Source organism: Salinisphaera dokdonensis CL-ES53 (genome assembly GCF_040361215.1).
GTDB lineage: Bacteria > Pseudomonadota > Gammaproteobacteria > Nevskiales > Salinisphaeraceae > Salinisphaera > Salinisphaera dokdonensis.
Map to the genome: position 1 here is coordinate 405,676 of NZ_APND01000002.1, position 57,671 is coordinate 463,346.

A 57,671-nucleotide genomic window follows, 5' to 3' on the forward strand; every position below is an offset into this window, starting at 1 on the left:
AGGTGAAATCGACGCCGTAGGTATAGCGTTCCTTCTCCTGGGCGATGCTGTAGTTCGCGGGGCCGTCATTGCGCACCGGCTCATCGTCGATGAAGGGCACGCTTTCGGTAGCGGAAAACTCGCTGCGCGTGGTGTAGCCGGCGCGCGCCGTCAGCGACGGGAGCATGTCGAAGTTGGCGGCATCCAGTTGATTGCTGCGCAACGCGGCCTGCATGCTGCGGACATGGCGCTCGCGGTTGTAGAGCAGTGCCCGCGCCACAGCGACTTCCGGCGTGAGTTCGCCTTCGAGCACGGACTGACCGGTGCCGAGCGTCTCGACATCCTTTTTGGCCTGCTCCTGCACATCGATGATCCCGATCGGTTCGGGGCTAACCGCGCAGCCGCTGATGGTGATCACCGCCGCGATCGATGCGATCCAGCGTGTGGTGGCTTGGGCCTTCGTAGTCATGTGTCTCCCCGACATCCCTTGTGCTGTTTGAGCAGCCTGCCCCGCGACAGGCTCCTGTTTGTACCAGTTATCCGACGGCCGCCGTGCGCATGCCGGCACCGTCATCAGTTGAACCGCAAGGCGGCCGCAATACGGGCACCGTGTGCCGCCTCGCCCACATCGCCCGAAGACGCCAGCGCCTCCTGAACCTGCGCATCCAGCGTCTGCCACGCCGTTGAATCACCCCCGGCACCGGAACGATCGATTTCGATCTCAAGCACACGAGTCACGTTATCGGCCGTTTGGGCCTCGATACGGAACGACAGCGTACCCAGACCGGCAGGCACTTCGCCGGTGATACGTCCGGTATCACGATCCACGGCCAGACCGTCCGGCAACGGATCGCCGTTGCTGAGCGTCGCCGTGTAGCCCGAAACGTCGCTGGACTCCGGATCGAAGATCTGGATGTCCAGATAATTGCCGTCGACACGGATCGACTCGGCTCGCATGGTGTTGCCGGCGTCATCAATGGATTCGACTATCACCTGGCCATCGATACCGACCCGCACTTCGACGCGGCGATATTCCAGCGGTGCGGCGTCGTCGCGGGCGTTCGCTCCTGCCTCGAGAATATTGCCGTTCGCATCGACCCAGACTTCCTGCGGTCGCGTGTTGCCGTTGTCGTCGATCGCGATGATCGTGATCCTGGCACGATCCATACCCGGCGGCAGACTACCTGTCAGTTCACCCGTGCTCGAGTTGACCGTCAGCGTACCCGGCAACGGTGAGCCATCGCTTTCGGTCGCCTGGTAGCGCAGATTCACCGGTTCCACGCTCGACGCGATGGGGCCGTCTGGCAGACCGAGACTCAGCGGATCGTTGTCGATGCCTTCCGGAATGGTCAGCTCGACACGCGAGATGCTGGTATCCATCGGGCTGGAATAGCCGATGAATCCGCCGGATACCAACGTACTGCCACCGTCAAAGGCCGCGCCACTCGAGGGTCCGGCCGGTGCACCTACATTGGCAATGTCGGCAGCCACTGCCGGCGGCAGCACTCGCAGCGTGAACGTTTCGCTGACCTGCGCACCGGTGCTGTCGGTGGCCGTAACCGTGATGTCGAACGCGCCGATACCGACCGGTTCGCCGCTGATCACCCCGGTATCGGGGTCGATCGACAGGCCTGCCGGCAGGCCTTCGGCCCCGTAGGTTAGCGTGTCGTTCAGATCGTTGTCTGCGAAGGCATCCGAAACATCATTGCTGTAATCGCTACCGAACGGCGTCTGGCCATCGGGTATATCGCTCGCGCTCGGTCCCTGATTGAGGCCGTTGACGGTAACCGTGATCGTGGCCGTATCGGTGCCGCCATTGCCGTCGGAAACCTGATAGCTGATCGTGGTCGTACGGCTCTCGCCCGCGCCGAGATCGCCGAACTCACCGTTCGGATCGAAGCTGTACGTGCCGTCAGCATTGATCGTGAACTGGCCACCATCAGAACCGGCCGTCGGCGTACCGACGTTACCCGCGTCGCCGTCCACCTGGGCGACGCTCAGGTCGTCATTGGTGTCCGCATCCGTGTCGTTGGCCAACGCGTTGCCGGTAACCGGCGTGTTCTCGTCGGCGCTCGCCACGTCATCATTGGCCACCGGCACGTCGTTACTGCCGTTGACCGTGACCGTGAGGGTCGCCGTATCGAAACCACCGTTGCCGTCGGCGACCTGGTAACTGATCGTGGTGGTGCGGCTCTCGCCCACCGCCAGGTCGTCGAAGTCGCCATTCGGATCGAAACTGTACGTACCGTCGGCGTTGATCGTGAACTGGCCACCGTTGGCTGCGTTCACGGGCGTGCCGACGCCTGCCGGATCACCATCGACCTGCGAAACCGTCAGCGGGTCACTATCGGAGCCACCGTCGGTGTCGTTGGCCAACACGTTGCCGGTTGCGGGCGTGTTTTCGTCAGCGCTGACCGCGTCCTCACCGGCGACGGGTGCAACGTTTGCCGGCGTCAGCAGGAAGCTGTCGCTGACCGTCGATCCGTTGGGATCGGTCGCGGTGATCGTGACGTTATACGGACCGTCCTGTGACGCATCAGGCGCCAGCGTGCCGGTGACCAGACCCGTCGCCGGATCGATGCTCAGACCGGCCGGCAGACCGTCAGCACCATAGGTCAGCGTCTCGCCGTCAGGATCGTTGAACGCGCCCGCCGTGGAGATCGAAACCGTATCGCCATCGTCGGCGACCTGATCATTGAGCGGCGTGTCCACCACCGGCGCGTCGTTCGTGCCGTTGACCGTAACCGTCAGCGTTGCCGTGTCCGTACCGCCGTTGCCGTCGGACACCTGGTAGCTGATCGTGGTCGTACGGCTCTCGCCGATCGCCAGATCGTCAAAGTCCGCCCCCGGCTCGAAGCTGTACGTGCCGTCCGGGCCGATCGTGAACTGGCCACCGTTGGCACCGGCCGTCGGCGTGCCGACGTTACCGGCGTCGCCACCCACCTGGGCGACCGTCAGAACGTCGTTGCCGTCCGTGTCGGTGTCGTTGCCCAGCACGTTGCCGTTGGCGGCAACGTTCTCGGCGGTCGTGACCGCGTCGTCGCCGGCTACCGGCACGTCGTTCGTGCCGTTGACCGTGACTGTCAGCGTCGCGGTGTCCGTGCCGCCGTTACCGTCGGACACCTGATACTCGACCGTCGCGGTGGCGCTCTCGCCCACCGCCAAGTCGTCGAAGTCGCCGTTCGGGTCGAAGCTGTACGTGCCGTCGCCGTTGACCGTGAACTGGCCGCCGCCAACACCCGCTACCGGGGTGCCGAGGTTGCCGGCATCGCCGTTGACTTGCGCCACCGTCAGCTCGTCGTTGACGTCGGCGTCCGTGTCGTTGGTCAGCACGTTGCCGTCGGTGACCGCGTTCTCGGTCACGCTGTCGTTGTCGGCGGCTGCCACCGGCGCGTCGTTCGTGCCGTTGACCGTAACCGTCAGCGTCGCGGTATCCGTGCCGCCGTTGCCGTCAGACACCTGGTAGCTGATCGTGGTCGTACGGCTCTCGCCGATCGCCAGATCGTCAAAGTCCGCACCCGGCTCGAAGCTGTACGTGCCGTCCGGGCCGATCGTGAACTGGCCACCGTTGGCACCCGCCGTCGGCGTGCCGACGTTACCGGCGTCGCCACCCACCTGGGCGACCGTCAGAACGTCGTTGCCGTCCGTGTCGGTATCGTTGCCCAGCACGTTGCCGTTGGCGGCAACGTTCTCGTCCGTCGTGACCGCGTCGTCGCCGGCTACCGGCACGTCGTTCGTGCCGTTGACCGTGACCGTCAGCGTCGCGGTGTCCGTGCCGCCGTTACCATCGGACACCTGATACTCGACCGTCGCGGTGGCGCTCTCGCCCACCGCCAGGTCGTCGAAGTCGCCGTTCGGGTCGAAGCTGTACGTGCCGTCGGCGTTGACCGTGAACTGGCCGCCACCCACACCCGCTACCGGGGTGCCGACGTTGCCGGCATCGCCGTTGACCTGCGCCACCGTCAGCTCGTCGTTGACGTCGGCATCGGTGTCGTTGGTCAGCACGTTGCCGTCGGTGACCGCGTTCTCGGTCACGCTGTCGTTGTCGGCGGCTGCCACCGGCGCGTCGTTCGTGCCGGTTACTGTAACGGTGAACGTCGCGGTCGCAACGCCGCCGTCGCCGTCATCGGCCTGGTAGGTAACCGAGCTGCTGCGACTCTCACCTACGGCGAGATCGTCGAAATCACCATTCGGGTCGAACTCGTAGCTGCCGTCTTCATTGATGGTGAACTGGCCGCCATTGGCGCCGGTAACCGATGCGCCGACCGCGCCGGTATCACCATTGACGCGCGATACCGTCAGATTATCGAAATCCGTTTGGGTATCGCCGTCATTGACGAGCACGCCGGCACCGGGTGCGCTACTGACGACCACGTTTTCGGTGGTGGTGTCCGTATCGTTGGTCGCCATCGGCGCCAGATTATTGACTGTCCAGACAAAGCTGCTCGTGATGGCTTCGTCGCTCGGGTCGGTCGCAGTAACGGTCACATCGTAGGAGCCGATCTGCGAGGCATCGTTGGAGATCCTGCCGCTGATGATGCCGGTGTCTGGATCGATCACCAGACCGTCAGGCAACCCAGTAACGCTGTAGCGGAGGGTATCGCCGTCTACATCGGTAAACGCTGCCGAAGCGTCGACGGAGATGTCCTTACCGTCGTTGCTGGATCGGTCCGGCAACGGTGCGTCTACAACCGGGCCATCGTTGGTACCCGTGACCACAACCGTCAGCGTGGCGGTGTCGGTCCCACCGTTGCCATCGTCGGCGGTATAGGTGAGCGTCGTTTCGCGTGTCTCGCCGACCGCCAGATCCTCGAAGTCGGCGCCGGTGGCGAACTCATAGGAACCGTCGGCCCGGACCGTGAACTGGCCGCCATTGGTACCCCTTATCGGCGCACCGACGTTGCCGGACTCACCGTTGACTTCGGATACGTTCAGCAGATCCGTGTCGGTACCGACATCGCCATCATTGGCCAACACACCAGCATCGGCGTCACGATTGATCGTCGCGCCTTCCGTGGCCTCGTCGTTGTCGTTGTTCGCAACCGGATCGACGTTATTGACCGTCCAGGTAAAGGTGCTGGAAACGCTCGTGTCGCTCTGATCCGTGGCTGTGATGGTGACCTCGTACGGGCCATCCACCGAAGCGTCACCATCGATCGTGCCCGTGATCTCACCGGTTGCCGGATTGATAGACAGGCCCGGCGGCAAAGTGTCGCCCGCGCTGTAGGTGAGCACGTCGTTGGCGTCGGCGTCGGTGAACGCACCGGCGGTCGGTACGGAAACCGTCTCGCCGTCGTTAGCGGTCTGGGGCGAAAGCGGCGCGTCTACTACTGGCGCGTCGTTGGCGCCGGCAACGGTGACCGTGAGCGTAGCGGTCTGCGTGCCTCCGTTGCCATCGTCAGCCTGATAAGTCACCGAAGAGGTCCGGCTCTCGCCGACGCCCAGATCCTCGAAGTCGCCATTCGATGCAAAGGTGTAGGAGCCATCCGCGTTGACCGTGAACTGGCCGCCGTTATCACCGCGAACCGGTGCCCCAACGCTCGCTGCATCGCCATTTATCTGGCCCACGATCAACGGGTCGGTATCGGTTCCGGTATCGCTATCGTTGGCGAGCACGCCAGCACCCGCATCACGGGTTATGGACGCATCTTCCGCTACGTTGTCGACATCATCTGCCGTGGTTGGCGCCAGGTTGCTGACCGTCCACACAAAGTCGCTACTGTCACTCTGGCCACTCGGGTCGGTCGCGGTGACCGTGACGTTGTAGTCCTGTGCGACGTTTACCGAGGCATCGTTGTCGATCGTGCCGCTGATCACGCCGGTATCCGCATCAATCGACAGGCCTGGCGGGAGATTGGTGGCGCTGTAGGTCAGTGGATCGCCGTCGACATCGGTAAACGAATCTGCGGTAGCCACAGACACCGTGTCACCGTCGTTCGACGCTTGCGCAGCAAGCGGGGTGTCTACGATCGGCGCGTCGTTGGCGCCATTGACGGTGACGGTGATGGTCGCCGTATCGGTGCCGCCGTTACCGTCGGACACCTGATAGCTGATCGTGGTCGTGCGGCTCTCGCCCGCGGCCAGGTCGTCGAAATCGCCATTCGGGTCGAAGCTGTAGCTGCCGTCCGCGTTGATGGTGAACTGACCACCCGTGGCTGAAGCCACCGGCGTACCGACGCCGGCCGGATCGCCGTTGACCTGCGACACGGTCAGCGTGTCGTTGAGGTCGGCATCCGTGTCGTTGGCCAGGACGTTGCCCGTTGCCGGCGTGTTCTCGTTCGCCGTGGCCACGTCGTCGCCGGCGGTCGGCACGTCATTTGTACCGTTGACCGTAACCGTCAGCACGGCCGTATCAGTGCCGCCGTTGCCGTCGGACACCTGATAATTGACCCGCGTCGTGCGGCTTTCACCCACGGCCAGATCGTCGAAGTCGCCGTTCGGATCGAAGCTGTACGTGCCGTCGCCGTTGACCGTGAACTGGCCGCCGTTGGCGCCAGCCACCGGCGTACCGACACTTGCCGGATCGCCGTTGATCTGGGAGACCGTCAGTATGTCGTTGCCATCGGCATCGGTGTCGTTAGTCAGAACGTTGCCATCGGTGACCGCATTCTCGGTCACTGTGTCGCTATCGGCTGCCGCCACCGGCACGTCGTTAGCGCCGCTTACCGTGACCGTGATCGAGGCGGTATCGGTGCCGCCATTGCCATCAGACACCTGGTAGCTGATTGTGGTTGTAGCGCTTTCGCCCACAGCCAGGTCATCGAAGTCGCCGTTCGGATCGAAGCTGTACGTACCGTCGCCGTTGACTGTGAACTGGCCGCCGCCAACACCCGCTACCGGGGTGCCGACGTTGCCGGCATCGCCGCCCACTTGCGCGACTGTAAGGACGTCGCTGGCATCCGGATCGGCATCATTGGCCAAGACGTTACCCGTAACCGGCGTATTCTCGACGGTAGTGACCGCGTCGTCGCCGGCCGTCGGCACGTCATTTGTACCGTTAACCGTGACCGTCAGCGTGGCGGTGTCCGTGCCGCCGTTACCGTCAGACACCTGATAATTGACCCTCGTCGTAGCGGTTTCGCCCACGGCCAGATCATCGAAGTCGCCGTTCGGATCAAAGCTGTACGTGCCGTCGCCGTTGACCGTGAACTGGCCACCGCCAACACCCGCCACCGGGGTGCCGACGTTGCCGCCATCGCCGTTGACTTGCGCCACTGTCAGCTCATCGTTGACGTCGGCGTCCGTGTCGTTGGTCAGCACGTTGCCGTCGGTAACCGCATTCTCGGTCACGCTGTCGCTGTCGGCAGCGGCCACCGGGGCATTGTTCACGCCGTTGACGGTAATCGTCAGCGTCGTCGTGCTTGTTCCCCCGTTGCCATCGTCTGCCTGGTAGCTGACGGACGTGGTGCGGCTTTCGCCGGCCGCGAGATCGTCGAACGCGCCATTCGGCTGGAAGTCGTAGCTGCCATCCGCATTGATCGTGAACTGACCGCCATCGCTACCTGCGACCGGCACACCCACGCTGGCAGATACGCCGTTGACCTGGGCCACCATGAGAATATCGCTGGTGTCAGGATCGGCGTCGTTGCCCAGCACGTTACCGTTGGCCGCCGTTCGCTCGTCCGTCGTCGCCGTATCCGCAACCGCGGTCGGGCCGTCATTGCGACCATTGACGGTAACCGTAAGCACGGCAGTGTCGACGCCACCGTTGCCATCGGATACCTGATAATTGACGGTGGTGGTGCGGCTTTCGCCCACGGCCAGATCGTCGAAATCGGCACCGGGGTCGAAATCGTAGCTACCGTCGGCGTTGACTGTGAATTGACCACCGTTGGCACCGGCGATCGGGGAACCGACACCGGCTTCGTCCCCATTGATCCGAGTGACAGTCAGCGGATCGTTGTCACCATCCGTGTCGTTGCCCAGTACGTTGCCGCTGGTGAGCGCGTTTTCGGGCGTGCTCGCGACGTCGTCAGCCGCGGCAGGTGGCACGTTGTTGACCTGCAGAACGAAACTGCTGTCTACCGTGCCACCGTTGCCGTCGTCCGCGGTCACGGTAATCGTGTAGGGCCCGTTCTGTGACGCGTCCGCGCCCAACATGCCGGTAATCAGACCCGTGGCCGGATCAATGACCAACCCGTCCGGCAGCCCGGCGGCGCTATAGGTCAACGTGTCGTTCGTATCCACGTCGGTGAACGCATCGGCGGTCGGCACGGATACGGTATCGCCGTCATTGGCCGTCTGATTCTCGAGCGGCGTGGTCACGACAGGCGCATCATTCGTACCGGTCACGGTGACCGTCAGGGTCGTGGTGTCCGTACCCCCGTTGCTATCGGTGACCTGATAATCGACCGTCGTGGTGCGGCTCTCGCCGACCGCCAGATCGTCGAAATCCGCACCCGGATCGAAGCTGTAGCTGCCGTCAGCGTTGACCGTGAACTGGCCACCATCGGCGGCGTCCACCGGTACGCCGACACTGGCGGAATCGCCATTGACCTGGGCGACGGTCAGAATATCGCTGCCATCTGTATCGGTGTCGTTGGCCAACACGTCGCCGTTCGCGACCACGTTCTCACTCGTGGTGTTGGTATCCACCACCGCGACCGGGCCGTCGTTGCTACCGTTGACCGTAACGGTCAGTGTCGCAGTCTCGGTCCCGCCATTGCCGTCGGAAACCTGGTAGGTGATCGTGGTGGGGCGACTCTCGCCCACGGCCAGATCATCGAAGTCCCCGTCCGTGTCGAAGCTGTAGGAACCATCCGCGTTGATGGTGAAGCGGCCACCGGTCGCCACATCCACCGGCGTACCGACACTAGCCGGATCGCCATTGATCTGCGAGACCGTGAGCGGATCGGTGTCGTTGCCGCCATCGACGTCGTTGACCAGCACATTGCCTGTCGCAGCGCCATTTTCACCCACGCTGGCCGTGTCTTCACCAGCGGTCGGCGCGACGTTAGCTGCTGTCAGGTCAAAACTGTCGCTGACCGTGCCGCCGTTACCGTCGTCGGCGGTTACCGTGATCGTGTACGGGCCAGCCTGCGAGGCATCCGCCGCCAGGGTGCCGGTAATCAGGCCCGTGGCCGGATCGATTTCCAGACCGTCGGGCAGCCCCTCGGCGCTATAGGTCAGCGTGTCGTTCGTGTCCGTGTCGGTGAACGCCCCGGCTGTGGAAATCGCCACCGTATCGCCGTCGTTGGCATCCTGGTCTGCGAGCGGCGCGGTGACGATCGGCGCGTCGTTGGCACCCGTCACCGTGACGGTCAGGGTAGTCGTGTCGGTGCCGCCGTTGCCGTCGGAAACCTGATAAGTGACCGTGCTCGTGCGGCTTTCGCCTACTGCGAGGTCGTCGAAGTCGCCGTTCGGGTCGAAGTCGTAACTGCCATCGGCATTCACCGTGAACTGGCCGCCGTTGACGGCATTGACCGGCGAGCCAACGCCTGCGGGGTCGCCGTTGACCTGGGACACCACCAGAACGTCGCTGGCATCGACGTCGGTGTCGTTGGCTAGTACATCGCCACTCGCCACGGCATCTTCGCTGGCCGCGTTGGTATCCGCGACCGCTACCGGCGCGTCGTTCGTACCGTTGACCGTGACAGTCAGAACGGCCGTATCGAAGCCGCCGTTGCCATCAGAAACCTGATAGCTGATCGTCGTCGTACGGCTCTCGCCGACCGCCAGGTCGTCGCAGTCGCCATTCGGGTCGAAATCGTAACTGCCGTCGGCGTTGATGGTGAACTGGCCACCGTCGACCGCATCGACCGCCGAGCCGACACCATTCGAATCGCCGTTGACCTGCGACACGACCAGCGTGTCGTTGACGTCGGCATCGGCGTCATTGGCCAGCACATCGCCACTTACCGCAATATTTTCACTGGTGGCGTTGCTGTCCGCGTCCGCAACCGGCGCGTCGTTCGTACCGTTGACCGTGACCGTCAGAACGGCCGTATCGAAGCCGCCGTTGCCATCAGAAACCTGATAGCTGATCGTCGTCGTACGGCTTTCGCCAACAGCGAGGTCGTCGAAGTCGCCGTCCGGATCGAAATCGTAGCTGCCGTCGGCGTTAATGGTGAACTGACCACCGTCAACCGCATCGACCGGCGAGCCGACACCATTCGGATCGCCGTTGATCTGCGATACGGCCAGCGTGTCGTTGGCATCGGCATCGGTGTCATTCGCGAGCACATTGCCGCTCGCCGAAACGTTCTCGCTTGTCGCGTTGGCATCTGCAGCCGCAACCGGCACATCATTAGTACCATTGACCGTAACGGTAAGTGTGGCGGTGTCAGTGCCGCCGTTGCCGTCGTCGACCTGGTAGTTGACCTGCGTCGTACGACTTTCACCGACGGCCAGATCATCAAAGTCGCCGTCCGGGTCGAAATCGTAGCTGCCGTCAGCGTTGATCGTGAACCGGCCGCCGCTGGCAACGTCCACTGCGGCGCCTACGCCCGCCGTGGTGCCATTGACCTGGGTGACGGTGAGCACATCGCTGGCGTCGACATCCGTATCGTTGGCCAGCACATCGCCGCTCGCAGCAACATTTTCAGTCGTAGCGTTGATGTCTGCGACAGCAGACGGCACATCGTTGCTACCGTTGACGGTGACCGTCAACGTCGTCGTTGCCAAGCCCCCGTTACCGTCGTCAACCTGGTAATTGACCTGCGTCGTGCGGCTTTCGCCCACGGCCAGATCATCAAAGTCCCCGTTCGGATCGAAACTGTAGGTGCCGTCGGCGTCGATGGTGAACTGGCCGCCGCCGATCGCTTGCACTGGCGTACCGACACCATTGGGATCGCCGTTGACCTGAGAGACCACCAGAACGTCGCTGGCGTCGACATCGGTATCGTTCGCAAGCACATCACCGCTGACGGCGACATTTTCGGTCGTGGTATTTGTATCCGCGACAGCTACGGGGCCATCGTTGGTACCGTTGACCGTGACAGTCAGAACGGCCGTATCGAAGCCGCCGTTGCCATCAGAAACCTGATAGCTGATCGTCGTCGTACGGCTCTCGCCGACCGCCAGGTCGTCGAAGTCGCCCTTCGGGTCGAAATCGTAACTGCCGTCGGCGTTGATGGTGAACTGGCCGCCGTCGACCGCACCGACCGGCGAGCCGACACCATTCGAATCGCCGTTGACCTGCGACACGACCAGCGTGTCAGTGACGTCGGCATCGGCGTCATTGGCCAGCACATCGCCACTTAACACAATATTTTCACTGGTGGCGTTGCTGTCCGCGTTCGCAGCCGGCGCGTCGTTCGTGCCGTTGACCGTAACCGTCAGCGTCGCGGTATCTGTTCCGCCATTGCCGTCCGAAACCTCGTAGCTGATCGTGGTCGTGCGGCTCTCGCCCACAGCCAGATCGTCGAAGTCCGCACCCGGCTCGAAGCTGTACGTGCCGTCCGGACCGATCGTGAACTGGCCTCCGTTGGCGCCGGCCGTCGGCGTACCGACATTGCCGGCCTCGCCGTTGACCTGCGAAACGGTCAGGGGATCGGTGTCCTGGCCGCCGTCGGCATCGTTATCCAGCACGTTGCCGGTGGCCAGCGTGTTTTCGTCGGTCGAGACGGTGTCGGCCGCCGCGATCGGCTCGACATTATTCACCGCGAGTGCGAATTCGTCGCTGTTCGAACCGCCGTTGCCGTCGAGCGCGGTGACGGTGACCGCGTAGGGCCCGGCAGCCGACGCATCGGCGACGAGCGCGCCGGTGATTTCCCCGGTGTCGGGGTCGATCGCCAGACCGAGATCGCCCAGCTCGACCGGATTACCGTTCGCGTCCGCCGCGGTCGCAAAGAACGACAGATCGTCGCCTTCGGCATCGATGAACGCATCGCCGGCCGCGATCGACACGGCCTCACCATCGTCATAGGACTGATCCGGCGTGGGCGCGTCCACCACCGGCGCATCGTTGCCGCCGGTCACCGTCACGGTGAGCGTGGCGACGGCGGTGCCGCCCTGGCCATCGTCGATCTGGTAGCTGACGCTGGTGTCGCGTTGCTGACCATCGCCCAGGTCGGCGAAGTCGGTGCCCGGATTGAAGACGTACTGCCCCTGCTCGCCGATCGTGAACGTGCCACCGTCGCTGCCTGCGACCGGCGTACCGATGTTGTCGGTCTCGCCATTGACCTGCGAAACGGTAAGAGCATCGGTGTCCTGGCCACCGTCGTTGTCGTTGGCCAGCACGTCGCCGGACAGCGGGTCGCGCTCGGGGGTGTTGCCGCTGTCGTCGCGCGCGACGGGATCGACGTTGGCGGCGGCGAGCGTGAACGTGCTTGATGCCGTGCCTTCGTTGCCGTCGTCGGCCGTCACGGTGATCGTGAACGGGCCGTTGTCCGAGGCATCCGGCCCCAGCGTGCCCGTAATCAATCCGGTGTCGGGATCGATGTCCAGGCCAGCGGGCAGACCGGTTGCGGAGTAGGTCAGGATGTCGCTGATATCCGCGTCAGCGAATGCGTCGGCGGTCTCAATGGAAACCGTATCGCCGTCGTTAGCGTTCTGGTTCGGCAGGCCATCGCCGACGACCGTCGGCGCGTCGTTGGTGCCGCGCACGGTGACGCTGATCGTCGACGTCGCGGTACCGCCTTGGCCGTCGCTCACTTCGTAGGCGACGCTGGCGGTCCGGGTCTCGTCCACAGCGAGGTCGTCGAAATCGGCGCCCGGGTCGAAGCTGTAATCGCCGTTGGCCGACAGCGTGAAACTGCCACCACCGGTGCCGTCCACGGTGACCGAGCCGGCCGGCGGCACGGGCTGCCCGCCGAGGGTTGTGGCCGTGAGCGTATCCGTATCGTTGCCACCGTCGGTATCGGCGCCGACGCCGTTGGCATCGCCGGCGATCACGTTGCCGCTCGTGACGATGTTTTCGTCCGTCTCGGCGAGATCGGCGGCGGCCACCGGCACGACATTGGTCGAGGTCAGCGTGAAGGAGGTCGACGTCGTGGCATTGCCGTCGTTCGCGGTGACGGTAATTTCGACCGGGTCGTTCTGCGAAGCGTCCGGGCTTAGCGTGCCGGTGATTTCGCCCGTCGCACTGTCGATCGCCAGACCCGGCGGCAGACCGGCCGCCGTATAGGTGAGCGTATCGCCGTCGATATCGGCAAAGGCATCGGCGGTGGTGACGGAAATCGCATCGCCATCATCAGCCTGCACGTCGTCAACTGGTGCCACGACCGTGGGCCCGTCGTTGGTGCCGGTCACCGTTACGGTCAGTGTTTCGGTCGCGGTCGCGCCCTGGGCATCGCTGACCTGGTAAGTGATCTGCGTGCTACGCAGGTCGTCCACGGCCAGATCATCGAAATCCGTGCCCGGATCGAACGTGTAGCTGCCGTCACCGTTGAGCGTGAACGTGCCGCCCTCGGAGCCGGCAACCGGATCCGCGATGGGGGCCAGGTTGTCCGCATCCGCGCCGGCAAGCGTGACTTCGAGCGCGTCGGTGTCGTTGCCGCCGTCCACATCGTTGGCGAGTACGCCGTTCGCAGCATCGACAGAGAACGCATCGTTCTCCTGCGTGTCGGCCGTATCCGGTGCCGCAATTGGGCCCGGGTTGGTGACGGTCCAGGTGAATGAAGTCTGCACGCTCGCGTTCTGCAAGTCGGTGGCAGTGATCACCACGGTATAGGGCGCGCCGTCGGAGGCATCGGCATCCAGCGTGCCGGTAATCCGCCCCGTGCCCGGGTCGAGCGACAGGCCGGGCGGCAGCGTACTCTCGCCGTCCACGTTCGCGCTGTAGGTGAGCTCGTCGCTGGCATCGAGATCGGCAAATGTGCCGGCGACCGAGGCCGTGACGCTGTCGCCGTCGCGGCTGTCGCGATCCGGCAGTTCGTTGGCGACAGTCGGCGCATCGTTGGCGCCGTTGACCGTGATCACGATACGCGCCGTGGCGGTTTCGCCCTGTCCGTCGGAGACCTGATAGGTCACGGCCGTATCGCGTGACTCGCCGGCGGCGAGATCGTCGAAATCGGTGCCCGGCGCGAAGTCGTAACTGCCGTCGCGATTGACGGTAAACAGGCCGCCATTGCTGCCGGCCACAGCTTGCCCAACGCCGTTCCCGTCACCGCCGACCTCGGCAACGAACAGTTCGTCGGTATCGCTGTTGCCATCGGCGTCGTTGGCGAGCACGCCGGTCGCCGCATCGCGCGCGATGTCGACGTTCTCGCCGGTCGCTGCGATGTCGTTGTCCGCCATCGGCGCCGGATTGTCGATCGTCCAAGTGAAGGTATCGGAAACGGTTCCGCCGGCCGAGCCGTCGCTGGCGGTGACGACCACAGTATATACACCGTCGTCGTTCGGCCCGCCCTGTGAAGCGTCGGCCGCAAGCACGCCGGTGATTTCGCCGGTCGCTGCGCTGATGGAAATTCCGTCCGGCAGACCGGTGGCGCTGTAGGTCAGCGCGTCGTTGGCATCGACATCGGCGAACGCATCGGCGGTCGCGATGTTCGCGGTGTCGCCATCGTTGGCCGCCAGGTCCGGCAGCGCATTGGCGACCGTGGGCGCATCGTTCGTACCGGTGATCGTGACCGTGAGGCGCGCGGTATCGGTACCGCCCTGACCGTCGGACACCGTGTAAGTGACACCCGTGATCGCGGTTTCGCCGGCCGCGAGATAATCGAAGTTATCGCCGGGGTCAAAGCTGTAGTTGCCGTCGGAATCGAGCGTGAAGGCACCGCCGAGATCACCCGTCACGGTCGCGTCACCGCCCGCAGCGATCGCCGCGCCGTCCACGTCGACGACGGTCAGCGTATCGGTATCGTCGCCGCCATCGCGGTCGCCGCCGGCGGCGGCATCGGGTGCGCCGGCGATCACGTTGCCGGATACGGTCTGATTCTCGTCGGCGCTGTCGCTGTCGTTGACCGCCACAGGCGCCGTGTTGGCCACTGTCCAAATGAAGTCGGTGCTGACCGCGGCCCCGGTGCTGTCGGTGGCCGTGATCGTTACCGTATAGCTGCCGTCATCGCCCAGCTGCGATGCGTTCGGCGACAACGTGCCCGTGATGCGCCCCGTGACCGAATCGATTTCCAGGCCTGGTGGCAGCGTGCTGTCGTTGTCTACATTCGCGCTGTAGGTGAGCGTGTCGTTGGCGTCGGCATCGTCGAACGCCTGAGCGGTGGGCAGCGAGACATCTTCGCCATCGTTGTTCGACTGCGCGTCGATTCCGCCATTGACGACGGTGGGCGCGTCGTTGACGCCGGTAACCGTAATGGTCAGGCGGGCTTCGTCGGTACCGCCTTGGTCGTCGGTGACCTCGTAAAGCACGGTGGTCGTGGCGGTTTCGCCGGGGCCAAGATCGTCGAAGTCGGCGCCCGGATCGAAGGTATAGCTGCCGTCGGCAGCGATCACGAACGTGCCGCCGTTGTCGCCGGCGACCGACACGGTATCCCCACCGTCACTGACGTTGGCCACGTCGCCCGCGACACTGAATACGCTGAGCGGGTCGTCATCGAGGCCACCGTCGCGATCGGCGCCGCCGTCCGCCGCGCCGTCAATTACATTGCCAGTAGCGGTGCCGCCGACCGTAGCCGCTCCGGCGTCATTGACGGCGATCGGCGGCCGGTTGGCGACCGTCCAGGCGAAGGTCGTGCTCACAGCCTCGCCTTCACCCCCGCCGTCCGTGGCCGTGACTGTCACGGAATACACGCCGTTGCTGTCGGGCCCACCCTGCGACGCGTCAGCCTCAATGCTGCCAGTGATCTCACCTGTGGCTTCGTTGATCGTCAGGCCAGCCGGCAGACCGCTTACCGTGTAGGCCAGCGTATCGCCTTCGTCGATATCATCGAAGCTGCCGGCGGTCGGCACGGAAATGGGCTCGCCGTCGTTGCTGGAGACCGGCGCCGGGGTACGCACGACCTCGGGCGCATCGTTTGTACCGGTTATACGAATCGTGAGGCGGGCCTGATCGGTATCACCGTCGGCATCCTGGATCTGGTAGGTGACCGAGGTGGTGGCTTGCTCACCCTCGGCGAGATAGTCGAAATCCGTACCCGGGTCGAAGCTGTAATTGCCGTCCGCGTCGATGGAGAACGTGCCGCCATTCGAGCCGATCACGTCCTGGTCGACCGCGCCGGCATCGCCGCCGACGGCAACGACCTCGAACGGATCGTCGTCCGGATCGTTGTCGTTCGCGACCACGTTGCCGCTCGTGACCGCATTCTCGGTCGTGGCACCCGTATCGTCGACGGCCTGAACCGGCTCGTTGTCGATGCTCCAGTCGAACGTACTGGTGGTAGATTCCCCCTGTGAATCGGTGACGGTAATCGTGACCGTGTACGGCGTATTTTCAGAGGCGTTGTTGTCGAGCGTACCTGTAATCACGCCGGTATTCGGGTCGATCTGCAGCCCCGGCGGCAAGGTGTTTTCCCCAGCGAGCTCCGCGCTGTAGGTCAATGTGTCGTTGGTATCGACATCGTCGAAGGCGCCGGCGGTCGGTACGGATACCGTCTCGCCGTCGTTGCTGGCCAGATTTTGGAGTCCCTCGTTCGCCACGACGGGCGCATCGTTTTCGCCGGTCACGGTGACGGTCAGGCGGGCGATATCCGTACCGCCCTGGCCGTCGGTGATCTGATAGGTGACCGAGGTGTCGCGCGTTTCGCCCACGGCCAGATCGTCGAAGTCGGTGCCGGGGTCAAAGCTGTAGTTGCCGTTGATGTCGATCGTGAACGTACCGCCGTTGCCGCCAACCACGGCGTTGCCGACACCGCCCGCATCGCCGCCGACCTGCGCGACGGTAAGCGTATCGGTATCGCCCGCACCGTCGACGTCGGCATCGCCGTCGGGCGTGCCGTCGATCACGTTGCCGCTGACTGCCGCGTTTTCGGTGGTGGTAGTCACGTCATCCGCGGCCACGGGCCGGCGGTTGGTGATGTTCCAGGTGAAGGTGTCGGTGACCGTGCCGCCATTGTTGTCATCAGCAGTGACGATGATGCTGTAGATTCCGCCGTTCGTCTGCGACGCCGCGGCATCGATGGCACCGCTGATTACACCCGTTTCACTGTTGATGGTCAGGCCGGCGGGCAAACCTTCGGCGCTGTAGCTCAGTTCATCATTGGTGTCTGCATCCTGGAAGGCGCCGGCGGCCGGCACGCTGACCGTATCGCCGTCATTCGATGCAAGATCCGCCAGCGGCGTACGTACCACCGGGGCGTCGTTGGTGCCCGTGACGGTAACCGTGAGCGTCGCCGTATCGGTGCCGCCCTGGCCGTCGCTGACCTGGTAGACGACCGACGTGGTTGCGGTTTCGCCCTCGGCCAGACGTTCAAACTCGCCGTTGCCGTCGAAGCTGTAGGTGCCGTCGGCATTGACGGTGAACGTACCGCCGTTGCTGCCGCGGATGCCGGCGCCGACGTTGCCGTCGGCGGCATTGACCTGGCTGACCGTCAGGGCGTCGGTATCCGGCGCGCCGTCGGTGTCGTTGTCGAGCACGTTGCCCGATATGGCAGCTGCGCCCTCAGTGGTTGGCGCCGCGTCGTTATCGGCGACCGGCGCCCGGTTGGCGATCGCCCAGACAAAGCTGTCTGTCGCGGTGCCGCCATTGCCATCGTTCACGGTGACGGTGACGGTGTAGGCGCCGTTGTCGCCGCCCTGGGAGGCGTCGGCGTCCAGCATCCCGCTGATTTCGCCGGTGTTCGGGTCGAAAGTGAGGCCATCGGGCAGGCCCGTTACAGCGAATGACAGATCGTCGTTGGCATCGATGTCCGAGAACGCACCGGCCGTGGGTACGGACACGGTCTCGCCGTCGGTGTTGGATAGGTCCTCGAGCGGAAAATCGAGCGTGGGCGCGTCGTTCACGCCGGCCACGGTGACGGTCAGCCGCGCCATGTCGGTGCCGCCCTCGCTGTCGCTGACTTGATAGACCACGGACGTCGTGGCGTTTTCGCCTTCGGCCAGATACTGGAACGCGGTGCCGGGTTCGAAACTGTAGGAGCCGTCGGCGTTGATCGTGAAGGTGCCGCCGTTGCTGCCGATCACGCCCGCGCCGACGTTGCCGGCCGCGTTCTCGACGCCGATCACGCTCAGATTGTCACCGTCCGGATCATTATCGTTGGCGAGCACGCCATCCGCGGCCGCGCGGCTGACGCCGGCGTCCTCGGTGGCGTTGTCTGTATCGTCCACACCCGTGACCGGCGCGTTGCCGACTGTCCAGGTGAAGGTGGTCTGGGCGGTGCCGCCGTTGTCATCGTCGATGAACACGGTGACGTTGTAGATGCCGTCGTCGTTCGGCCCGCCCTGCGAGGCACCGTTGGCGAACTGTCCGGAGATCACGCCCGTGGCGCTATCGATCGTCAGCCCTGGTGGCAAGCCATCGGCCGTGTAGATCGGCGTATCGTTGGCATCGGCATCGTCGAAGAAGCCGGCGGTCGGGAAGTTGGCGGATTCGCCGTCGGTGCCGGTCTGATCCGGCACGGGCTGGGCAGCGGGCGCATCGTTCGCGCCTGTGACGACAACCGTGAGCACACTGGTGTCGGTACCGCCCTGGCCGTCCGACACCGTATAAGTAACGCGCGTGGTTGCGGTTTCGCCGGAAGAGAGATATTCGAAATCGCCGCCTGCCGTAAAGGTGTAGTCGCCGTTTTCGTCGATGGTGAACGTGCCGCCGTTGTCGCCAGGCACGTCGATACCCACCGCATCCGCATCGCCGCCGACGCGCGTGATATCGAGATCGTCGCTGTCGTTGACGCCGTCGACGTCCGCGCCGTTGCCATCGGCATCGCCCGCAATGACGTTGCCGCTGACCGTGCCGTTCTCGGCGGCCATCGCCATGTCGGCACTGGCGACCGGGGCGGGATTGGTCACGCGCCAGGTGAAGGCGCTGACCGCCTGCTCCCCGGCGCCGTCGGTGGCCGTGACCGTGACGGTGTAGGGGCCGTCCTGCGAGGCGTTCGCGGCAAGCGCGCCGCTGATTTCGCCGGTGTTCGCGTCGATCGACAGGCCCAGTGGGAGATTGTCGACCGTATAGGTCAGCGTGTCGGTGGCGTCGATGTCGGTGAACGCGCCGTCGACGAAGACCGAAACGACATCGCCGTCGCGACCGGCCTGATCTTCCAGCGGCGTGGCGACGACCGGCGCATCGTTGGTGCCGGTGACTGTCACGGTCAACGTCGTGATGTCGGTGCCGCCCTGGCCGTCGCTGATTTCGTAGCTGACCTGCGTGGTCGCAGGCTCGCCGGCAGCCAGATAGTCGAAATCCGTGCCGGGGTCGAAGCTGTAGTCGCCGTTGGCATCGACAATGAACGTACCGCCGCCGCTGCCGGTCACCGGCTCGCCGACGTTGGCCGCATCACCGCCCACTTGGCTCACGACCAGCGTATCGGCATCGTCGCCGCCGTCGACATCGGCGCCGTTGGCCGCACCGTCACCTGCGATGACGTTGCCGGCTACGGCGGCGTTCTCGCCGGTCTCGGCTTCATCGGCATTGGCGGTCGGCGCGACGTTGCGGCTGGTGATGACGAACGTATCGGTTACGCTGCCGCCCTGGCCGTCGCTGGCCGTGACCTGCACGGTATAGGGGCCGACGAGCGACGCATCGCTCGGCAGACGACCGGTGATCTCGCCGGTGTCGGCGTCGATCGTGAGACCGTCCGGCAAACCGGTCGCGCTGTAACTGAGCGTGTCGGCGTCGACGTCGGAGAACGCGCCGGCGGTCGCCACGCTGAGCGGGCCGCCATCCTGACCGCTGCGGTCGGGCAGCGGATCGCTGACCACCGGGGCGTCGTTGGCTGGATCCACCGTGACGGTAACCGTCGCGGTTTCGCTGTTGTTGGCGGTGCCGACCGTGTAATTGAAGCTGGTGTCGCCGTTGAAATCGGCATCCGGGGTGAAACGCAGCTGACCGTTGGCGAGCAGCTGAACGCTCCCATTGGAGACACCCACGGCCGCGCCACCGGCCACCAGCGCCTGGCCATCGACTGCCGTGATGACTGCTTCCGGATTCTCGAAGCTGTCGTTGGCCAGCACATCGACGTTGACCGCCGTGTCTTCGCCGGTACTCGCGGCGTCGTCGACGATATCGGCGACAGGCGTATAGCTGATCTGAAGCGTATCGGTATCGGTCAGGGCGGGCGTGCCGCTGCCTGTCTCGACCGTGAGCGTGGCATTGCCGACGTAGTCCGGGGTCGGCGAAAGCTGCGCGCCCTCGAGCGCCGCGTTGATGTCGGCCAGCGAGCCGGAAAAAGTCATGGCGGCATCGTTGGTGCCGTCACCGTCCGTGAACGTGAGTCCGGTGGTGCCCGAAAGCGTCAGCGACCCGTCGGAGGCCGTCAGGGTGACCGTTGCCGTATCGCTGTCGACATCCTGTATCGAAATTGCGTTGTCGTTCGCGCGCGCGAATGTGATCACGCTGTCCTCAGGTACCGTTTGGGTGCCCGGGATATTGTTCTGCGGCGCATCGTCAACCGGCGTGACCGTGATGTCGAGGGTGCCGGTGGTGCGGCCTGCGGCGCCGGTTACCACCGTGTAGGTGACCTGCGGCACGGCACCGTTGTAGTTCGCAGCCGGTACGAAGTCGTATGCCCCGTCGGCACGGATGGTCAGGGTACCCACGCCGTTGATCGTGGTGGTGCCGCCGGCGACAGGATCGACAGCGACGGTACGGCCATCGACCGAGTACTCGGAAATCACCAGTACTTGACCGGCGGCGCCCTGGTCGTTGGAAAGCAGGCCCGAAGACGCATCGACATTGAGCGTGACGTCTTCGTCGGTGGTTCCGGTATCGGCCTCCGCGACTATCGCCGCGACGTTGTCACGATAGTCGAGGTCGGCCACGGGCGGCGCCGCATCGTTGCTGGTGCGATTGGGCACTGCCTCGTTGGCATTGGTATCGCCATCGCCATCCCGCAACGTGAAGCGGGTGTAATCACCGTCGGCGCCGCCGTTGTCGCCGGCCACGTTGTCGTCATTCACGTCGAAGCCGGACACCGTGTCGAACGCGTCGTCCAGACCGTCGCCATCGGCGTCCGCGTTGGTCAGCGTCGCAGCGGCATGGCCGGCTTCATCGATGTCGAGCTGGCCGTCGTTGTCGCTGTCGGCATCCAGCGTATCGACTATCTCGTCGCCGTCGGTATCGACCTCGGTCAGGCCGCCTGCGTAGTTGTCGTCGAGACCATCGCCGTTGGCGTCACGAAACGCTGCCGTGCCGCCCACGCCCGAAGGCGCGATATAATCCGCCGTGGTCTGCGCCTCGACGTTATCGGTGATGCCGTCGTTGTCCTTGTCGATATCGAGGTGATCGGCCAGGCCATCGCCATCGCTGTCCTGTCGGACCGGCGACGCGGCCTCGATGATGAACTCGATACCGTCGTCACCTACAGGCCCAACTAGCGACGCATCTAGCGTAAACGAGCTCACGACACCATTGAGCTGAAGAGACCCGGCCGCCGTACCGCTGGCATCGTCGCCTGACGACTCAGCGCTGTAACCCAAGCCGGTAGGCGTACCTGCGCCTCCGTCCTGAACCGTATTCGCGGTCGATGCGAAATCATCGGTTCCCGCCAGCTCCACCCAGCTGCCGTTCCGGAGCGTAAGAACCGATGAGTTTTGATTGCCGTTGGCGCCGCCAATACGGTCCAGGTGAATGACCGGGTTGACGACCTCGACCGGATTACCGTCGGCATCTTCAAAAGAGAACGTGATGCTGTCAGAAGCGCCAAAAACAGTCGCGAGACTGTCATCACCCGCGAGATCCTTGCTCCAGAAGTCGGTGCCGAGCGGGTTGAAAGTATTGGCCGTAAAGTTCGTGGTGCCGTCGCCGGTCGCACGCACGATGACGCCGTTGCCCAGGTCCATCGTCGCCGACCTGCCGTTAAGGCTCCATGCGCCGGTCTGAACATTCTCGGGCAAGCCCTCATCGGTATCGAGGATGCCGTCGTTGTCGTCGTCGATATCGTCGACGTTGGCGACGCCATCGCGATCGTTGTCGATGACGGCCTCCACGCTGGCGGTCGACGTACGGCCGTTGGCGTCCTGGATGGTGTAGGTGAACGTATCGGTGCCGCCGAAGTTGGTGTTCGGGGTATAGATCAGCTCGCCACCGGCGTTGAGCGCGACGGTGCCGTTGCCCACAGTGACAGGCGGCCCGCCTGCCGAGATGGCCTGGCCGTTGATTTGGGAAATCGTAGTCGGTGCAGCACCAGTCCCGTCGTTAGCCTGAGGCTGGAACGTCAGCGGTGTGTTTTCGCTCGTCACGACCTGGTCATCCGACGCGGCGGGCAGGAACGTGGTCTGCGGATCGTTGTAGTTGATGTTGCCCGGGTTACCGGTATCCACATTCTCGAACAACAGCGCAGTCTGGCGCGACGCGTTGCCGTCCACGCCGGCACGGTAGGTGAAACCCGTGACGTCCGTGTAATTGGCCGAGACGATATACCGTGTGTCGTTGCGAGATGTGGGGAACGCCCCAGGCCCGCCACCACGAATATTGACGTTGTTGTTCGCGGAGTCGACGTTGACCGTCAGGTAGGTATTGCCTTCGACCGTATAGCTGCTCGTGCCACGAAACTGGATCGTCTCGACCGTGTTATCGACGTCGAGTGAGCTCGAGGTAAAGCTAACGACCCGCGCGTTAGTTGTGCCGCTCTCTACAAACTGAAATGAGAACTGCGCAAAACCATTCGCGCCCTGGCCCTGAATGGTCGGTGAGAATCCCTCCGCCACGCCATTCGCGTTGGCATCAAACTCGGATACCTGAGCATTGGACACAGCGTCGATGGTGACGAGAGCATCAACCCCGTCGGCCACATCGGCATAGCGATAGACCGCCCCGGGTTGGCCGGCATTACCGCTAACCAGTGTGGGCGTGCCGGAAAAATCGAGGTCGATCGACGGCGCGAGGCGTCCGTGCCAGCCGGTTGCTGCAATCGCCTCGGCATCGATATCGCCGACGTGCGTTTCCAGATCCCAGTCGCTGTTCAGGCTGGCGTGGCCGGTATCGTCGTTGGATGCGGCGATATCGGCGCCGGTACGTTCTGCCAGCAACGCGGCTGCGGCGGCGCCTTCTTCGCCGCCGGTGAAATCACAGCCGTAGATGAGAATATCGCCGCTTTCGCTTAGCGACGCACCAATCGCCTGCAAGTCGTCGGCATAGGCGCCATTGATGGAGGCCGAGTCGAGCGTCGCCGTGCCAAGGGACAGCGCGCCTTCACGCCCGTGCGAGACGATATGGATGGCCTCGATGCCCTCGCGCCCGGCGAGATATTCGCTGATCTGCGAGACACCGTCTCGCTGGCTGTCGATCAAGGCGATTTCGGCTTCCGGATCCACCTGATCGATCAGGCTTTCGTAGTTCTCGATCGAGGTGTCGACGAATACGACGCTCTTCGAGCCAGCGTTCGCGAGGCCGCTTTCGGCGGCCACGTCGTCGTTTGCGGACGTCGTGTCGTCGCCGTCCTGCGTCTGCAGGACGAACGTCGGCTCGACCGCGTTATTTTCCATCCAGCCACTGTCGACGAACTCGCCGTCGCTGGCCTGAGCCAGATCGGCCTGGTCATAAACCGTGAGCGTGCCTTCGCCCCACCAGGCGTCACCCGTGTCCGGGCCATCGGCAGACAACGACGCCGTGCCCAGCGCGACGGTGTCGCCATCGCCTGTGCCCCGGCCGATTACCGTGATCCGATCGTATCCACCCTGCTCTTCGACGGCGTCACTGATCGCAGCAATGCCGTCCTCAGCCGGATCGACGACATAGACGTCTACATCCGACTGCTGACGTGCGGCGTCGACACCGGCCGCGTCGCTCGCAGCCGTGTCAGCATCGACGAACATGGCGGTACGCCCTTGATCGCCGCCTTGCTCGGCACGGGCGGCTCGACTGGCCTCGAGCGCGCGCGCGACAGGCGATTGCGCAGCGGGCGGCGTGGTCGCGTCATGGTTCGCGCTGGCTGCGTCTCCATGATCGGCAGCAAAAACCTGGTCCGTCGCAGTGTCTGCAGCGGTCCCGACGGCCGCACCGTCAAACAGCAGCCTCGGCTCCAGCGCGCGGATGAAAGGGGAACGGGGCGGGGTGTTTTTCTTCATCATTTTCGCAACCTGTTGCTTCTGCCGCCGAACGGCTGCAACTCGCGCTTTCCGGACTACCAGTAGTTATCGGCTAGCTACGCCTGTACTTGAGTGCTTTTTTAACCCAACCTGCCGCCACTATTGAATACTACTGCAAAGGGTTTCCAAGCAAGCGGCGACATGTCGGCTCCAGCCTTACCGGACAAGACATAGAAGGCACACAACAAATATCCCAATGTCCTCTTGGAACCCGGCAGCGCTTTTGTTCATCACCACCCTGCGCCGTTAATTACTGGGTATCAACACAACGAATCGCGGCTATACGGCAACGCCTGCTCGGCTGGCTGTCACTGTCCAACATGATGTTTTTCAGGGAGTAGCACGTGCTTTTGCATTTCCCCGGACGCGTGAAGGCGAGCTATCGCCGGCTCCTTTCGTGTCCCCGGCATCGTCTCGAGAACGCATCGGCACGTTGACCTCAAGCACTACGCGAGTCTTTCTCATGCGTCATTGATTAATTGGTCATTATTTACCAATTACTTTTTTAGCACTATTTGGATAATATCTCTACTGTTCTATTTACACCGATAAATCTGGACGCCCGCAGCAAGGCAGAACAATAGACTTTCAATACTTACTCATGTTTGAAACGCACGGCCATGACAGCTCGTGCGCGCCAGCCTGTATAAATCTTGGCGCCATAGGTTGCCAAAAAACGGATGTGGGCTTTTGCCACAACAGTATTCCGACGCTCGAGGCGAATCCTGGCAGTTCAGCGGCAATCGGCGGGCGTACGACTTGACCAACGTGCGCGTCTCTCGAAACTAGTGGATCGCCTTGCGTGCTTCCAGACCGGCGAGCTTCTGCATCGCGATCGTTCCAACCACCGGTCCCAGCGCAAGCAGGCCAAAGGCGAAGGCCCAGCCGCAGGCTTCGTGCACGACGGGAATCAACCATAGAGTCGGCACGGTGAGCACATAGCCGATGGCGAGCTGCAGAGTGAGCGCGGTGCCGACATAGGACTGATCACCAAGCTCGGTGATCACGGTGGAAAACTGGGCCGAGTCGGCAACCACCCAGAAACCCCAGACAAGGCCTACAACCAACACTACGGGCCAGGCTGCAGCGGGTATCAGGCCTATGATCACGGCACAGCTGCCGGAGATGATCATCGCCAGCGACGTCGCACGGCCGCGCCCCCAACGATCCCCTAGCATGCCACCCACCCAGCACCCGATCGCGCCAACGCCAATCACGACGAACGTCGCGATTGCACTCCAGGCCAACGGGGCGTTTATCGCCTGCTGCGCGAGCACATCTGCAAAGAAGACGCTGAACCAGGCCCACATGGCATAGAGCTCCCACATGTGGCCGAAATAACCAATCGAGGCGAGATACACCGGCCGATCGGAAAACGCCTGCCAGGCCTTGCGCGGATCGAACACGGCACGCGGAAAGTCGAACGGGCCGTCACGCCCGAGGTACTCGGCAATCAGACCGCCGGCCAAGGACATGACGGACGTCGCGAAAATCACGACACGCCAGTCCAGTCCGCCGAGGCCGTTGACCAGATGCGGCGCGGCCGAGCCGACGGTTAGCGCGCCAACCATGATGCCGAGTGCCGTGCCACGCTTGATCTTGAACCACGTCGCCATCGCTTTCATCGCGGGCGGGTAGACGCTGGCGAGGCAGAAGCCGGTAACCGCACGCAGCAGGATGGCAAGCACGACCGGCGGACCGGCGAGCAGCAATAGATTGGCCAGCGCCGCGCCCGCGCCGCCATAGAGCATCAGCCGGCGCGGCGGCACCCGGTCGGCGAGATTGAGTACCGCCGACGTCAGCGCACCCACAACGAAACCGAGTTGTACAGCGATCGTCATCCACGCGGACTCGGCCGACGTCAGCGTCCAGAGATCACGCAGCTGCGGGACCACCGCCGTGGCCGAAAACCAGGTCGTCATACCCAGCAACATCGCGCTCGCTAGGATGATCAGGGCGCGCCAGCGACCCGGCGGGTCTTGCATGGGCACGGTTTCGCGGGTATCGCGCGCCCTAGGCGATATAGTGGCACTCACCGCGGCAGCGGGGTCGTATAGGTCACCGCATCGCCGGAGACACAAACCTCACCGTCATGGTTCTCGACCGTCGTGCGGATCGTGCAGAACGGCTTGTCCTCACGGACGGTGAGAATCTCCACGCGCCCCGTGATCGTGTCGCCGACATACACCGGCTTGGAGAACTTCCAGTCCACGCTCAAAAAGACGCTGCCCGGGCCGGGCAGATCCTCGGCAACCACCGCGTTGAGAATGCCCGTGGTCACCCCACCCTGCACGATCAATCCGCCAAAGCGCGAGTTTTCCGCAGCGTTGCGATCGGTATGCAGTGGATTGCGATCACCGCTCATTTCGGTGAACAGCTCGATATGCCGAGTACCGACCTCCAGGCGGCGTTCCGCCACATCGCCTGCCTGTGGCATACCGTGGCGCGTATCAACCCAACCGTTGTTCTGTTCATGTTCGCTCATGGGCTCCTCCTGGCGACAAACATCGCACAGGCGAAGCCGCGCTCGCCACGCGTCAAAGGTTGTAGTCGCGTTCGTCGAGCGAGCGGCGCGTCTAGACTCGCAACTGCTCGATCGAGACCGCCATATCGTCGGCAAGCTGACGGAGCGCCGTGGCATCCACATCACGTTGCGCATACGCGCGTAGGCCCATGATCTCGGCCTGCAGTCGACGCCCCAACCGAACCGGCGACTGTGTTGTCGCAATCTCGCCCGCCTCCTGGGCCGCCTCGAAACAGGCAACGAAACGCGCTTCCATCAAAGCCAGCAGGCGATCCGCCTGATTCTGTGCCGCGGCGTCACGCTCGCCGAGCTCGAGCAGGCTCTTGACCAGCATGCAGGCACGACAGGGCACGACCCGGTCACGCAGGCCACCCAGCGAGCGCAAGTAGTCAGCCAGCCCGGACAGAGGCGAAGCATGCGACTGCAATTGGGCTTCCAACTCGGCAAGGCCTTGTTGCGCATAGCGATCGAGCGCGTCTTGAAACAGCCGCGACTTACTCCCGAATGCCGCGTAAATGCTGCCCGGGCGCATATCCAGTGCTCGCTCGACATCCTTGATGGACGTCGCATGAAAACCCTGCTGCCAGAACAGCTGCACGGCTTGATCGAGTGCCCGTTGGCGGTCGTAGAGAGGTTGGCGCGGCATGGCTGTTCTGGAGCTCGCTTGGCTGACACCGGTGTCTTTCTAGTAACGAAGAGTTTAACTTGAATGAACACTCAAATACGATTAGGCTGCGACGTATTCATGAGTCATCGCTCACGCGATGCAGCACCCGAACCAGGATTCTCCTATGGCCGACTTCAAACTCCACGATCAAAGCAGTGCACCGGACGACAGCAAGCCGTTGCTCGAAAACTCGGTAAAAGGCTTCGGCATGATTCCGAATCTGCATGCCGTAATGGCCGAAGCACCGGGCCTGCTGGATGGCTACCAGCATCTCCACGCCCTGTTCCTCGACACCAGTTTCACCGCCGAAGAACAGACGGTGGTCTGGCAGAGCATCAACGTCGAGCATGGCTGCCATTACTGCGTACCCGCGCACACCGCCATCGCCAAGCAGATGAAAGTCGACGACACGATCACCGACGCCCTGCGTAACGAAACGGCACTGCCCAGCGACCGCCTCGAAGCGCTGCGCGATTTCACCCTCAGCGTCGTGCGCCAGCGCGGCGAAGTCAGCGATGACGCCGTTCAGGCGTTCTTCGATGCCGACTTTACTCGTCAGCAGCTACTCGAAGTCGTGCTGGGCGTTTCGCAGAAGGTGATGAGCAACTACGTGAATCATCTGGCCGTCACACCGGTCGACGAGCCGTTCAAGAAGTTCGAATGGCACAAGAACAGCTGATGGGCTGGTTAGGCGCCATGCCACCCCTGACGGAGAACGCCCCGCATGACTTCTGAAACACGACTGCGCATCAGCCTGTTACTGCTTCGTCTCGGGGTGTTCCTCGTCATGGCGATCTGGACCATCGACAAGTTCGTCAATCCATCGCACGCGGCCGGCATATTCGAAAAGTTCTATGCCATCCCGGGCGTAGGATCGGCGCTGGTGTGGGGGCTGGCAGTGCTGGAACTGGCACTGATTCTGGCGTTTGTAGCCGGACTGAAGAAACGCCTGACCTATGGCGTGATCATGGTCTTGCACGGCGTGTCGACATTTTCCGCGTTCCGCCAGTACTTCGCGCCGTTCGAAGGCTCGCATCTGCTGTTTTTCGCGGCTTGGCCCATGCTGGCCGCCTGTATCGCGCTCTATCTACTGCGCGATCAGGACCGCCTGCTTACCGTCAGCGCACGAAGCTGATAACAACCGCGACTGCCCTTTCGGGCGGTCGCGACGCAGGCGCCTGGCGAATGTGCTGGCCGGCCTGCCGCCGGCAAGCGTCGCTTGGCGGCACGCAATCCCAGGCAATCTCTAAACGAGGGCAACTACTCGACTTGCCCGCCTGAACATGCCGCTCCAAAGGCCTATTCGCGGCGTGATGGGCCGCCAACGCGCTCGAAGCACCCGTACTAGCAAGAGAAAGCGCTACTCGACAGTGACGGACTTCGCGAGGTTACGCGGCTGGTCCACGTCGGTGCCCTTCGCGACGGCGACATGGTATGCGAGCAACTGCAGCGGCACCGTGTAGGCGATCGGTGCCAGCGTCTCCTCGACATGGGGCATGTCGAGCACGGTAATGCCCGGCCCGGTATCAAGGCCGGCTTCCGCGTCCGCGAACACATAGAGCTTGCCGCCGCGGGCCCGAACTTCCTGCAGGTTCGACTTCACCTTCTCGAGCCAGTCGTTCTTCGGCGCCACCGCAATCACGGGCATCTTCTCGTCGACCAGCGCGAGCGGCCCATGCTTGAGCTCGCCGGCGGCATAGGCCTCGGCGTGCAGGTAGGAAATCTCCTTGAGCTTGAGCGCGCCTTCCATGGCGATCGGGTACATCGGACCGCGACCGAGGAAGAGCGCGTGGTCCTTGTCGACGAACTCTTCGGCCAATTTGCGAATGGCGTCGTCGAGCTCGAGTACGCGTTCGACGGCATCCGCCACACGATGAATATCGCCGGCCAGCGCCCGCCGATCGGCTGCATCGCGTTCCAGCATGCCGGTGAGCAGCAGCAGACAGAGCAGCTGGGTGGTGAAGGCCTTGGTCGACGCCACGCCGATTTCCGGGCCGGCATGGGTCATCAGCACCAGGTCCGACTCGCGGGTGAGCGAGGTTTCCGGCTTGTTGCAGATCGCAAGCGTCGCGAGATAACCGCCGTCGCCGGTACCCAGCGACTTGGCATAGCGCAGGGCGGCGAGCGTGTCGGCCGTTTCGCCCGACTGCGAAAGTGTGACGAACAGGCAGTTCTTGGGCACCACCGGGTCGCGGTAGCGGTATTCGCTCGCCAGTTCCACATTACAGGGAATACGCGCCATCGATTCCAGCCAGTACCGCGCGACCAGGCCGGCATGGTGGCTGGTGCCGCAGGCGACGATATGGATCGCATCGACGCCTTCGAGCAGCGTCTTGGCTTCGGCGCTGATGCTGGAGGCGAAGATATCGTCGGTCGAGACCCGGCCCTGCCAGGTTTCCGCCAGTGCCCGCGGCTGCTCGTAGATCTCCTTGAGCATGAAGTGGCGATAGTTGCCTTTCTCGGTCGCCGAGATCGATAGCCCGGTTTCCTTCACCTCGCGCTCGACCGCCTGGCCTTCGCCGTCGAGGATGTCGAAGCGCGCCGGCGTCATGATCACCAGATCGCCTTCCTCGAGGTAGACGAAATTGCGGGTGACCGGCAGCAGTGCGGCCACGTCGGAGGCGACGAAATGCTCGCCGATGCCCACACCGAGAACCAGCGGCGAGCCGCTACGGGTGGCGACCAGCGTTTGCGGAGCATCCCGGCAGACGACCGCCAGCGCATAGGCGCCGTGCAGTTCGTTGACGGTCGCTCGCACTGCGCCGGCCAGATCGTCGCTGTCGCCGAGATGGCTTTCCACCAGATGCGCGATCACTTCGGTATCGGTCTGCGAGGTGAACTCGTAGCCTTCATCCACCAGACGCGCACGCAGCGGCTCGAAGTTCTCGATGATGCCGTTGTGTACCACCGCAATGCGATCCGTCGAGACATGCGGATGGGCATTGGCTTCGGACACGCCGCCGTGGGTCGCCCAGCGGGTATGCGCAATACCGAGCGTGCCCGGGCGCGGCGCTTCGGCCAAGCGATCGGCCAGCGCCTGCACCTTGCCAACGGCGCGCGTGCGATCCAGCCCACCATCGTGCACGAGCGCGAGCCCGGCCGAGTCGTAGCCGCGATACTCCAAGCGCCGCAGCCCCTCGAGCAGGATCGGTTCGACATCACGCTGGGCGCTAGCTCCAACAATTCCGCACATTCGAGCGTTCCTTGAGTCCTGTACCGCGGTTGCGAATGGCAGCGCGGCAGTCCGGCCTGTTCAGTCGTGGCCGGGTGTGTGCTTCTTCGGCCGTTTCCAGCCGTCGATACTGATCTGTTTGGCGCGCGACAACGTCAGCGCCTGCGGCGGTGCCGTCTTGGTGACGGTCGAGCCCGCGCCGATCGTCGCGCCCTTGCCGATATCGACCGGCGCGACCAGCTGGCAGTCCGAGCCGATGAAGGCATCGTCGCCGATAGTGGTGACATTCTTGTTGGCGCCGTCGTAATTGCAGGTGATCACGCCGGCGCCAATGTTGACGTTGTTGCCTACCTTGGCATCGCCGACATAGCTCAGGTGGTTGATCTTGCTGCCCACGCCGAGGGTGATCTTCTTGGTTTCGACGAAGTTGCCGATCTTGGCGCGATCGGCCAGCCGCGTATCGGGGCGCAGGCGGGCGAACGGCCCGACCTGACAGCGCGCGCCTACCTGGGCGTGCTCGATCACGGTATGCGACAGGATCTGGCTGTGGTCACCGATCTGGCAATTACGCAGCACGCAGTTCGGCCCGATGGTGACGTTATCGCCCAGCACCACCTCGCCTTCAATGACCGCGTTGATGTCGACCATGCAATCACGGCCGATACGCAGCGAACCACGCAGGTCGAAACGATCCGGATCACGCAGGGTCAGGCCCTGATCCATCAGCGCATCGGCCTGGCGGCGCTGCAGCAGCCGCTCGGCAAGCGCCAGATCACGCTTGTTATTGATGCCCTGGGTCTCCTCGACGTTGCCCGACTGGCCGGCCACGATCTGCACGTTATCGCCTGCCGCCATGGCGATGCAGTCGGTCAGGTAATACTCACCCTGGGTGTTTTCGTTGGTCAACCGCGACAGCCAGTCACGCAGATGGCGCGACTGGGCACAGAGCAACCCCGTATTCACTTCGCGGATATAGCGCTCGTCGCCGGTGGTGTCCTTGTCTTCGACAATGCCGACGACACGATTCTCGTCGTTGCGCTTGATGCGACCGTAGCCGCTCGGATCCTCCAGCACGACGGTGAGCAATGCCAGCGCATCGCTGCCCGACGCTTCCACCAGATGTGAAAGCGTGCCCGCACGCATTAGCGGCACATCGCCGTACAGCACGAGTACGCGGGCGTCGTCCGGCACGTCGTCGATCGCCTGGGCGACCGCATGGCCGGTGCCCAGCTGCTGCTCCTGGTAGACCCAGTTGACCTCGAGATAACCGAGGGCGGACTGCACCTGCTCCGCGCCGTGGCCGTAGACCACATGGATCTGCTCCGGATCGAGCGTCTGTGCAGCCTCGACCACATGCTTGAGCAGCGGCCGATCACCCAGCGGCTGCAATACCTTCGGCAGGGCAGAGTGCATGCGTTTGCCCTTGCCCGCCGCAAGGACGACGATATGTAGACCCATAATTGGCACGTTTCGACGGTTTGACGTGGACTATACAGCCCCTGCCGGGGCTTGCGTAGACGCGTCCGCGGGACGCTCGGCCAGCGCTTCCGTCCAGGCCGAGGCCGCCTGCGCCCAGACTTCGACATGCAGCCAGTGCATACGAGCCGGGTCCGCGAGCAAACGGCGCTGTTCGTCGACCGAAAGGGCGTCCGCCCCCTGGTTGAGTGCGCGCTCTGCAAGTTCGCGGCGATAGTCCGCAATCGCGACAGTCAGCCGACGCTCGCGCCCCTGCATGCCGACATGCAAGGCGTTGATCGCGGGGTCGACAACGGCTTCGACAAAACCCGCTTCCGGCGGCGCAGCCGCTTCGATCTCGACCACGCGAGCCAGCTCGGGCGGCGCCTTGAGCTCTTCCGGGATGAGCTGTAATTCTCGACGACGCATCCAGAGGCCCAAGTCCGCACGCGAGGTGAGCACGGTAATCACGGGGGCGAGAATCAGGGGCACCAGAATCGGCGCCAGCCAAGGCGCGAAGCCGGGTGTGTACCAGAGCAGCAATCCGCCCCAGACCGTGGCCAGCAACATGCCCCATATGTGGAACCGCACGGCGCGTAGCCAAGGCACCTGCGCGTCTGCGCGCTGCTGGGCGTTCCATTTCACCTGCTGACCCGTGAGCGTGGTGAACACGAAGCGCGTATGCGTGAGCATGCGGATCGGCGCGAGCAGCGAGGTGAGCAAGATTTCGATCAAAGTCGACGCGATCAGATTGCCGACGCCACCGAACTCGCGCTGCTTGCCGCGCGCGACGATCATGACGACGCCAAGAATCTTGGGCAGAAACAGCACCACCAGCGTCGCGACGAACAGACTCACGGCCCAGATGGGCTGCCACACGGGCCACTGTGGAAACAATGCGCCCGCGACCGGAAAATAGTCCGGCGTCCGCAGCGCTTCGAGCACGGCTTCTGCGCTCGACAGCAACAGGAAGATGAACCAGATAGCGGCCGAGGTGTAGGCCATCACGCCGTTTGCGAACAACGCGCGATGGGCTGGCGCGAGATTGTCGGAAAACAGCAGCCGAATGTGCTGGATGTTGCCCTGACACCAGCGTCGATCGCGGCCGAGCTCTTCGATGAGGTTTGGCGGGACTTCCTCGTAACTGCCGGGTAGATCATAGGCAATGAATACGCCCCAGCCGGCCCGCCGCATGAGCGCGGCTTCGACAAAGTCGTGGCTGAGAATATCGCCCGAGAGCGCGCCTCGGCCCGGCAATCGCGGCAGCGCGCAGTGGGCCATGAACGGTTCGATCCGGATGATCGCGTTATGGCCCCAATAGTGGGCATTATCCAGATGCCAGAAGTGCAGACCCGCAGCAAACATACGCCCGTATACGCGGGTGGCGAACTGGGCAACGCGTGCAAGCACGCTGACCCGGTTCACGGCCGTGGGCGGTGTCTGGATCAGGCCCGCACCGGGATTGGCCTGCATGCGGTCGACCAGCGCTGTGAGCGTATCGCCAGCCATGATGCTGTCGGCATCAAGCACGATCATGTAGCGATAGTGTCCGCCCCAGCGCCGACAGAAGTCGGCGAGATTGCCGCTCTTGCGCTTCACGCGCGCACGCCGACGACGATAGAACACACGCCCGAACGCATCCATCTCGCGGCAGAGCTGTGCCCAGGCGTTCTGCTCGGCGATCACCGTGTCTGGCTTGACCGAATCGCTGAGCACGAAGAAATCGAACTCCTCGAGCCGGCCTGTGGCCTCCAGCGATTCATAGATCGCCTGCAGCCCGGCAAAGGTGCGCGATACGTCTTCTTCGTAGATCGGCATGACGATGGCCGTGCGCGCATCATCGTCAACAGGTGGCATGTTGGAGGGCGGCTTCGCCGGCGGGTCGGAACGCACCAGATACCGATCGCCGCGCCAGAGCACGAAGAACCCCGACAGCGCGGTCCAGAAACCAACCAGAATCCAGGCAAACAGCATGAACGCTGCGCCAAGGATGAAGGCCTCCAGGATCGTGGCGCCGCGGTGTGGCAGCACCGTCGCCATATAGGCCGCGGCGCCTGCAGCCGGCAGAGCGACCATCAGCGCCAGCAGGGTCTGGCGCCAACGCACCACGCCTTTCAAGCGACTGGGAACGGACTTCGGCAGGCTGTTGCTCTTGCGGCTTAGCCACGGCAGCACGCGCCATGGCCTGCGGTCGATATCCGCGGGCGACATGGGCCAGCGATTGAGCTGCGGCATGGCAGCACTGCGCAATGCCCCGGCAGTTGGCGGACGCGCCTCATCGTCGTGGCGCAGGCTCGGGTAGGCCGATTGGACCCGCGCTATGAGTTCATGATCACTGCCCTCCGCCTCGGCACCGCCATCGTTGTCCTGTAGCTGGGCACGCAGCCGCTGCAGTGCTTCGCGCCGATCGGCGGGCTCCGAGTCGAGCACGCGCGCGCGCAGCGCTCGGCGCCTGTCGTCGGCCAGGGGCAGGCGCGACAGATAGGCGTCGAGCGCTTCGATCACGTCGGCCATACCGGCCTTGTTATTGCTCACGGTGATAGCGCGTAACTCCAGGTCTGGGTCAGCGCCCCGCCTTCGGGGCCGGCCAGAAATGCACGCAGCTCGAGTGGCGAGTCGAGCGAGTCGGTCGGCACGAGGAAAGTCAGACGCCAGCCGCCAGTGTGCGGATTGCGGACCGCCTCGATGTTGTTGATCGTGGCGTCACGCATGGCGTTGACCCGCGGCTGAACGCTACCCGGCTCGGTCAGACCTTCGAGTTCGCCACCGACGAACTCGATCGCCACGCGCAGTGTGTCCCGCGGCTGCCCCGGCACGACGGCTGCCCGACCAATACGGGATGCCGACGCGTGGGCCAGTGAATCGGGGCCGGCAAGCTTCGAACTCCACTGGATATTGTAGGCATAGTGCAGCCGCTGGCCGGCCTCGACCGGATCCTTGGGCACCCAGTAGAGCGCCATGTTGTCGTTGACTTCGCTATCCGAGGGAATCTGCACGAGTTCGAGATGGCCATCGCCCCAGTCACCTTCGGGCGTAATCCAAGCACTGGGGCGTTTCTCGTACTGGTAGTCGAGATCCTGGTAGTGGTCGAAGTTGCGATCGCGCTGCATGAGCCCGAAGCCACGTACGTTATTCGCCGAGAACTGGTTCATCGACAATTTCTGCGGGTTATACAGCGGCCGCCATAGCCATTCGCCATTGGTGGCCGAGATCAGCAGGCCATCGGAGTCGTGTGCTTCCGGACGATAGTCGTCCAGACGCGTCAGGCTGTTCTCGCCCCACATGAACATGCTGGTTAGCGGCGCCACGCCGAGCTTGCCGATTGGCTTGCGGGTGAACAGCGTTGCCTCGACACGCGTCTGGGTTGCGTCGCCTGGCGTGACTTCGAAACGATAGGCACCGGCCACGCTCGGCGAGTCGAGCAGCGCGTAGGCAGTAATCGTTTCGCTGTTCTTTTCGGGCTCGACCAGCCAGAAACTCACGAAAGCCGGGAATTCCTCGCCGGACTCGCCGCCGGTGTTGATCGCGAGTCCACGTGCGGATAGCCCGTAATGCTCGCCCGCGCCAAGAGCACGGAAATACGAGGCACCCAGAAAGGAGAGCACTTCGTCGAGCTTGCCCTCGGTTTCCAGCTCGTGCAGCAGCTTGAAGCCCGCATACCCGAGATCTTCCGGGATGCGATCACGCAGCTCAGGATTCGGGTACTGGAAACGATTCTTGTCGAACCGGAACTCGCCGACGCCGTGTTCGTTGACCAGATGCATCTTCACCGGGTGCGTGTAGTACGAACCGGGGTGGTAGAACATGCTCTCGAAGCCCAACCCGGCGTCGTGCCAGAGGGCTCGGTCGGCCTTGTAGCTGATCTGATCGAGCTGCGCGAAATCGAATTCCTGCAGGAACTTCGGAATCTGTGACGGCGCGCTATAAGGTTTCGCCGCACGGGCCTTGGCCTGTTCGACCACGTTGTCGTAGCCGAACCCCTGGCGCGTCTGCGAGGTGTCCGCGGGAGCATTACCCTGGGCCGACTTGGTGTCCGACGAGTCGGCAGCCGCATCAGCGGCTGTTGCAGAGGACGCAAGCAAGACGCCGAACACGACGAAACCCGCGAGCAGGCCAGAGGGCCAATGCCTAATCATGTAATGCTCCAATATGGATCGCTATGCCGCCAACTCTGCTACCGACAGCAGCCGTAATTGACGAGTTCCCCTCGCTTCGCTCGCTTTAATCTACCAAAACGCGTGCCAACGTGGGCAGCGCGCTTGGTTCAGTAGCGCGGCTGCCAGGGCATGCGCAATTTCTGCGCCATCGAACGCAGGCCCGGCAGGATGGCGCCGGTGCTTTGCGAGAAGTTGACGGTCATCCGCAGGTCATCTTCGGCGTCGGCCGTCGTCGCCCAGCCCGCTGAGAGATAATTGACGCTCAGGTCGACGCGCTCGCTTAACTGCGACAGGCCGAGATTCAGCCCCGTGCGGGTCGCGCCACTCTGGCGGTCGTATCGGCTGCCCCCAAGTGCGAATGTCGGCGACAGTTCGGCCTGCAGCCCTGCGATCGTCACGTCGCGGCTTGCGGAGAACTGCCAGAGCGTGCCGTCGACAGGCAACGCCAGCGGCGCCTCCATGCTTGCGTCGTACCAGCCCAGACTGCTGTTCACCCGCCAATCGCGCCAGCGAAGCGTGCGAGCCGCCACCTCGAGCGCTAGCGGTGTACTGCCGTTGGCCCGTGTATCCACCGGAGCACCCAGATGGGCACTGACCTGCCAGGGCCGACCCAGATCCGTTAGCGTCTTGCGACGCGAGAGCACCAAAGTCTGGGCTACCGCCGACTGTTCCCGTAACTCGGAGGGCTGATGCAACCGAAGGTCGTGCGAGACCTGCCAGCTCTGGCCCAACGACTGATTGTTCTGCAATTCAACGCCGCGATCACCCGCGACGATGGCACTGCCAAGCGCATCGAACTGTGGGTCGGCCTGAAAATAGCTGAGCGTCGCGTGCCCGGCGGCAATATCCTGCGTAAGCCCGAGACGCGCGGCGCGGCCGGGCGCCGCCTCGCCGTTGTCCGACCGGTTGGTGACCTGCGCCACTTCTGTCGACAGATCCGGCAGGTACCAGCGTTCGCCGAGATCCATCCGATTCTCGACACGAACCAGCGTCTGGCCGCCACCAAGCGTGGCGCCTTCGCCTTCCGTGCGCAGCGCAGAGGCCCGCAGTAACGGCGTATCCGCTGCGCTCGAGCGCCACTGCAGACCGCTGGTGAGATACTGCTGGGTTGCGCTGCTCAACGAGTCCACGCCAACAAAGGCTTCTGCGCTACCAAGCGCGCGACCCATTCCGGACAGATCAATCCGACGCTCGTCACCATGAATCGTACGCTCGAACGCAGGCGACATGAACGGCGATATGGATTTCGTCGAGCTCGCAGACGCGGCGAGCGGCCACAAGAGCGCGAGGCCCGTAGCCAGAACGAGAAAACGGGTTGCTGATCCGTCACGCGGCATGGCGTGTACCGGTGGGGTCGGTGGATGATGCATCGCAGCAACCTAGATGATTGCTGCTGGCACCGCAAGTTACCCGCAAAAGGTGAACTTGTCTATAAAGTTCTGCGATTTCGCGTGTGCGTCGTCGCTACTGGGTCGAGCGCAGCTTCTTCACGAGGTGCAAGCGAGCGGCTGCCTCGGCCAGTTCGGACTGTGCCTTGGCGATATCGACCTTGTCCTCGGCCTTGGAGACTTTCTCTTCGGCACGTTGCTTGGCCTTCTCGGCAGCGGCTTCGTCGATATCTGCAGCGCGTTCGGCGGTGTCCGCCATCACGGTCACCAGGTGCGGCTGCACTTCGAGCACGCCGCCGGAGACGAAGAACTGCTGCTCTTCCTGGCCTTCCTCCTGGATACGAACCTGACCGGGACGCATGCGCGTAAGCAACGGCGCATGGCGCGGCGCGATGCCGACCTCACCCATCTCGGCGGCGACGAACACCATGGTCGCCGAACCGGAATAGATCTGGCCCTCGGCACTGACGAGGTCAACGTGTAGTTTCATATCGCTGCTCTATGGAGGGAGAAGACCGGCGCCATAGCGACGCCGGCCGTTCGTTTCATTCGGGCGGTGCTCAGGCCGCCTTCTTGCCCATGTCTTCGCCCTTCTTCACGGCCTCGTCGATGGTACCGACCATGTAGAAGGCCTGCTCGGGCAGGTGATCGTAGTCGCCGTCGACGATACCGCGGAAACCACGGATGGTCTCGGTCAGCGGCACATACTTGCCGGGCGAACCGGTGAACACCTCGGCCACGAAGAACGGCTGCGACAGGAAGCGCTCGATCTTACGAGCCCGCGACACGGCCAGCTTGTCCTCTTCGGACAGCTCGTCCATGCCCAGAATCGCAATGATGTCCTTCAGCTCACGATAGCGCTGCAGCGTCTGCTGCACGTCACGCGCGGTCTGGTAGTGATCATTGCCGATCACGTTCGGATCCAGCTGACGCGATGTGGAGTCCAGCGGATCCACGGCCGGGTAAATACCGCGCTCGGCAATGCCACGCGCCAACACGACCGTGGCGTCCAGATGCGCAAAGGTCGTGGCCGGCGACGGATCGGTCAGATCGTCCGCCGGCACGTACACGGCCTGCACGGAGGTGATCGAACCCGTTTTCGTGGAGGTAATGCGCTCCTGCAGGAGACCCATTTCCTCGGCCAGCGTCGGCTGATAGCCCACCGCGGACGGCATACGGCCCAGCAGCGCGGACACTTCGGTACCGGCCAGCGTGTAGCGGTAGATGTTGTCGATGAACAGCAGCACGTCACGGCCTTCGTCACGAAAGAACTCGGCCATGGTCAGACCGGTCAGCGCGACACGCAGACGGTTGCCCGGCGGCTCGTTCATCTGGCCGTACACCAGCGCCACCTTATCGATGACGTTGGACTCCTTCATCTCGTAGTAGAAGTCGTTACCTTCACGGGTACGCTCACCGACACCGGCGAACACGGAATAACCGGAATGCTCGGCCGCAATGTTACGGATGAGCTCCATCATGTTGACGGTCTTGCCCACGCCGGCGCCGCCGAACAGGCCGACCTTGCCGCCCTTGGCGAACGGGCAGAGCAGGTCGATGACCTTGATGCCGGTTTCCAGCAGCTCCTGGCTGCCGGCCTGGTCCTCGAAGGACGGCGCGGCGCGGTGAATCGGCGCATTTTCCTCGGCGCCGATATCGCCCTGCTTGTCGATCGGATGACCGAGCACGTTCATGATGCGACCCAGGGTCTTCTGGCCAACCGGCACCGAAATCGGGCTGCCGGTGTTCTCCACCTTGGCGCCGCGGGTCAGACCCTCGGTCACGCCCATGGCGATGCAACGGACCACGCCGTCACCGATCTGCTGCTCGACCTCGAGCACCAGATCCTTTTCCTTCAGGATCAGTGCGTCGTGAATGCTGGGCAACGATTCGCGATCGAATTCCACGTCCACAACGGGTCCGATGATCTGTACGACTGTACCGCTACTCATATCCGATTCCTCACCTGGACAGCGGGATACGCTGCCAATCTGTGTCTAGGGTTTCGCTTGCTTAAGAACTGTTACGACACCGCGGCCGCACCGGCCACGATTTCCGACAGCTCTTGCGTAATGGCTGCCTGACGCTGCTTGTTGTACTCGAGCTGGAGGTCTTCGATGATCTCACCGGCATTATCCGATGCAGACTTCATCGCCACCATCCGGGCCGCCATTTCGCAGGCGACGTTCTCGACCACACCCTGGTAAACCTGGGCTTCTACATAGCGCACGAGGATGTCCTCGAGCAGCTCGCTCGGCTCCGGCTCGTAGATGTAGTCCCAGTGATCGGGCAACTCCTCGTCTTCGTCTTCCGGCACCGGCAGCAGCTGCTGAACTTCGGGCTGCTGGGTCATCGTGTTGACGAATTCGTTGCCCATCAGGAACAGACGATCGATCTCGCCGTCCCGATAGCCATCCAGCATCACCTTGATGGTTCCGATCAGGTCGTCCAGATGCGGACGATCACCGAGATCCGTTACCTCGGCCTTGATGTCCTTGATCCGACGGAAGAAGCTAGCCGCCTTGCGGCCGACCACGACGATCTCGACCGGCACGTTCTGCTTGTCCCAGTGGCGAAGCTCGCCAAGGATCTTGCGGAACAGGTTGATGTTCAAACCGCCGCACAGACCACGATCTGTCGAGATGATGATCATCCCGACCCGCTTCACATCCCGCTCGACCATGAACGGATGCTGGAAGTCCGGGTTCGCCTGCGCGAGATGCCCGATCGTGCGCCGGATCTTCTGAGCATAGGGACGCGCCGCCTCGACGCGCTCCTGGGCCTTGCGCATCTTGGAGGCAGCGACCATTTCCATGGCCTTGGTGATCTTCTGCGTATTCTCTACGCTCTTGATCTTGCCTTTGACTTCCTTTCCGCCGGCCATTACAGGACTCCGTTAGATAGATTCAGGAAACCGCTACGAGCGAGGCCTACCGGCCTCACCAAGTATGCGTTTCCTTGAATTCCTTCATCGCCGCGTGCAGTTCGGACTGGATCTCGTCGGAGAAGTCGCCCGTCTCGTTGATCTTGTCGACCAGACCTTTCTGCTCGCTTTCCATGTACTGGTGCAGCGACGATTCGAAATCGACGACCTTGTCGGCATCCACATCATCCAGATAACCCTTTTCCGCTGCGAACAGGGAAGAGGCCATCAGCGCGACCGACAGCGGCGCGTACTGCTTCTGGATCATTAGCTTGGTGACCCGCTCGCCGTGCTCCAGCTGCTTGCGGGTGGCTTCGTCCAGATCGGAAGCGAACTGCGCGAACGCGGCCAGCTCACGATACTGGGCCAGGGCCAGACGAATGCCGCCGCCGAGCTTCTTGATGATCTTGGTCTGGGCCGAACCACCCACACGCGACACGGACAGACCGGCGTTCACAGCCGGACGGGTGCCGGCGTTGAACATGTCGGTTTCCAGATAGATCTGACCGTCGGTGATCGAGATCACATTGGTCGGCACGAAGGCAGACACGTCGCCGGCCTGGGTCTCGATGATCGGCAGCGCCGTCAGCGAGCCGGTCTGGCCCTTGACCTTGCCTTCCGTCAGCTCTTCCACGTACTCGGCGTTGATGCGCGAAGCGCGCTCCAGCAGACGTGAATGGAGATAGAACACGTCACCCGGGTAGGCTTCGCGGCCCGGCGGACGACGCAGCAGCAGCGAGATCTGACGATACGCCACAGCCTGCTTGGACAGATCGTCGTACACGATCAGAGCGTCTTCGCCCTTATCGCGGAAGAACTCACCCATGGAGCAGCCGGCGTACGGTGCAATGTACTGCAGCGCCGGGGAAATCGCGGCACCGGCAGCGACCACGATGGTGTGCTCCATCGCGCCTTCTTCTTCGAGCTTGCGCACCACGGCGGCAATCGAGCTGTTCTTCTGCCCGATGGCCACGTAGATGCATTTGATGCCCGTGCCCTTCTGATTGATGATCGCGTCGATCGCGATCGCGGTTTTGCCGATCTGGCGATCGCCAATGATCAGCTCACGCTGGCCACGACCGATCGGGATCATGGCGTCAATCGACTTCAGACCGGTCTGGACCGGCTCGTCGACCGACTGGCGTTCGATCACGCCCGGGGCGACCTTTTCGATCGGCGACGTCTGGGTGGTGCCCAGCTCGCCCTTGCCGTCGATTGGCTGACCCAGCGGATCGACCACGCGACCCAGCAGTTCATCACCCACCGGCACTTCCAGAATGCGGCCGGTCGTCTTGACCTCGGCGCCTTCGGAAATATGCGTGTAGTCACCCATGAGCACGGCGCCGACCGAATCCCGCTCGAGGTTGAGCGCGATCCCGAAGGTGCCGCCCGGGAATTCGAGCATTTCGCCCTGCATCGCGTCGGCCAGGCCGTGGATTTTCGCAATGCCGTCGGCGAGGCTCACCAGCGTGCCGACGTTGCGCGACTCGGTAACGGAATCGAAATTTTCGATCCGTTTCTTGATCAGGTCTGAGATTTCCGACGGATTGAGTTGCATTGACCTTATTCCTCTATATCCATGTCGCTGCGGCGACTGCCGCCAGCGGATGATCGCCTATTGGTCCGCGCTAGTGCGCCAGTGACTGCCGCATGCGCTCAAGCTGGGCGCGCAGCGAACCGTCGATGACCATATCGCCGGCCCGGATCACGGCGCCGCCGATCACGTTTTCGTCCTGCTCGAAGGTCAGCCGTACGCTGCGATCGAGCCGTTTCTCCAGAGACGTGGCCAGTGCCGACTGCTGCTCTTCGGAAAACTCGACGGCCGAAGTGACGTTGACGTCGACGCGGTGCTCGGCTTCGGCCTTGCGCTGCTCATAGAGCGTTGCAATGGACGGCGCCAGCACCAACCGGTCGTTCTCTACCAGCAGCCGCACGAGGTTCTTGCTGCCCTCGTGCAGATCGCTGCCGCCCACTTCGATCACGACTTCCGCCAATCGGTCGTCGGCGATCTCGGGGTTATCCATGAGCGCGACGACGTCCTCGTTGGACACGATGGCCGACAGCGCTTCAAGCGCTACCGACCAGTCGTCGAGCTGCCCCTGGGCTTCGGCAAGCTCGAACACGGCGTCCGCATAGGGCCGCGCCAGCGTCTGGGTCTCGGCCATGACTAACGAATCTCCGCGACGAGGTCGTCGATGATGTCGTTATGGGCCTTGGCGTCGATCTCACGCTTGAGAATACGCTCGGCACCAACGACGGCCAGCGAACCGACCTCGCGACGCAGATCTTCCTTGGCAGACGCGACGGTTTGCTCGATCTCCTCGCGTGCGGCATTGACGATGCGCTCGCCTTCCGAACGCGCGTCGTCGCGGGCCCGCTCGAGGGTATCGTCGGCCTGGCGCTGGGCGTTGGTCAGGATTTCCTGAGCCTGCTCGCGCGCCTTACCGACCATTTCCTCGGCCTTGGCGGTGGCTTCGTTGAGCTCGCGGGCGCCGCGTTCGGCGGCCGCAAGACCTTCGCTGATCCGCTTCTGGCGATCACGCATGGCCTGCATGATCGGCGGCCATACGAACTTCATGGTGAACCAGACGAAGACCGCGAAGACGATCATCTGGGCCAGCAGTGTGGCATTGATGCTCATGGGTTACCCCTGGCTTTCGTAACTCGACTTAAGCGACTAGGCGAAACCGGGTGTTAGCCGCCCGCAGACTGCACGGCCGCCACGAACGGGTTGGCGAACGTCAGGAACAGGGCGATACCCACGCCGATCATGGACACGGCGTCCAGCAGGCCGGCGATCAGAAACATGCGGCCGGTCAGCATCGGAGCCATTTCCGGCTGACGAGCGAGGCCTTCCAGGAATTTGCCACCCAGCAGGCCGAAGCCCAGCGCGGTACCGATGGCGCCGAAGCCGATCAGTATCGCGACAGCAATGGCGGTCATGCCCTGGACGTCAGCAATTGCTTGTTCCATTTTCTACTCTCCAGTTTACGAGTCAGTTAGGTCAGTGGGTTGGGTCGATCAGTGGTGCTCTTGCGCCATGCTGAGATAGACGATCGTCAGCATGCCGAAGATATAAGCCTGCAGCGTGATCACCAGAATATGGAAGATCGCCCAGCCAACGCCGAGCAGCACCTGCAGAATAAACATGGGCACGGCCAGCAGACTGGCGCCCGCGCCGAGGGTGAACACGGCGATCAGAATGAAGATCAGCTCACCCGCATAGAGGTTGCCGAACAGTCGCAGCGACAGCGAGACGGGCTTGGCCACGGTCTCGACCACGAACAGCGCGAAGTTGAACGGCGCCAGCCATGGACCGAAGGGGTGGGTGAGCGTTTCCTTGAGGAAGCCCAGGCCGCCCTTGATCTTGACGCTGTAGAACATCATCAGCGCAAACACCGACAGCGACAGACCGAAGGTGATGTTCAGATCGGTCGAAGGCACGACCTTCAGGTAATCGATGCCACTCGCCTGTGCGGCCGCGGGCAGCGCGTCCACCGGAATCAGGTCCATGAAGTTCATCAGGAACACCCACACGAAGATCGTGAGGGCGAGCGGTGCGATCAGCTTGGAATCGCCGTGATAGATGTCGCGCACCTGGGTATCGGTGAAGTCGACGATCATCTCGACAAAGTTCTGCAGACCGCCCGGCTCACTCGCCGTGGCCTTCTTGGCAGCCATGCGGAAGAAGAACAGAAAGAAAACGCCCAGCACGATGGCAAAGAACAGGCTGTCGACGTTCAGCACCCAGAAACCGCTGGCATGTCCGTCAAAGGACATGCTGGTCAGGTCGAACTGAAGGTTCGACAAATGGTGCTGGATGTACTGGGTAGCGGCGCTGCCACCTTCTTCGGCACTGGCCATACGATTTGTCCTCGATGCAAGCCTATGTCGAACCCGCTGCCATTCCTGCCAGCTAGCGCGTCAAGATGAGGGCAAGCCAGTAACAAGCCAGGCAAGCCACGTACGTCGCCAGCAGTGCGAAAAACTGCTGGCCAAACAAAAGGGCTGCCGTGAGAAACAGCCCTGCAGTCAATCCTAGTTTTCCCAGCTCACCCCAATAAAAGGAGCGAGCCATCTTCGATGCGTCGGTCTGACGGCGGCGCGGCAACATCCACAACGCCATCCAGAGCCCGGGCACCGCAGCGACGACAGCGCCAAACAACGCGGCCATCGCTGGCTCCGACCCACCCTTGACGCCGAATACGACGGCCATGAGCAAACCGGTAATGATCTGTGCTGCAAACACCGCCCAAGCAAGGCGCATGTTGCGCAAACGTGGTCGGGTCATCACTACACGAATCCCCCACCTTGGCCCCGACCTGACACGCAATTCCCTCGCGACAAACCCGGCGCTCGGCGGACTATAGACAAAGCCAAATCGAAGGTCAATCGTGAAAAAGAAGGGTGTTATCTACAATAAAAACGCGTCTGGCCTTACTTCAGACGATCCAGCAGTGCGTCGAGCTCGGCTGCGTTCGGGTAGTCGATGACCACCCTTGCACGCCCGCCCCGCTGCGACCGCACGGTAACTTTCGCACCGAGGGTATCGCCCAGTTCACGCTCGAAACGCACCAGACGATTGCTCTGGCGCGCGGCGCCTTCGCTTCCGTTCTCGGCCATGGCGGACGCAACCAGCGCCTCGGTCTGGCGTACGGTCAGCTGACGCGCGGCGACCCGCGCGGCGAGATCGGCTTGCAGGGCGGCCGGCGCGCCGAGCAGCGCCCGCGCATGGCCCATCTGGATATCGCCCGCGCGCAGCAGCGCCTGGGCTTCGGAGACCAGCTCGGACAGGCGCAACAGGTTCGACACGCTGGCGCGCGAGCGGCCCACGGCCTGCGCACACGCCGCATGGGTCATGCCGCACTCCTCGATCAGACGACGCAAGGCGGCCGCCTCTTCCAGCGGGTTGAGATCCTCGCGCTGGATATTCTCGATGAGCGCCACCGCCATGGCAGCATCGTCGGCCATCGGCCGCACCACAGCCGGCACTTTTTCCAGGCCCGCCAGGCGTGCGGCACGCCAACGGCGCTCGCCGGCGACGATCTCGTAGCCGCCATCGGTTTCGCGAACCACGAGTGGCTGAACGATGCCCTGGGTACGGATCGACTGCGCCAGCGCCTCGAGCGCTTCCGCGTCCATATCCCGACGCGGCTGATAGCGACCGGGGCGCAGCGCATCGAGTTCCAACTCGACGAGTTCGCTGCCGGTTTCCGGTGCCTCGTCGAAATCGTTGCTCAGCAGCGATTCCAGACCCCGCCCCAATCCTCGTTTCTTCTGTGCCATAGCCGGATTCTTCCTTTGAACGCGCGTCAGCTGCCGGACTGGCGCTTGCGCCGGCCGAACAGGGACGACACCGCGCGGCGTGCGCCCTTGTGGGGCGCGCCGATGATCTCGCTGTCGTCGCGCCCCAGGATCTCCGCAGCCAGCGCACGATAGGCTGCAGCACCCGAGGCGGCATTATCGTACTGCATGATCGGCACGCCGTGACTCGGCGCCTCGGCCAGACGCACGTTGCGCGGAATGACGGTGTTGTAGACCGCGCTGCCGAAATAATCGGTGAGCTGGGCAGACACATCCCCGGTCAAGCGGTTGCGCGCGTCGTACATGGTGCGCAGCACGCCTTCGATGATCAGATCCGGATTCATCATCTTGCGCACGCTCTCGATCGTCTCGAGCAGGTCCGACAATCCTTCCAGCGCGTAATACTCGCACTGCATGGGGATGATCACGCCGCGCGCGGCGGCCAGCGCGTTCACCGTAAGCATCGACAGCGCGGGTGGGCAGTCGATGACGACATAGTCGAAGCTTTCCGAAATCTCTGCGAGCGCTTTCTTGAGCGCGAGCCGGCCATTCTTGCGATCACGCAGGCCGACTTCGGCGGCGGTCATGTCGCCATTGGCGCCAAGCAGATAGAACTCGCCATCGAGCACCACCTGCAGCGCTTCCGACACGCCCTTGTCGCCGAGCAGGAAGTCGCAGACCGTGGCGTCGAGGGCATTCTTGTCCACACCCACGCCCATCGTGGCGTTGCCCTGGGCGTCCATATCCACAAGCAGCACGCGCTGCTCGGCCTCGGCCAGCGCAGCCGCAAGATTGATGCTCGTGGTGGTCTTGCCCACGCCGCCTTTCTGGTTGGCGATGGCGATGATATTGCTCATGGGCGCTCAGTCTAATGGACTCGGCAGGTCCCTGTGACCCGGACTAGATCAGCCCCGGCTCCAGGATCGCCAGATGACGCGCGGCATCCAGGCCCGGCACCGCCAGCGAAACGGTGTCGACATGCCGGAAGTCGAGCGGCAGGTCCGCCAGCTCGGCCGCCGGATCGCGCCCCTTCATCAGCAGAAAACGCCCACCGGGTGCGACCAGATGGCCAGCCAGACGCGCGCACTCGTCCGCGGCGGCAAAGGCACGACAGATCACGCAGTCGAACTTCTCGTCCGGCTGCCAGGATTCGACCCGTTCCTGCGCGACGGTGACGTTCTTGAGTTCGAGCCGCCGTCGCGCATGGCGCAGGAAGGCCGCTTTCTTGCTGTTCGCCTCAACCACCGTCACGGCCATGCGCGGGCGCACGATTGCGATCACCAGCCCGGGCAAGCCGGGCCCGCTGCCGATATCGGCCACCGCACTACCGGTGACGAAATCCAGCACCGCGAGGCTGTCGAGCAGATGTCGCGTCACCATGGCCAGCGGATCGCGCACCGCGGTGAGGTTGTAGGTGGCATTCCAGGTCGACAGCTCGCGCAGGTAGGCGATCAGCTGTTCCCGGGCCTGGGCCGACACCTCGATCCCCAGCGCCTCTATTCCGGCCGCGAGCTGCTGTTCGCAGGCCCCCCAGTCCGTCATTGCCATGCGTCTCCCGTTTTCCGTAGCGCGCGATACAGCCGCTCAGGATAGCGATTTTTTTGTCCTCCGCGCAGGCTGCATACGCCTCGCCCGCGACGACGATGCGCCGATGCCGTGCTCTGTTTTAATCTGCCCGCTCGCCTTGATCCCCGAGACCGCGCTGCGCGCACTGGAAAGTAACGCATGACCGATCCCCACGAAGCCGGCCGCGACAGCGCGCGCCCCGAAGCCGTCGCCAAGCGCCACAAGCTCGGCAAGCGCACCGCGCGCGAAAACATCGCCGATCTGGTGGATACCGACAGCTTTCTGGAATACGGCGCGCTGGCGATCGCCGCCCAGCGCAGCCGCCGCGCGATCGACGATCTCAAGCGCGATACCCCGGCCGACGGGCTGATCAGCGGCGTCGGCCGCGTCAACGGCGATGCCTTCGCGGCCCGCGATACGCGCTGCGTGGTGATGAGCTACGACTACACCGTGCTGGCCGGCACCCAGGGTTTTCAGAACCACCGCAAGACCGACCGTATGGTGGATGTCGCGCTGCGCGATCGCCTGCCGGTGATCTTCTTCACCGAAGGCGGCGGCGGCCGGCCGGGCGATGTGGATACCGCGCTTATTGCCAGCTCGGGCCTGGAAGTCACCAGCTTCTACTCGTTCGCGCGCCTGAGTGGCGAAGTGCCGCTGATCGGCATCAACGCCGGCCGCTGCTTTGCCGGCAATGCGGCGTTCTTTGGCTGCTGCGATATCACCATCGCCACCCGCGACGCCAATCTCGGTATGGCGGGTCCGGCCATGATCGCCGGCGGCGGCCTGGGTGAGTTCGCGCCCGAGGAGATCGGCCCGGCCGACGAGCAGGCGGCCATCGGCGTCGTCGATATCGTGGTCGATGACGAGGCCGCAGCCGTGGCCACCGCAAAGCGCTGCCTCGCCTATTTCCAGGGCGACGTCACCAACTACACGGCGGGCGACACGTCGGCGATAGGCGCGGCCATGCCAGACAACCGGCGCATGACCTACGACGTGCGCAAGATCATCGCGGCACTGGCGGATACCGACTCAATGACCGAACTCGGCGCCACCCACGCGCCCAATCTCGTCACCGCGTTCATCCGTATCGAAGGCAAGGCCCTTGGCGTGCTCGCCAACAACCCGCGCAGCCTGGCCGGCGCCATCGACAGCCCGGCCGCCCGCAAGGCCGCGGATTTCATGCGCCTGTGCGATACCCACGGCATCCCGCTGCTCACGCTCTGCGATACGCCCGGCATCATGGTCGGCCCCGAAGCCGAAAAGACCGGCACCGTGCGCCACGCGTCCGAAATGTTCATCGCGGGCGCCAAGGTCAGCGTGCCCTGGTACGGCATCGTGCTGCGCAAGGCCTACGGCCTGGGCGCCCAGGCGATGCTGGGCGGGCATCTCAAACGCCCGCAGTTCACTATCGCCTGGCCAAACGGCGAATTCGGCCCGATGGGCGTGGAAGGCGCGGTGACGCTCGGTTTCCGGCGCGAGCTGGAAGCCATCGACGACGCAGACGAACGCGCGGCGCGCTTCCAACAACTCGTGGACACGATGTACGAACAGGGCAAGGCCGAAAACGTCGCCACTTTCTTCGAGATCGACGACGTGATCGACCCCGCCGAGTCCCGCCGCTGGCTGGCCGAGGCGCTGCGCCGCTAGACGCGAGAACGCCTAGCCGCCTGCCTCGATCTTCGCCCAGGTATCGCGTAGCGGCACGATGCGGTTGAACACGGGCTTGCCGGGCGCGTGGTCGTGGCGGTCCGCCACGAAATAGCCGATCCGTTCGAACTGCACGCGATATTCGGGCTCGACCATGGCCAGGCCCGGCTCGATCCAGCAGTTTTCATGCACGGTGAGCGAATCCGGGTTGAGATCGTCGATCATGTCGCGATCGCCGCGCCCGGGATTCTCGCTGGCGAACAGGCGATCGTACTGGCGCACCACGGCCTGCTGGCCGTGGCTGGCGGAGACCCAGTGGATCACGCCCTTAGGCTTGATGCCGTCGGCCGGGTTGTCACCGAGGGTGTCCGGATCATACGTGCAATGCACCTCGACGATCTCGCCGGCCTCATCCTTGACCACATCCGTCGCCTCGATCACATAGGCATTGCGCAGGCGTACGCGCTTGCCCAGCACCAGCCGCTTGTACTTCTTGTTCGCTGCTTCGCGGAAATCCTCTTTCTCGATAAGCACTTCGCGGGTGAAGGGCAACGTGCGCTCGGGCAGGTCATCGCGGTTCGGGTGACCAGCGGCCGCAAGCTGCTCGACGCCGTCCTCGGGATAATTGGTAATCACGAGCTTGAGTGGATCGAGCACGCACATGGCGCGCGGCGCGTTGGTATTCAGATCGTCGCGGATGGCGTGTTCGAGCATGGCCGCATCAACCACGCCGTCGGTCCGCGCCACGCCGATCATTTCGCAGAAGTTGCGAATCGACGCCGGCGTATAGCCGCGCCGGCGGATGCCGGCCAGTGTAGGCATGCGCGGGTCATCCCAGCCGTCGACCACGTTTTCGTCGATCAGGCGCTTGAGCTTGCGCTTGCTGGTAACCGTGTAATTCAGGTTCAGGCGGCCGAACTCGGTCTGCACCGGGCGTGCCGGCACCGGCAGATGCTCGAGGAACCAGTCGTAGAGCGGGCGGTGATCGGCGAATTCCAGCGTGCAGATGGAATGGGTGACGCCTTCGATCGCGTCCGACTGACCATGGGCGAAGTCATAGGACGGGTAGATGCACCATTTGTCGCCGGTCTGGTGATGCGCGGCATGGCGGATGCGATAGATGATCGGATCGCGCAGATTCATGTTGCCGGCGGCCATGTCGATCTTGGCGCGCAGCGAGGCCGTGCCCTCGGCGAACTCGCCGGCGCGCATCTTCTCGAACGCGGCAAGATTCTCGGCCGGCGTGCGATCGCGGTAGGGGCTGTTCGTACCGGGCGTGTTCCAGTCGCCGCGGTATTCGCGCGCCTGTTCCGAGGTCAGCTCGTCGACATAGGCGTGCCCGTTCTCGATCAGGTGCAGGGCGTAGTCGTAGAGGGTGTCGAAATAGTCCGAGGTGAAGCGCACCTCGCCGTCCCAGTCGAAGCCCAGCCAGCGCACGTCTTCCTGGATGGAATCGATGAACGCCTGTTCTTCCTTCTCCGGGTTGGTGTCGTCGAAGCGCAGCCGGCAACGGCCACCGAAATGTTCGGCGAGACCGAAATTCAGGCAGATCGATTTCGCATGGCCAATGTGTAGAAAGCCGTTCGGCTCCGGCGGAAAACGGGTGACCACTTCGCCGCTGTGCTCGCCGCGCTCGATCTGCTCGGCGATCATGCTGCGGACAAAATTGTTGCCACGCTTGGCGTCGGAGGCCGCTGCGTCGCTACGGCTGTCGTTCGATGCGTTGTCGGTCATAGGTTCTGGCGGGCGCTCTGCGGGTCGAACGGATCGATGAATGGGCGATACGGCGGCCAGTATAGCGGCTCGGTCGACCCCGATTCGCCCCGCCTTCTCCTGCCCGGCGCCTGCACCCTCTGGGCAGATTCGCTCATCTGGGTTATCAATGGAGTCGAGATAAATCGGGAGGGCTTCGATGAGCGACAAGATCGTTTCCATCCATGCCGGGGCAGCGCGGCCCAGATCGCAGGCCGCCCCTGCCCGCGCGCCACGACCTGCCGTACCCCGCGTGCCCGACTTCGCCCATGCCGAAGCAACCTGGCTGAGCCCGCGCGATATCGCCTTCCTTCTCGACGCCGCCGGTCACGACGTGGCCGACGACGCGCTGATAACCGAAGGCGTTTCACCGGCCATCGAAGCCCTGATCGAGCAGGACGGGATCTATCACAAAGTCGCCGGCGACAGCGGCGGCTGGCTGGATATCTCGCCGCAGCTGTATTTTCATGTCGTGCTGCGCCGGCGCCTGCCGCGGCCGAAGACCTATCTACAACGGCGCGTGATCCGGTATCTGGCCAATCTACTGAGCCTGTTCGTGCGCACCGACCGGCTATACCGCGTGCAGCCGGGCGAACAGGAGAGCTTTGAATACCTGATCGACCTGATCGCCGAGGCGGCCGAGAGCGAGCACGAACGGCAATTTCTCGTGCATGCGCATCTGGGCAACTATGCGCTGTTCCTGGCCGGCGTCGGCCGCGGCTGGATCGAACACCGACTGCGCTATGGCCGCAGCGCGCTCGGCGTGGATTATTACCGCGACATGGGGCGCAACGCCTATCACCAGGCCGCCTCGCACCGGCTGGCGCGCGATCTCGATCTGGCGCCGGTACTGGATTATCTCGCCGACGGGTTCGATAGCTATGCCCGGGCGTTGCAACAGTTGCAGCCCGGCCCGACGACGCAGTTCAGCTAGTGCGCTATATGGCGGCGCGAGCCCCCGAGCTGACCACGGTTGAACGACAGAAGCGCCAGACTCTCGGCTCTCACACGCATGTTCACAAACGCCTGCTGCAACCGATGGGCCACACACCGCGTACTCCTCACTGCGCCACCTTTATTCGGCGCATTGAGGGCTATTATGAATAACAAATATAAAATCAAGACTTTCGCGACTGCTGCAACGTTTGCGATCAGTACGCTGTTCGCAGCCAACGCGTGGGCTGGCGACAATCCGATGGTCGGGGGCGCGGAGATGTCGCCCGACAAGACGATCGTCGAAAACGCCTCGCAGGCCGACAACCTCACCACGCTGGTAGCGGCGGTGAAAGCGGCCGGCCTGGCGGAAACGCTGTCGGGCGAAGGTCCGTTCACCGTGTTCGCGCCGACCAACGCGGCTTTCGAAAAGCTGCCGGAAGGTACGGTCGACGAACTGCTGAAGCCGGAGAACAAGGATAAGCTCAAGGCGATCCTGACCTATCACGTGGTACCCGCCAAGGCGACTTCTGACGCCGCCATGAAGATGATCGAGGATGACGGCGGTGAGCATCCGGCGCCGACCGTTCAGGGCGAGCAGTTCACCCTGATGATGGAAGGCGAGGACATCGTCATCGAAGATGCCCAGGGCAACACCGCCACGGTGACCCAGGCTGACGTGATGCAGTCCAACGGTGTCGTGCACGTGATCGACACGGTGCTCATGCCGAGCATGTAGTCACCACGGCTTTCGAGCCTGCGGGACAACGGCCCTCTCGGAGGGCCGTTTTTTTGTCCAGCGTTCCCGCTCCTTGCGCTCCGAATGGCTCAAACCGCGGCCGGCCGGTGCGCCGACGCGCGCAGCAGATCGATCGTGTAGATGGCTAGCCCCGTCCAGATACAGGCGAAGGTGACGATATCCGCGGGCGTGAAGCGCTCGCCGAGGATAAGCACGCCGGTGAGAAACTGCAGCGTGGGCGTGAGGTACTGGATGAGACCGAGGGTGCCCAACCGCAGCCGGCGCGCCCCGGCCGCAAACAGCGTGAAGGGCACGATGGTGAATATGCCGGCGCCAATCAGGAGCGCATCGGTACGAATATCAATCAGCCCGAACGCCGCGTCGCCCTGCGCATAGAGGGTAACCAACCATACGAGTGCTATCGGCGCCAGAAACAGCGTCTCCACGAGCAATCCAGTCACGCTGTCGACGGCCAGCTGCTTGCGAATCAGGCCATAAAAGCCGAATGACATCGCCAGTATCAGCGCCACCCACGGCACCGCACCGTAGGCGATGATCGACAGCAGCACACCGAGTGCGGCGATCGCGACCGCCACCCACTGCAGCCGCCTTAATCGCTCGCCCAGAAACAGAAATCCGAGGGCGATATTGAGCAAGGGGTTGATGTAGTAGCCAAGACTGGCATCCACGACGTGGCTATTCACGACCGCCCAGATGAACGTGCCCCAGTTCGTCGCCACCAGCAGCGCGGTCACGACCAGCGCCCCACACAGGCGCGTATTCGCGAAGACGGCGCGTATCCGGCCGATACGCCCGAGCGCCAGCGTCAGAACGGCCAGCAGAAGGGCCGTCCAGAGCACGCGATGCAGCAGGATTTCCCAAGCCGAGACGCGCGGGCCGATGAGATGGAAATACAGCGGCAGAAACCCCCAGCTCAGAAACGCGCCAAAGGCCGCGGCGAGTCCGATTCGGGATACCGGCAGAGCAGCGGACTGCTGTATTGAGCTCAAGAGATTGCATCCGACGAGGCTTTTGCCCGACGAGGATAGCGTCTCGGCGCAACGCGGATCGCAGCCAAGGCATGCAGCGTGTCTAGCGCGACTCGCCGCCTGCCCTAAGGCTGGAGCGCTGTCTCATGCAGCGTTACGCCGCTCGGACGCGGCCGCATCGAACTGGAGTACGCCGTCCTCGATCGGCTGCTCGACCAGCATCTCGCGATCGCGGCTGTAGTGATTCAACACCCGCCACGGTAGCTTGTCGCCCTGGCGCGGCAGCTTGTGGCTGGCACGTTTCACGTAGTTGGAATTCAGCGCGTCCATGATCGAGGCATCGACAGGCTGCGCATCCACCGCGCGCGGCGTAGCGCTGCGATAGCCCTTGGCAGCCATATGCTTGAGCAGGCGGCAGACATAGGCCGCAGCGATATCGGCCTTGAGCGTCCATGAGGCATTGGTATAGCCGAAGACCGCGGCGAGATTCGGCAGGCTCTCGAGCAGTACGCCCTTGTAGGTCATGTGCTGGCTGGGCGCCTGGACCTCGCCATCCTTCACGATCTCGATATCGCCGAGCATCTGCATGTTCAGACCGGTGGCCGAAATCACGATATCGGCCTCGAGCGTCTTGCCGGACTGCAGCTGAACCCCGTTCTCGGTAAAGGTCTCGATATGGTCGGTGACGATATCGGCCTTTTCCGAGCGCAGCGTCTTGAACAGATCGCCGTTGGGGACTACGCAGAGACGCTCGTCCCAGGGGTTGTAGGACGGCGTGAAATGACGCATGTCCACGTCCTTGCCGACCTGCTTGCGCACACTCGCCAGCAGCAGCCGGCGTACCAGCTTCGGATAACGGCGCGACGCCGAATAGATCAAACGCTGGACATGGATATTGCGCTTTCGCGCCATGCCGAACACCCAGCTGTCGGGCAGCCAGCGCTGCAGCGTCTTGGAGATTTGATCCACCGCGGGTAACGAGGCGATATAGGACGGCGAGCGCTGCAGCATGGTGATATGCGCGGTATCTTCGGCCATCGCCGGGATCAGCGTGATCGCGGTCGCGCCGCTGCCGATCACCACCACTTTCTTGTTGCGGTAGTCGAGATCCTCCGGCCACTGCTGGGGATGGATGAGCTGGCCCTTGAAGCGGTCCGCGCCCGGGAAATCGGGCATGTGGCCGGCGTCGTATCGGTAGTAGCCCGTGCACAGCACGAGATAGCGCGCCCGCCAGCTACGGCTCTCGCCGCTGGCTTCGTCCAGGACGGTCAGCGTCCAGCAGGCCTCATCGCTGGACCAGGACGCGCGCTCGGTCTTCTGGCCGTAATGGATCTGGTCCTCGATGCCGTATTCGCGCGCGGTATCGACCAGATACTCGCGGATCGATCCACCATCCGACAGCGTTTTCGGTTCCTGCCAGGGCCGAAAACGATAGCCGAAAGTGAACATGTCGGAATCCGAGCGGATACCGGGATAACGAAACAGATCCCAGGTCCCGCCAATCGCCGTCCGCCGCTCCAGGATAGCGAACGACTGATCCGGACATTCCTCGCGCAGATGACAAGCCATGCCGATGCCGGAAATGCCCGCGCCAACAATCAGCACGTCCAGAACTTCAGTTGCATTCGGAGCTTGCGACATAACGACCAACCTTCTCATTGAGCAATGAGAAGATTATGGACTCAAGTGTCCGCGCGGCCAAATCTGCTTTACGCGAGCGTCTCGCTGGCACCTCTTGCCGAGGCGAAGGCTAGAACAACCCACCTTAAAGCGAACACCACGCCGGGCGCCTAGCCGGAGCTGCGTTTCGCCGGCTGCTTCTTGCGTCGGGTGGCCGTGGTCTTCTCCGGCTTGTCTGTCTTGCCCTGCGTATCGCCATAGGCAGCACGCAGCTCATCGAGCGTTTCGCCAGCATAGACCGCCAGTCGCTGCATCGACGGCAGGGTTTCGCGACAGCCGATGAAGCCGAAGCCGAGCGTATCCGCATAGCCGTGCACGGTGATATTGAGCGCCTGGCCATGGGTCACCAGCGACGTGGGATAGAACGCCTCCATCTCCGCGCCCATCACATACAACGGACCGGGCGGGCCCGGCACGTTGGACACAGTGACGTTGAAGACAGGGCGTGTGCGCCCACCCATGCCCGTGACCAACGACAGGATGTACGGCGCCATCAGCGCCACCGTGTACTGCGTGATCGACGCAGCCGACAGCCGCGCCAGCTCGCGCTTGGCCCGCAGAGTAGAATCCGCGATGGCCTGCAGACGCTCGGTGGGGGATTCGATGTCGGTCCCGAGATTAGCCACGATGAAGGTAATGGCGTTGCCGGCCTCCTGATCGTCTGCCGGGCGCACGGAGACCGGGATGCCGGCCGTGAGCGGCCGCTTGGGCAGTTCGCCAATCTCGCGCAGATAGCGGCGCAGCGCGCCGCCACAGATCGCCAGCACGATATCGTTGATCGTCACATGCGCATTGGCTGCGAGCGCCTTGAACTCGGTCAGCGAGTAGAGCTGGGTGGCATAGCGCCGCTGCGACTGGATGCGGCTGTTGAGCACCGAGGATGACGACGAAAACGGCAGGCCCGCCGTGCCGGTACTCGAACGCGCGCTCTTGAGCATGCTGCGCACAACACGCGCAAAACCCGGCAGCGAACCGACCTGTTCGGCCGCGCCGCCCATCAACTCGGCGACCGCGCGATACATACCCGGGCGAACTTCGCTCGGTGACCGCTTGCGACGCTTCTTCGGCTCGACCGCCCAGAACGGCGGGCGATCCATGTCGTTCGCGTCGCTGGCGAGTGCGCGCGCGAGCTGGCGCATACCGGCAATGCCATCGATCAACGAATGATGGAGCTTGATATAGATCGCGAAGCGATTGCCTTCCAGCCCCTCGATCAGATGCGCCTCCCAGGGCGGATGGCGAAAATCCAGCGGGTGGCTGTGCAGACGCGAGGCCAGTTCGCCGAGCTCGCGCTCGCCGCCCGGATAGGGCAGCGCCGAGTGGCGAAAATGGTATTCGACGTCGATCTCGTCGAGCAGCTCCCATTCCGGCGCCACATTGCGCAGCCGGCCCGCGCGCAGCCGATGGTTCCACGGCGAATAGGCCTGGGTGAAGCTGTGATAGTGCTCGACGATCCTGCGAGGCAGATCCTTCGGCGCGTCATCGGGCATCTTGAACGTCAACAGCCCACCCACCTGCATGGGCGCGTTTTCTGTCTCGACGTTCAGCCAGGCCGTATCGACCAGATTGAGGCGCTTGGTCTCCATCGACGTCTTCTCCTATTCGCACACAAGTGCCGGGCAAGCCGGCATGGTCTTTACCAGCACACGCAGATCGCCAGTTTACGCAGCGCTCTGATTTTGAAAATAGTTATTTTTAGCCAGACGATACCGATTGTTGTCGGCCACCCGCAGGCGGGCAGGCTGACGGTATTTACTCTGCGCCTTTTTGCTTCGCGGCGCACGCCCTGCGACCTAGCTAATTCGTCGCGCAAACCGTGACCTTGAACGCATATGCGCGTTCCCACTCTACGCGCAGACGAGCGGAAGAAACGTCCGCATGAATACGGGCACGAGGGAACGCGACAGCCGGGGCCGGCCCAAGAGGAAGGACGAATGGGACAGGCTAGGTTCTGCAGCTTTTCGCCGCAGGAAACCGGCCCCGCGATGCGAATCGCTAGCCGATGGCCGCCACAATGAACAACGCGACCGTGCAGGCGGCCGCGCCGCCCCAGACCAGGCTGCGCATCGTGGCGCGATCGCTGATATAGCACCAGCCATAAACCAGCCGCAGCAGCACGAACAGCACCGCGAACAGATTGATCGCGCCGATCGAGCCGCCGGAGATGACGGCGATGATCACGCCCGCCGCAAACGGCGGAAACGCTTCGAAGGAATTGAGCTGCGCCCAGTAGGCACGTCGCTGCGGCCCTTCGGCCTGCTCTTCGAGCCAGCGCCGCGGATGGTGGTTTTCCTTCAGCCCCATCTTTTTCGGGCCGCCGGCTTTCGCATAGAGCACGAAACCGAAGGGCATGAACGCCGCGATGAGCACACACCAGTACGCCAGAATCATTGCCATCTCCTTTTATCCATTGTTATCGAGAGGGTCGCGACCCGATCATACCGGCGCGCGCCGGATTCAGCGGACTCAGGCCCCGCGCTGATCAATCGGACGGAAATCACGCACTTCCGGGCCGACATATTCCGCGTTGGGGCGGATCAGGCGGTTGTCGTCACGCTGCTCGAAGATATGCGCGCCCCAGCCGGTCAGCCGCGAGATCACGAAAATCGGCGTGAACAGCTTCGTCGGGATACCGAGGAAGTGGTAGGCCGTCGCATGATAGAAGTCGGCATTCGGGAACATGCCCTTCTCGTCGAGCATGACCTGCTCGAGGCGCTCCGAGATCGCGTACAGGTTCTGCTTGTAGGCGTCGTCGCCGGCCAGCTTCTTCGACCATTCCTT

At 63.4% G+C, this 57,671-nt stretch carries 34 protein-coding genes (2 of these 34 only partly in view); 6 read left to right on the forward strand and 28 right to left on the reverse strand.

The features are described from left to right. Together SADO_RS07785 and SADO_RS07790 are read right to left on the reverse strand one after the other, a co-directional pair. Positions 1-448, reverse strand: the start of a protein-coding gene (locus SADO_RS07785) for a TolC family protein (protein ID WP_353110611.1). Its footprint begins 1,364 nt before the window's first position; the window shows 448 of its 1,812 coding nt (coding positions 1-448); the start codon lies at positions 446-448; its stop codon lies beyond the left edge, outside the window. A gap of 104 nt (positions 449-552) precedes the next feature. Continuing rightward, a complete protein-coding gene (locus SADO_RS07790) occupies positions 553-23,721 on the reverse strand; it encodes a cadherin-like domain-containing protein (protein WP_353110612.1) in 23,169 nt (7,722 codons plus the stop codon). Between the two features lie 12 nt (positions 23,722-23,733). On the opposite strand from SADO_RS07790, the gene SADO_RS07795 reads away from it, so the two are divergent. Then, positions 23,734-24,039, forward strand: a complete 306-nt coding sequence (locus tag SADO_RS07795) for a hypothetical protein (protein ID WP_353110613.1) — start codon at positions 23,734-23,736, stop codon at positions 24,037-24,039. 740 nt (positions 24,040-24,779) lie between these two features. Here SADO_RS07795 and SADO_RS07800 read toward each other — a convergent pair. The 3 genes from SADO_RS07800 to SADO_RS07810 form a co-directional block, all read right to left on the reverse strand. Next, positions 24,780-25,979: an MFS transporter gene (locus SADO_RS07800; protein WP_353110614.1), complete on the reverse strand. Its 1,200-nt coding sequence runs from the start codon at positions 25,977-25,979 to the stop codon at positions 24,780-24,782. Between the two features lie 47 nt (positions 25,980-26,026). Further along, positions 26,027-26,479, reverse strand: coding sequence for a MaoC family dehydratase (locus SADO_RS07805; RefSeq protein ID WP_353110615.1), 453 nt, complete (start codon positions 26,477-26,479; stop codon positions 26,027-26,029). 91 nt (positions 26,480-26,570) lie between these two features. Further along, positions 26,571-27,164, reverse strand: a complete 594-nt coding sequence (locus SADO_RS07810) for a TetR/AcrR family transcriptional regulator (RefSeq protein WP_353110616.1) — start codon at positions 27,162-27,164, stop codon at positions 26,571-26,573. Positions 27,165-27,309: 145 nt separating this feature from the next. Between SADO_RS07810 and SADO_RS07815 the strand changes: the two genes are divergently transcribed. Both SADO_RS07815 and SADO_RS07820 read left to right on the forward strand, forming a co-directional pair. Continuing rightward, the gene (locus SADO_RS07815; protein ID WP_353110617.1) at positions 27,310-27,864 is read left to right on the forward strand and encodes a carboxymuconolactone decarboxylase family protein; all 555 of its coding nucleotides are present in this window, start codon (positions 27,310-27,312) and stop codon (positions 27,862-27,864) included. A 45-nt stretch (positions 27,865-27,909) separates the two neighbouring features. After that, positions 27,910-28,320, forward strand: a complete 411-nt coding sequence (locus SADO_RS07820; protein WP_353110618.1) for a hypothetical protein — start codon at positions 27,910-27,912, stop codon at positions 28,318-28,320. Positions 28,321-28,545: 225 nt separating this feature from the next. Here the strand turns inward: SADO_RS07820 and glmS are convergent, their stop codons facing one another. From glmS to rsmG, 17 genes are all read right to left on the reverse strand, one after another. After that, complete coding sequence (gene glmS / locus SADO_RS07825; protein WP_353110619.1) at positions 28,546-30,378, reverse strand: glutamine--fructose-6-phosphate transaminase (isomerizing); 1,833 nt, start codon at positions 30,376-30,378, stop codon at positions 28,546-28,548. Positions 30,379-30,438: 60 nt separating this feature from the next. Further along, the gene (glmU, locus tag SADO_RS07830) at positions 30,439-31,815 is read right to left on the reverse strand and encodes a bifunctional UDP-N-acetylglucosamine diphosphorylase/glucosamine-1-phosphate N-acetyltransferase GlmU (RefSeq protein ID WP_434547890.1); all 1,377 of its coding nucleotides are present in this window, start codon (positions 31,813-31,815) and stop codon (positions 30,439-30,441) included. Between the two features lie 30 nt (positions 31,816-31,845). After that, the gene (mdoH, locus tag SADO_RS07835; RefSeq protein ID WP_353110620.1) at positions 31,846-34,347 is read right to left on the reverse strand and encodes a glucans biosynthesis glucosyltransferase MdoH; all 2,502 of its coding nucleotides are present in this window, start codon (positions 34,345-34,347) and stop codon (positions 31,846-31,848) included. After that, the gene (locus SADO_RS07840; RefSeq protein ID WP_353110621.1) at positions 34,344-35,948 is read right to left on the reverse strand and encodes an OpgD/OpgG family glucan biosynthesis protein; all 1,605 of its coding nucleotides are present in this window, start codon (positions 35,946-35,948) and stop codon (positions 34,344-34,346) included. Before SADO_RS07840 ends, mdoH begins: the two co-directional genes overlap by 4 nt. 128 nt (positions 35,949-36,076) lie before the next feature. Continuing rightward, positions 36,077-37,198 (reverse strand): hypothetical protein, encoded by a 1,122-nt coding sequence (locus SADO_RS07845; protein WP_353110622.1) that lies wholly within the window; start codon positions 37,196-37,198, stop codon positions 36,077-36,079. A 235-nt stretch (positions 37,199-37,433) separates the two neighbouring features. Beyond that, a complete protein-coding gene (locus SADO_RS07850; protein WP_353110623.1) occupies positions 37,434-37,847 on the reverse strand; it encodes a F0F1 ATP synthase subunit epsilon in 414 nt (137 codons plus the stop codon). A gap of 70 nt (positions 37,848-37,917) precedes the next feature. After that, positions 37,918-39,309: a F0F1 ATP synthase subunit beta gene (gene atpD, locus SADO_RS07855; RefSeq protein ID WP_353110624.1), complete on the reverse strand. Its 1,392-nt coding sequence runs from the start codon at positions 39,307-39,309 to the stop codon at positions 37,918-37,920. A gap of 71 nt (positions 39,310-39,380) precedes the next feature. Further along, positions 39,381-40,241 carry a F0F1 ATP synthase subunit gamma gene (gene atpG, locus SADO_RS07860; protein WP_353110625.1) on the reverse strand — a complete coding sequence of 287 codons (861 nt, stop codon included), beginning with the start codon at positions 40,239-40,241 and terminating at the stop codon, positions 39,381-39,383. 55 nt (positions 40,242-40,296) lie between these two features. Continuing rightward, positions 40,297-41,838 carry a F0F1 ATP synthase subunit alpha gene (gene atpA / locus SADO_RS07865; RefSeq protein WP_353110626.1) on the reverse strand — a complete coding sequence of 514 codons (1,542 nt, stop codon included), beginning with the start codon at positions 41,836-41,838 and terminating at the stop codon, positions 40,297-40,299. 70 nt (positions 41,839-41,908) lie between these two features. Beyond that, positions 41,909-42,445 carry a F0F1 ATP synthase subunit delta gene (locus SADO_RS07870; RefSeq protein ID WP_353110627.1) on the reverse strand — a complete coding sequence of 179 codons (537 nt, stop codon included), beginning with the start codon at positions 42,443-42,445 and terminating at the stop codon, positions 41,909-41,911. A gap of 2 nt (positions 42,446-42,447) precedes the next feature. Continuing rightward, positions 42,448-42,921, reverse strand: a complete 474-nt coding sequence (locus SADO_RS07875; protein ID WP_353110628.1) for a F0F1 ATP synthase subunit B — start codon at positions 42,919-42,921, stop codon at positions 42,448-42,450. A 53-nt stretch (positions 42,922-42,974) separates the two neighbouring features. Next, positions 42,975-43,253, reverse strand: a complete 279-nt coding sequence (gene atpE / locus SADO_RS07880) for a F0F1 ATP synthase subunit C (RefSeq protein WP_353110629.1) — start codon at positions 43,251-43,253, stop codon at positions 42,975-42,977. Between the two features lie 48 nt (positions 43,254-43,301). Next, positions 43,302-44,144, reverse strand: a complete 843-nt coding sequence (gene atpB, locus SADO_RS07885; protein WP_353110630.1) for a F0F1 ATP synthase subunit A — start codon at positions 44,142-44,144, stop codon at positions 43,302-43,304. 52 nt (positions 44,145-44,196) lie between these two features. Continuing rightward, positions 44,197-44,571, reverse strand: coding sequence for an ATP synthase subunit I (locus SADO_RS07890; RefSeq protein WP_353110631.1), 375 nt, complete (start codon positions 44,569-44,571; stop codon positions 44,197-44,199). Between the two features lie 146 nt (positions 44,572-44,717). Further along, positions 44,718-45,566, reverse strand: a complete 849-nt coding sequence (locus SADO_RS07895; RefSeq protein WP_353110632.1) for a ParB/RepB/Spo0J family partition protein — start codon at positions 45,564-45,566, stop codon at positions 44,718-44,720. A 26-nt stretch (positions 45,567-45,592) separates the two neighbouring features. Continuing rightward, positions 45,593-46,441, reverse strand: coding sequence for a ParA family protein (locus tag SADO_RS07900; protein WP_353110633.1), 849 nt, complete (start codon positions 46,439-46,441; stop codon positions 45,593-45,595). 43 nt (positions 46,442-46,484) lie between these two features. After that, the gene (rsmG, locus tag SADO_RS07905) at positions 46,485-47,132 is read right to left on the reverse strand and encodes a 16S rRNA (guanine(527)-N(7))-methyltransferase RsmG (protein ID WP_353110634.1); all 648 of its coding nucleotides are present in this window, start codon (positions 47,130-47,132) and stop codon (positions 46,485-46,487) included. Positions 47,133-47,309: 177 nt separating this feature from the next. On the opposite strand from rsmG, the gene SADO_RS07910 reads away from it, so the two are divergent. Then, the gene (locus tag SADO_RS07910) at positions 47,310-48,797 is read left to right on the forward strand and encodes an acyl-CoA carboxylase subunit beta (RefSeq protein WP_353110635.1); all 1,488 of its coding nucleotides are present in this window, start codon (positions 47,310-47,312) and stop codon (positions 48,795-48,797) included. 12 nt (positions 48,798-48,809) lie between these two features. Here SADO_RS07910 and SADO_RS07915 read toward each other — a convergent pair whose 3' ends face one another. Then, positions 48,810-50,531 (reverse strand): glutamine--tRNA ligase/YqeY domain fusion protein, encoded by a 1,722-nt coding sequence (locus SADO_RS07915; protein ID WP_353110636.1) that lies wholly within the window; start codon positions 50,529-50,531, stop codon positions 48,810-48,812. Between the two features lie 178 nt (positions 50,532-50,709). Between SADO_RS07915 and SADO_RS07920 the strand changes: the two genes are divergently transcribed. Together SADO_RS07920 and SADO_RS07925 are read left to right on the forward strand one after the other, a co-directional pair. Further along, complete coding sequence (locus SADO_RS07920) at positions 50,710-51,483, forward strand: hypothetical protein (protein WP_353110637.1); 774 nt, start codon at positions 50,710-50,712, stop codon at positions 51,481-51,483. Positions 51,484-51,648: 165 nt separating this feature from the next. After that, on the forward strand, positions 51,649-52,221 hold the full coding sequence (locus tag SADO_RS07925) for a fasciclin domain-containing protein (RefSeq protein ID WP_353110638.1): 573 nt from the start codon (positions 51,649-51,651) through the stop codon (positions 52,219-52,221). An 89-nt stretch (positions 52,222-52,310) separates the two neighbouring features. On the opposite strand, the gene rarD is transcribed toward SADO_RS07925, so the two are convergent. The 5 genes from rarD to prpC form a co-directional block, all read right to left on the reverse strand. Beyond that, on the reverse strand, positions 52,311-53,231 hold the full coding sequence (rarD, locus tag SADO_RS07930; RefSeq protein WP_353110639.1) for an EamA family transporter RarD: 921 nt from the start codon (positions 53,229-53,231) through the stop codon (positions 52,311-52,313). Between the two features lie 123 nt (positions 53,232-53,354). Next, positions 53,355-54,851, reverse strand: coding sequence for a flavin-containing monooxygenase (locus SADO_RS07935; protein ID WP_353110640.1), 1,497 nt, complete (start codon positions 54,849-54,851; stop codon positions 53,355-53,357). 149 nt (positions 54,852-55,000) lie between these two features. Next, positions 55,001-56,476 (reverse strand): WS/DGAT/MGAT family O-acyltransferase, encoded by a 1,476-nt coding sequence (locus SADO_RS07940; protein WP_353110641.1) that lies wholly within the window; start codon positions 56,474-56,476, stop codon positions 55,001-55,003. 409 nt (positions 56,477-56,885) lie between these two features. Continuing rightward, entirely contained in the window at positions 56,886-57,287 is a 402-nt protein-coding gene (locus tag SADO_RS07945; RefSeq protein ID WP_434547891.1) for an MAPEG family protein, read from the reverse strand. A 69-nt stretch (positions 57,288-57,356) separates the two neighbouring features. After that, a protein-coding gene (prpC, locus tag SADO_RS07950) for a bifunctional 2-methylcitrate synthase/citrate synthase (RefSeq protein ID WP_353110642.1) crosses the window boundary here: on the reverse strand, positions 57,357-57,671 show its end. Its footprint extends 819 nt past the window's final position; the window shows 315 of its 1,134 coding nt (coding positions 820-1,134); its start codon lies off the right edge, out of view; its stop codon occupies positions 57,357-57,359.

Coding starts and splice junctions, on each gene's coding strand:
- SADO_RS07790 (WP_353110612.1), bottom strand. CDS start 23,721: ATGTTCGTCGATGCTGACACGGCTGCGAGCGACGCGGCCGGTGTCGAC.
- SADO_RS07800 (WP_353110614.1), bottom strand. CDS start 25,979: ATGCAAGACCCGCCGGGTCGCTGGCGCGCCCTGATCATCCTAGCGAGC.
- SADO_RS07805 (WP_353110615.1), bottom strand. CDS start 26,479: ATGAGCGAACATGAACAGAACAACGGTTGGGTTGATACGCGCCACGGT.
- SADO_RS07810 (WP_353110616.1), bottom strand. CDS start 27,164: ATGCCGCGCCAACCTCTCTACGACCGCCAACGGGCACTCGATCAAGCC.
- SADO_RS07815 (WP_353110617.1), top strand. CDS start 27,310: ATGGCCGACTTCAAACTCCACGATCAAAGCAGTGCACCGGACGACAGC.
- SADO_RS07820 (WP_353110618.1), top strand. CDS start 27,910: ATGACTTCTGAAACACGACTGCGCATCAGCCTGTTACTGCTTCGTCTC.
- glmS (WP_353110619.1), bottom strand. CDS start 30,378: ATGTGCGGAATTGTTGGAGCTAGCGCCCAGCGTGATGTCGAACCGATC.
- glmU (WP_434547890.1), bottom strand. CDS start 31,815: ATGGGTCTACATATCGTCGTCCTTGCGGCGGGCAAGGGCAAACGCATG.
- SADO_RS07840 (WP_353110621.1), bottom strand. CDS start 35,948: ATGATTAGGCATTGGCCCTCTGGCCTGCTCGCGGGTTTCGTCGTGTTC.
- SADO_RS07845 (WP_353110622.1), bottom strand. CDS start 37,198: ATGTCGCCTGCGTTCGAGCGTACGATTCATGGTGACGAGCGTCGGATT.
- SADO_RS07850 (WP_353110623.1), bottom strand. CDS start 37,847: ATGAAACTACACGTTGACCTCGTCAGTGCCGAGGGCCAGATCTATTCC.
- atpD (WP_353110624.1), bottom strand. CDS start 39,309: ATGAGTAGCGGTACAGTCGTACAGATCATCGGACCCGTTGTGGACGTG.
- atpG (WP_353110625.1), bottom strand. CDS start 40,241: ATGGCCGGCGGAAAGGAAGTCAAAGGCAAGATCAAGAGCGTAGAGAAT.
- atpA (WP_353110626.1), bottom strand. CDS start 41,838: ATGCAACTCAATCCGTCGGAAATCTCAGACCTGATCAAGAAACGGATC.
- SADO_RS07870 (WP_353110627.1), bottom strand. CDS start 42,445: ATGGCCGAGACCCAGACGCTGGCGCGGCCCTATGCGGACGCCGTGTTC.
- SADO_RS07875 (WP_353110628.1), bottom strand. CDS start 42,921: ATGAGCATCAATGCCACACTGCTGGCCCAGATGATCGTCTTCGCGGTC.
- atpE (WP_353110629.1), bottom strand. CDS start 43,253: ATGGAACAAGCAATTGCTGACGTCCAGGGCATGACCGCCATTGCTGTC.
- atpB (WP_353110630.1), bottom strand. CDS start 44,144: ATGGCCAGTGCCGAAGAAGGTGGCAGCGCCGCTACCCAGTACATCCAG.
- SADO_RS07890 (WP_353110631.1), bottom strand. CDS start 44,571: ATGACCCGACCACGTTTGCGCAACATGCGCCTTGCTTGGGCGGTGTTT.
- SADO_RS07895 (WP_353110632.1), bottom strand. CDS start 45,566: ATGGCACAGAAGAAACGAGGATTGGGGCGGGGTCTGGAATCGCTGCTG.
- SADO_RS07900 (WP_353110633.1), bottom strand. CDS start 46,441: ATGAGCAATATCATCGCCATCGCCAACCAGAAAGGCGGCGTGGGCAAG.
- rsmG (WP_353110634.1), bottom strand. CDS start 47,132: ATGGCAATGACGGACTGGGGGGCCTGCGAACAGCAGCTCGCGGCCGGA.
- SADO_RS07910 (WP_353110635.1), top strand. CDS start 47,310: ATGACCGATCCCCACGAAGCCGGCCGCGACAGCGCGCGCCCCGAAGCC.
- SADO_RS07915 (WP_353110636.1), bottom strand. CDS start 50,531: ATGACCGACAACGCATCGAACGACAGCCGTAGCGACGCAGCGGCCTCC.
- SADO_RS07920 (WP_353110637.1), top strand. CDS start 50,710: ATGAGCGACAAGATCGTTTCCATCCATGCCGGGGCAGCGCGGCCCAGA.
- SADO_RS07925 (WP_353110638.1), top strand. CDS start 51,649: ATGAATAACAAATATAAAATCAAGACTTTCGCGACTGCTGCAACGTTT.
- SADO_RS07935 (WP_353110640.1), bottom strand. CDS start 54,851: ATGTCGCAAGCTCCGAATGCAACTGAAGTTCTGGACGTGCTGATTGTT.
- SADO_RS07940 (WP_353110641.1), bottom strand. CDS start 56,476: ATGGAGACCAAGCGCCTCAATCTGGTCGATACGGCCTGGCTGAACGTC.
- SADO_RS07945 (WP_434547891.1), bottom strand. CDS start 57,287: ATGGCAATGATTCTGGCGTACTGGTGTGTGCTCATCGCGGCGTTCATG.